Raw genomic sequence first — 56,228 nt, forward strand, 5'->3', positions numbered from 1 at the left:
CGCTTCAGGTGATGGCTGGGCAAAATTGCAGCCCAACGGCTCGCTAAAGGGCCAAATCTGCTTCCACAACGGCGATGAAGCAAACTTCACCGCCCGTCCGTGGCCGACTTCTTCAACAGCCTGCTAGAGCATGTGTCCCGAGTCTCGGTTGTAATTCCGACTATAATCCTCTCGGAATGGCTGGTGGACCGGCGCGCCGATGTTCTCTTATTGTTCCCACCATGCCGAACCCGAGGATCCGCAATTGGAAGCCGCTTTCCAGCCTGAAAAAGGGCGAGGTGCTGGAGTTTGAATGCGGCCGTTGTCATCGCACCGGGCTGGTCACCTTGCTGCAGCTGATCCGCCGCAACATCAGCCTGGACACGCCGATCGACGCCTTGGCGCGGAAAAGCTTCTGCAAGCGCTGCGGCTGGCCGGACCAGCGCAACCGGGTGCGGGTCCGCAATGGGCGGGATTGAAGCTCACCGGCAATCTACTTTACACGCCCACTGAACCGATTAGTTTACCCGCCGCCCGGGATACCCATATCTCCGTCCCGGGTTCTTTCGCGGCCGGCGCGAAAGGCGCCTCCAACTGGCTCTGGACGGGGCGCGCCGGGTTCTGTCGATTCGGCAGTGAATCAAACGACGTGCTGGGGGAAGCCGGTCGGTCAGGCCGGCGCAAAAGAAGTTTAGACCAAGGACCATCATGGACAGCGTTCAGTCGGGCGACCCCCAAGGATTGCGGGCGGGCGACCCTCTTGCGGCCCCTCCGGGCATGAACCGGGTGCCGCCGCCCCCGGGTTGGGGCCGGCGCATCTTCTGGTTCCTGTTCGTGCTGGTGATCGCCGCGCTGCTGGCGGGCGCCGCCGCCTACTACGAATATGTCGTGAAGCCGGCCTTCATGGCGCAGTTCTTCAAGGCGCCGCCGCCGAGCCCGGTCGAGACCGCGATCGCCGCGACCGAGGACATGCCGCGCGCCTTCGAGACCATCGGCACGATGATGGCCGCGCATCAGGTGACGGTGGCGCCCGAGCTCGAGGGCCGGGTCGAGAAGATCAACTTCGAATCCGGCCAGCAGGTGAAGGCCGGCGACGTCCTGGTGCAGCTCGACGCCAGCACCCAGCGCGCCGACCTCGCGACCTATCAGGCGCAGGCGCGGCTGGCCTCGGCCAATCTGGCGCGCACCAAGGATCTCGCCGCCAAGCAATACAGCACCAAGCAGTCGGTCGATCAGCTGCAGAGCGAGCTCGACCAGGCCCGCGCCGGCATCGCCAAGTCGCAGGCGATCATCGACCGCATGGTGGTGAAGGCGCCGTTCGCCGGCACGCTCGGCATCCGCCAGGTCAATCTCGGCCAGTATCTGTCGCCGGGCACGATGATCGTGACCCTGACCGATCTCGAGACGCTGTTCGTCGACTTCACCTTGCCTGAGCAGGACCGCGCCCAGCTCTCGATCGACCAGCCGGTCGAGTTCCGGGTCGATGCCTTCCCGGACCGCGTGTTCCAGGGCGAGATTGCCGCGATCGATCCGCAGGTCGATCCCAGCATGCGCGCGGTGAAGGTCCGCGCGGCCCTCGGCAATACGGACCACAAGCTGCAGCCCGGCATGTATGCACGGATCCGCGTGATCCTGCCGGAGCAACCCAATGTGGTGATGATTCCCGAGCCGGCGGTCGATTACACGGTCTACGGTGAATCCGTCTATCGCCTGACCCTGCTCCCGGACAAGAAGGACCCCGATGGCAAGCCGGTCTACAAGGCCGAGCAGACCTTCGTCACCGTGGGCGCCCGGTTCGACGGCAAGGTTGCGGTGCTGAAGGGCGTCAACAACGGCGACATCGTGGTGGTCGGCGGCCAGCTGAAGCTGCACAACGGCGCCGAGGTGATCCTCTCCGAGCAGAAGAGCCTGCAAAACCCGGTCGAAGTGCCGAAGGAGTAGCCTCATGCGCTTCACCGACATCTTCATCCGACGACCGGTGCTTGCGACCGTGGTCAGCCTGCTGATCCTCTTGATCGGCGCGCGCGCCTTCTTCGATCTGACCGTGCGGCAATATCCCGAGCTGCAGAACACGGTGATCACGGTCACCACCTCCTTCCCCGGCGCCGATCCGAATCTCATGCAGGGCTTCATCACCCAGCCGATCGAGCAGGCGGTGTCGAGCGCCGAGGGCATCGACTACATGACCTCCTCCTCGACCCAGGGCCTCTCCACGGTCAGCGTCTACATCCGGCTGAACTACGACCCCAACAAGGCGATGACCGACGTCATGGCCAAGGTCCAGCAGGTGAAGTACCTGATCCCGCAGGAGGCCAACGACCCGGTCATCACCAAGCAGACCGGCGACGCCTTCGCCATCATGTATATCGGCTTCGCCTCCACCGAGCTCGACGCGGCGGCGATCACCGATCACCTGACCCGCGTGGTGCAGCCGTTGCTGGCCACGGTAGATGGCGTGGCGCAGGCGGAGATCCTCGGCGGCCAGACCTTCGCCATGCGCCTGTGGCTGGATCCGGAGCGCATGACCGCACTCGGGGTCACCGCTTCCGACGTCGCCGATGCGATTCGTGCCAACAACTATCAATCGGCGCCGGGCCAGACCAAGGGCTACTTCACCGTCTCCAACATCACCGCCAACACCGACCTGAAATCGCTGGACGAGTTCCGCAACATGGTGGTGCGCGCGGACGGCGGTACGTTGATCCGCCTCGAGGACGTGGGCACGGTCGATCTCTCGGCCCAGTCCTACGATTCCAACGTGCTGATGAACGGCCAGGAGGCGGTCTTCATCGGCGTGCAGCCGACGCCGACCGGCAACCCCTTGAACATCGTCGCCGACATCCGGGCGATGGCGCCGGATCTCGAGCGCAGCCTGCCGCCGACGGTGAACATGGACATCGCCTACGACTCGACCAAGTTCATCAAGTCCTCGATCGCCGAGGTCGAGCACACCCTGGCCTTGGCGGTCGGCATCGTGATCGTGGTGATCTTCCTGTTCCTCGGCACCTTCCGGTCGGTGGTGATCCCGGTGGTCACCATCCCGCTGTCGTTGGTCGGCGCCTTCGTGATCATGCTGGCCTTCGGCTTCAGCATCAATCTGCTGACCCTGCTCGCCATGGTGCTGGCGATCGGCCTGGTGGTCGACGACGCGATCGTGGTCGTGGAGAACATCCACCGGCATATCGAGGAAGGCTTGACGCCGGTCCAGGCCGCTTTGCTCGGGGCGCGCGAGATCGCGGGACCGGTGATCGCGATGACCATCACCCTGGCCGCGGTCTATGCGCCGATCGGCTTCCTCTCCGGCCTGACCGGCACCCTGTTCCGGGAATTCGCCTTCACCCTCGCCGGGACGGTGGTCATCTCCGGCATCGTCGCGCTGACCTTGTCACCGATGATGTGCTCGGTGCTGCTGAAGCGCGGCATGAACGAGGGCTGGTTTCCGCACCTGGTCGATCGCGTGTTCGGCGCGACCGAGCGGTTCTACGGCCGGCGGCTGCACGACAGCCTCAACCATCGCGCGGCGGTCACCCTGTTCGGCGCGACGATCCTGGGACTGCTGGCCTTCTTCTATCTCCATGCGCGCGCCGAGCTGGCGCCCGAGGAGGACCAGGGCGTCATCTTCGCCATCGGCAAAGGCCCGCAATATTCCAACCTCGACTACACCAAGATCTTCAGCGACCAGGTCGACCAAGTCTATACCTCATTTCCCGAGACCGTGGGCCGCTTCATGCTCAACGGCTATTCGGGGCTGAACTCCTCGATCTCGGGCATGGTGCTGAAGGAATGGGAGGACCGCAGCCGCAGCGTCTCCGACCTGCAGCCGCAGGTGCAGGGCAAGCTGAACGGCGTCACCGGCATGCAGGTCTTCGCTTTCAACCTGCCGGCGCTGCCGGGCGGCACCGGCGGCATGCCGGTCTCGATGGTGATCTCGGCACCGGAGGATTTCACCAAGATCTACGAGAACATGGAGGTCCTGAAGCAGAAGGCGGCCGCGAGCGGCCTCTTCATGGTCACCGACAGCGATCTCAGCTTCAACAGCCCGATGGTCCGGGTCAACATCGACCGCGCCAAGGCCAGCGACATGGGCATCACCATGCAGGCGATCGGCGACACCATGGCGCTGATGATCGGCGGCAACTACGTCAACCGCTTCAACCTGAACGGCCGCTCCTACGAGGTCATTCCCCAGGTCCCGCGCGGCGAGCGGCTGACACCCGAACGCCTGACCCAGTATTACGTCCGCACCACCAGCGGCAGCCTGGTGCCGCTCTCGACCGTGGTGTCGATCGGCAGCGGCATCGATCCCAACGCCCTCACCCATTACAACCAGCTCAACTCCGCGACCTTCCAGGCGGTGCCGGGGATCGGCATCACCATGAGCCAGGTCGTCGATTTCCTGAACAAGACCGCCGAGGAGGTGCTGCCGGCTTCCTATCACCGCGACTTCCTCTCGGAATCGCGGCAATACGTGCGCGAGGGCAACCAGCTCGCGATCACCTTCGTTTTCGCGCTGATCATCATCTACCTGGTGCTCGCGGCGCAGTTCGAGAGCCTGCGCGACCCGATCGTGATCCTGGTGAGCGTGCCGCTGTCGATCTGCGGCGCCATGGTGCCGATGTTCCTGGGCATGCAGAGCCTCAACATCTACACCCAGGTCGGCTTGGTGACCTTGATCGGACTGATCAGCAAGCACGGCATCCTGATGACCGAGTTCGCCAACCAGCTGCAGCGCAAGGAAGGCATGAGCAAGCGCGACGCGATCCAGCAGGCCGCGGTCGTGCGCCTGCGCCCGATCCTGATGACCACCGCCGCGATGGTGGTGGGCCTGATCCCGCTGCTGATGGCGACCGGCGCGGGTGCTGCCAGCCGCTTCGCGATCGGCCTCACCATCGTGCTCGGCATGGGCATCGGCACGCTGTTCACCTTGTTCGTGCTGCCGACCTTCTACACCCTGCTCGCCACCGATCACCGCGAATCGAAACGCGAAGGCCGCAAGAGCGAGATCGAAGCGGTGTCTTGAGGCGCTGGGCGCTGGATCTTCGGCGCTCAGGCTGCATGCCCCCCTCTTACTCCCCCCTGAAGTGGGGAGAAGAGCACTGGCAGCGGAGCTCACTCGGTTACACCGACCACTCGGTGCGAAGCCTCCCCCTCTTCAGGGGGGAGGTTGGAGGGGGGCTTGCAGCCGAGATGCTTCCGAAATTGCGCGCTTAAAGATCCAGCGAAGGACCCCTCAGAACGACCCTTTGTTCCGGCAAGGGACGAAGGCGCATTTGGCGAGGCGCGCGACGTCGACGATCGCCGGGCCGAGCGCGGCGAGCACGATCAGAACGGCCAGGGCCGCGTTGCAGGTCGTGACGTTCCACATGGCGAACCTCCTCATGCCGATTCTGGGAGAGCGCCGCGGTCGATCCGGGACGCCAATCGGCACATCGATCATCATACGTCCTGCGCTGCGCTTGGCAAAGTGCAGTGCAACAAGAGTGACGGCCGTCACCTTCCTTCTTTGGGGGAGGCCGCCGTCATCAAACCGAAACCACCACGGCGATTATGGTCACTCCGGATCAAATGCGCTTCACGAACGAAAGCGCTCAATGAATGAGATTCATTTGGAACGCAGGGCGCCGGCGCACATTTCGTTGAGACAACGCATTCGGGCCAGCACCAGATTCGGATTTCCCATGCAGACACCCCGCCCCGACCATTTCACCTATCCCGCCGGCCGAACCGGTCGGGATCAGGTCGCGCATCCGTGGTTGCGCGCGGTCTTCGTCGCCGGGCTGATCGCGGCCTTCACACTCGGCTTGGTGCTCACCCTCGGCGGCTGAGCCCGCTCAGTTGGTTTCCTGATTCACCGAGCCGTCCGGCGCGACCATCACATTGACCGCATTGCCGCCGCTCCGCGCCCGGGCGTGCCAGACATTGTCGCAGCCCTTCTGCAGGCCGGTGATGTCGGTATAGCCGGCCGCTTCCAGTTTCGCCTTGGCCTGTTCCGCGGTCGAGCCGTCGATCTTCTCGCCCGCGGCGCAGTTGTTGCCCGGCTGTGGTGAGACCGTCGCGTCCTGGGCACGCGAGGGCGGCGCCATCAGGATGCAGGTGATCAAGGCCAGCAGAAGCGTCAGCAGCACGGTCTTCAGAAACGACGTGTCCTTGGCATAGGCCTCGTGCAGGCGCCCGGGTCGCGAGTGGCTGGCTCTCATGGCTTCATCCCTGTTTCGGCGACTGGGGTCGGCCAAGGCGGCCGACCTCCGTGCCCGACTCAACAGCGCAGCGGGCCAAGTTGTTGCATTGATTCGCGGTCATTTCGTGACGCCGCCGTGTCACCCTTGCGACCGCCCGGCCGGAGTGATACTAGGACAGCTTGTATATACAAGTTGAGGGACGATGCTCCTATGAACGCCCCCGTCTCGAACCAGCGGGTGATCCGCGCCGCGCGCGGCAACCAGCTCAGCGCCAAGTCCTGGATGACCGAGGCGCCCTTGCGCATGCTGATGAACAACCTCGATCCGGAAGTGGCTGAAAATCCAGCAGAATTAGTGGTCTACGGCGGCATCGGCCGGGCCGCCCGCAACTGGGACTGCTTCGACCGCATCGTCTCGACCCTCAAGGACCTGAACGAGGACGAGACGCTGCTCATCCAGTCCGGCAAGCCGGTCGGCGTCTTCCGGACCCACAAGGACGCGCCGCGGGTGCTGCTGGCCAATTCCAATCTGGTCCCCCATTGGGCGACCTGGGAGCATTTCCGCGAGCTGGATGCCAAAGGCCTGATGATGTACGGCCAGATGACGGCCGGTTCCTGGATCTACATCGGCAGCCAGGGCATCGTGCAGGGCACCTACGAGACCTTCGTCGAAGCCGGCGTGCAGCATTACGGCGGCGACTTGAAGGGCCGCTGGATTCTGACCGGTGGTCTCGGCGGCATGGGCGGCGCACAACCCCTCGCAGCCGTCTTCGCCGGCGCCTCGATGCTGGCGGTCGAATGCGAGCCCTCGCGGATCGAGAAGCGCCTGGAAACCAAGTATCTCGACATGAAGGCCGCGACCCTCGACGAAGCGCTCGCCATGCTCGAGAAAGCGAAAAAGGACGGCAAGGCGATCTCGGTCGGCTTGCTCGGCAATGCCGCGGAAGTCTTTCCGGAAATCCTGAGGCGCGGCATCCGCCCCGACATGGTGACCGACCAGACCAGCGCCCATGATCCGCTGAACGGCTATCTGCCGGCCGGCTGGAGTCTCGCCAAGGCCGCCGAGATGCGGGTGAAGGATCCTGCCGCCGTGGTGAAAGCCGCAAAGGAATCGATGGCGCTGCAGGTCAAGGCCATGCTCGGCTTCCAGAAGCTCGGCATCCCGACCTTCGACTACGGCAACAACATCCGCCAGATGGCGATGGAAGCCGGCGTCGCGAACGCTTTCGACTTCCCCGGCTTCGTCCCCGCCTATATCCGCCCGCTGTTCTGCAAGGGCGTCGGCCCGTTCCGCTGGGCCGCCCTCAGCGGCGAGGCTGAAGACATCTGGAAGACCGACGCCAAGGTCAAGGAGCTGATGCCCAACGACAAGCACCTCCACAACTGGCTCGACATGGCGAAGGCGCGGATCAAGTTCCAAGGCCTGCCCGCGCGCATCTGCTGGGTCGGTCTCGGCGATCGCGCCCGCCTCGGTCTCGCCTTCAACGAGATGGTGGCCAAGGGCGAGCTGAAGGCGCCGATCGTGATCGGCCGCGATCACCTGGACAGCGGCTCGGTCGCCAGCCCCAACCGCGAGACCGAGGGCATGAAGGATGGCTCCGACGCGGTCTCCGACTGGCCGCTGCTGAACGCATTGTTGAACTGCGCCTCGGGTGCGACCTGGGTCAGCCTGCATCACGGCGGCGGCGTCGGCATGGGCTTCTCCCAGCATGCCGGCATGGTCATCGTCTGCGATGGCTCCAAGGAAGCCGCGGCAAGGCTGGAGCGCGTCCTCACCAACGACCCCGGCACCGGCGTCATGCGCCACGCCGACGCCGGCTACGAGCTCGCCCAGGACTTCGCACGGGAGAAGGGCATGAAGCTGCCGATGCTGGGCAAGTGATGCCTCTGCCGCATCCAGTTTGCGGCACCCCCACCCAAGCCTCCCCCAAAGTTGGGGGAGGGCTTCGCATCGCGCCTGCCTCTCCCTCCCCCGTCTTCGGGGGAGGGTTGGGGTGGCGGTGCCCCAAACTCGCTGTCGGTATGCTGGCATGACCCACGACCTCCTCCTCGAGAACTGCAATGTCGCGACCATGGCGGGCCCAAGGTTGTCGGGGGCGCCCTATGGCGCGATCGAGGATGCGGCGATCGGCATCAGCGGCGACAGGATCAGCTATGTCGGCCCGCGCAAGGATGCCGGAGCAACCAAGCAGCGCATCGACCTCAAGCAGCGCTGGGTCACCCCCGGCCTGATCGACTGCCATACCCACATCGTCTATGGCGGCGACCGCGCCAACGAGTTCGAACTGCGCCTGAAAGGCGCCACCTACGAGGAAATCGCCAAGGCCGGCGGCGGCATCGTTTCCACGGTCAAGGCGACTCGCGCCGCCAGCGAAGCCGATCTAGTGGCCACCGCCAGCAAGCGCGTGACGCCGCTGCTGAACGAAGGCGTCACCACGATCGAGATCAAGTCCGGCTACGGTCTCGACCTCGACACCGAGCGCCGCATGCTCAAAGCCGCGCGCACGATCGGCAAGACCTTGCCGGTGAGCACCCGCGCAACCTGCCTCGCCGCCCATGCCTTGCCGCCCGAATACAAGGACCGTTCCGACGACTATATCGATCTGGTCTGCAACGAGATTACGCCGACTCTGGCCAAGGAAGGCTTGGTCGATGCCGTCGATGTGTTCTGCGAGAAGATCGCCTTCTCGGCCGATCAGACGCGCCGCGTCTTCGACGTGGCGAAGAAGCTGAGCATTCCGGTGAAGCTTCATGCCGAGCAGCTTTCCGACCTCAACGGCGCGGCGCTGGCGGCGGAATACGGCGCCCTCTCCGCCGAGCACCTGGAATGGGCCAATGAAGCCGGTATCGCCGCCATGGCGAAATCCGGGACCGTGGCGGTGCTGCTGCCCGGCGCCTTCTACGCCTTGCGCGAAACCAAGCTGCCGCCGGTCGATGCCTTCCGCAAAGCCGGCGTCGCCATGGCGCTGGCGACCGACAGCAACCCGGGCAGCTCACCCGCCCTTTCGCTGCTGCTGATGCTCAGCATGGCTTGCACCTTCTTCCGCTTCACGCCGGAAGAGGCGTTGCGCGGGATCACCGTGAACGCTGCGAAGGCGCTCGGCCTTTCTAAGACCCACGGCACGATCGAGGTGGGCAAGGCCGCCGATCTGGTCGTGTTCGACATCGCAAGGCCCGCGGAGCTCGCCTACTGGATCGGCGGCACGCCGACCGTCGGCGTGATGCGCGCCGGCGAATGGACCCGGCAGCCATGAAGCTCACGCATCTGGGGCCAGCCGACTACAAGACCATGCCCTGGAAGAACGGCGGCGGCACCACGACCGAGCTGATGGCCGAGCCGGCCGGCGCCGCGGACTATGACTGGCGGATCAGCATCGCCGATGTCGCGCAGTCGGGTCCGTTCTCCGACTTCGCCGGCTATCAGCGCAATATCATGCTGGTCGAAGGCGCCGGATTCACGCTGGAATTCGATGATCAGCCGGCCCAGCGCTTGAGCCGCACCTTCCAACCCTTCTGCTTCGACGGCGCCTGGCGCACGCATTGCACGCTGATCGACGGCCCGGTCAAGGACTTCAACCTGATCGCGCGGCAGGGATCGGGGGCGCTGCTTGACGTGGTGCGCCTCATTCCCGGCAACGAGACCATCCCGCCGGCGCGCACCATGGTTCTGCATCTCTTCCGCGGCCAGGCTGCCGCCTGCGGCCGTAACCTGGCCGCCGGCGAGAGCTTGCGCATCGACGGGGCGGACGCACCGATCGATCTCGCCGCGGCCCGGCCGTCGATCCTGGCTTTCGTGCGGATCGGAGCGCGGCCATGACCACGGCTTTGCCCCGCCCCTATCACTTCTTCGAAGGCGAGACGCCGCTGCTGATCAGCATTCCCCATGTCGGCACCGACCTGCCGCCGGAGGTCGAGGCGGGCCTGAGCGATGCGGCGCGGCCCTTGCCCGACACCGACTGGCATCTGACCCGGCTCTACGATTTCGCCGGCGCCATGGGGGCGAGCGTGCTCGGCGCGCGCTATTCGCGCTTCACCATCGACCTCAATCGCCCGCCGGACGACAAGCCGCTCTATGCCACGGCAACCACCGGGCTCTATCCCGACATCCTGTTCGACGGCACGCCCGCCTTCAAGCCGGGCGCCGCACCCAGTGCCGAACGGCGCGCCTTCTATCTCTCCGAGATCTGGCGGCCCTATCACGAGAAAATCGGCGACGAGTTGAAGCGCATCAAGCAGCGCTTCGGCTATGCCGTGCTGTTCGATGCGCATTCGATCCGCGGGATGATCCCGCGCCTGTTCGAGGGCGACCTTCCCGACTTCAACATCGGGACCAACGAGGGCAAGAGCGCCGCCGCCGATCTGACGTCACGCCTCGCGGAAGTCTGTTCTGCACCCGACTATCGCCATGTGGTCAACGGCCGCTTCAAGGGCGGCTACATCACCCGCAACTACGGCGATCCGGCGAACGGCTTTCATGCGGTCCAACTCGAGCTGGCACAGCGCACCTATATGCGCGAGGCCCTGCCTTTCGACTACATCGAAGCGCAGGCGGAGCAGGTGCGCCCGCTGCTGAAGCGGTTCGTCGAGACGCTGATCGGCTGGAAGCCGGCCTAATCCTCGAACAGCGGCCGCATCGCCGCGGCGAAGGCGCGGCCGGCTTCGATCTCGTCCGGGTGGCGGCCGTCCTGGATCACCCAGTCGCCGGCCACCATGACGTCGCGGATCATCCGGCTGGCGCCGGCGAAGATCCAGCGGCCGAGAATGTCGTCGGCCTTCACATTCGCGAGCAAGGGATGACGGCTGTCGAGCACCAGCAGATCGGCCTTGGCCCCGGCCTCGATGCGGCCCACCTTCTGGCCGAGCGCGAGCGCGCCGCCTTCGAGCGCCGCCTCGTAGAGGAAGGTGCCGATATTGGCCTGGTTGCCGCCGTGCAGGCGGTTGCGCCGCTCGTGCTTCAGGCGCTGGCCGTATTCCAGCCAGCGCAATTCCTCGAAGGCGGTGACCGAGACATGGCTGTCGGAGCCGATGCCGAAGCGCCCGCGCTGCTCCAGGTAGGAAACCGCCGGGAACAGGCCGTCGCCGAGATTGGCCTCGGTCGTGGGACAGATGCCGACAACGGCGCCGCTCTTGGCCATCGCCGTGACTTCGGCATCGTCGGCATGGGTGGCATGCACCAGGCACCAGCGCTGGTCGACCGGCCATTTGTCGTAGAGGAACTGGATCGGCCGCCTGCCGCTCCAGGCGACGCAGTCGTCCACTTCCTTCTGCTGCTCGGCGATGTGGATGTGGATCGGCAGGCCCGGCCGCATGCCCTGCAGCACCCCGGTCATCTCCTCCGGCGTCACCGCGCGCAGCGAGTGGAAGCTGGCACCCAACGCGGCGCGGCCGTCCACGCAGTCCGATTCCAGGCTCTCCAGCAGGCCGAGATAGGCTTCCGGGTCATGGATGAAGCGGCGCTGGGCGGCGCTCGGGTCCTTGCCGCCGAAACCGCCATGCGCATACATCACCGGCAGCAGGGTGATGCGGATACCGGTGGCCTCGGCGGCGTTGAGCACGCAGCGCGACATCTCGGCGGGATCGGCATAGGGCCGGCCGTCGACGTCATGATGCAGGTAGTGGAACTCGGCGACCGAGGTGTAGCCGCCCTTCAGCATCTCGATATAGAGGAAGGCCGCGATCGCACCGACCTGGTCCGGCTGCAATCGTCCGACCAGGCGATACATCAGCTCGCGCCAGGACCAGAAGCTGTCGTCGGGATCGAGCGCCACTTCGGTGAGGCCCGCCATCGCGCGCTGGAAGGCGTGCGAATGCAGGTTGATCATGCCCGGCAGGACCGGGCCGTTCACCCGCTGCTTGCCGTCGGCCGAGGCGCCGGCCGCGACCTTGGCGATCGTGCCGTCCGGCGCGAGATCGATCGCGACATTGCGCGCCCAGCCGTCGGGGAGCAGGGCCTGTTCGGCGAAGAGAGTTGCAACCATCAGCAGCTTCCACTCATTTGTCTGTACATGTATAGAAGTCTGAGAAGTTGTCTATATTCACATTTCTTGCCTGTGGATGAGGTTTCGTGAACGCCGACACGCCTTCCCCGCTGCCGCGCTACAGCCAGATCAAGCGGATGATCTCGTCCCGCATCCAGTCCGGCGACTGGCGTCCCGGCGACCGCATCGCCTCCGAGGCGGAACTTGTCCGCGACATCGGCGTCAGCCGGATGACCATCAACCGGGCCTTGCGGGAGCTCACCCTCGAAGGCCAGTTGGTGCGGGTCCAAGGCGTCGGCACCTTCGTCGCCGAGAGCAAGGCGCAGTCGGCCTTGTTCGAGGTCAAGAACATCGCCGACGAGATTCGCGCCCGCGGCAGCCGGCACGAGGCCAGGGTTATTCTCCTGCGGCGCGAAGCCGCCAGCGAGCAGACCGCACGGCTGTTCGAGATGAAGTCCGGCGACGAGGTCTATCACTCGATCTTGCTGCATCTCGAAAACGACGTTCCGATCCAGATCGAGGACCGGCTGGTCGATCCACGGCTGGCCAAGGATTACCTGCAACAGGACTTCACCCGCATCACGCCCTTCGTCTATCTGACCGAGGTGGCGCCGATCTCCGAGGCCGAGCACGTCATCGAAGCCGTGCTGCCCGAGGCGGAGGAGCGCCGGCTGCTGAAGATCCCAGCCAAGGAACCCTGCATCCGCCTGCACCGCCGCACCTGGAGCGACGGCCGGCTGGTCTCTTGCGTCGATCTCACCTATCCCGGCAGCCGCTATCGGCTGAGCGGCCGGTTCAGGGCATAGGCTGGTGACTTGGAGCATTTGCCTAAACTTCTGGAGAGCGCGAGTCTCTGGAGTCTGCGCCCGCTTTCTTAACGGAACTTGAACGCGCTTTCCCCGCTATCGGTTCTTGAACCAAAGCAGGGGGTTGCGCGACCATCCGACAGGAATATGCCTTTCAAGGGAGTCCGCCCGGTGAAATCCTCGGCCTTGCGTGCTGTCATCCTGAGCCTGGTGCTGGTCTTCGGGCCGACTGCCTGCCTCTCCAGCGACGCCCCCAATCTCGCCGCCGAGGATCTGATCGAGCCGACGGATTTCGCCGGCGCCTATTTCGCGAGCGCCTTCCCCTATGATCCTTCGGACAACGAGACAGGCACGCTCGACGCCCAGGTCGAGGCGATCGGCGAGCGCAGCTATCGCATCACATTCGTCGAGGGCGAGCGCAAGGACGCGCCGGTGCTGCTGCGCATGCTGAAGCTCAACGATGGTCGGCTGCTCGGCGTCTTCACCGATCCCGATCCGGCCAAGGGCGCGCTCTATACCATCGTCTCCCAGGCATCGAACGGCGGCTGGGTGTTCCGCAACGTCGAGTTCAACCCGGAACGCCGCGACCGGACCTTGCGCGATGCGCTGACGCGCCACGGCGCCAGCGCGGTCGACTTCGACGACGCGCATGACGAGATCAAAGGCAGCCTCACTGCCGCCAACTTGCGGGCCTTGTTCTCAGATCCCGACTTCGCCGGGGCCTTGACCATGGAGCACGGCTTCCGGCTTTCGCCGAAGACTCCGGCGGTGACCACGAACGCCCTGGATTAACCGAGTTTGGCCGCTCGGTTCGGCACCGCCTACACGCACAAAGAGCGATACACAAGGCGCGCTCTCGGAATATAATCCGACAGCAAGCCCCTCGCCGGGGCGCCCGACTTTGCGTGCCGAATGAACCTGCGGTCACCGACGCCCTCGCTCCGCTACGGCTCAGCCGTAGTCGCCGTGATCCTCGCCATTGTCGCGCGGCAATTGCTCGATCCCTGGCTCGAGGACCGGCTGCCCTTCGCCTTCCAATACGTCGCACTGGCTTTCGCGGCCTGGTACGGTGGCTTCGGGCCGGCGCTGTTCGCACTCATCCTGGGCGTCCTCGGCACGCGCTACTTCATCCTGATGCCGCGCGGGTCGTTCGCCCTCGACAACGCCCAGCAGATCTGGGGCATCCTCCGCTACCTCATCGACGGCACGGCGATCGCCCTGCTGGGCTACGCGTTGAGCGCGGTGCGCCGCCAGACGACGGCCCTGCGCGCCAGCGAGACTCGCTACCGCCAGCTGGTCGAGTTCACCCTCGATGCGATCTGGATGCATACCGACGACAAGCTCGTCTACCTCAACCCGGAAGCGGTGCGGATGTTCGGCGCCGCCGATCCGGCCGAACTGCTCGGCCGGCCGGTGGACGACATCATCCATCCCGAGGAACGCCCGCGCGCCCTGGAGCGCCGCAAGATGATGCGCAGCACCGGCAAGCGCGCGCCGTTGACGGTGATGAAGTTCCAGCGCACCGACGGTACGCCGGTGCTGCTCGAGGTGCAGGCATCTCCGATCGAGTATGAAGGGCGGCCATCGATCGTCGCGATCGGCCGCGACGTCACCGAACGCATCCGCCTCGAAGAGCAGCTCCGGCAGTCGCAGAAGCTCGAGGCGGTCGGCCAGCTGACCGGGGGCATCGCCCATGACTTCAACAACCTGCTGACCATCATCGTCTGCAATCTCGACCTGATGAAGGAGCTGCCGAAGGTTCCGCCCTCCGCCATGCAGTCGATCGATCTCGCGCTCAATGCCGCCCTGCGCGGCGCCGATCTTACGCGGCGCCTGGTCGCCTTCGCCCGGAGCCAGTCGCTGGTGCCGCAGTCCTTCAGCCTCAACGACCGGGTCAGCGCGACGGTCGACCTGCTGCACCGGACGCTCGGCGAGCATGTCGAGATCAAGCTGGTGCTCGAGCCCAACCTCTGGCCGGCGATGGCCGATCCGAGCCAGTTCGAATCCGCCCTGGTCAACCTCGCGATCAATGCCCGCGACGCCATGGAGCAGAGCGGCCGCCTGACCATCGAGACCGCCAACACCCATCTCGACGAGGACTACGTCCGCGGCAACCCGGAAGTCGCGGTCGGCGATTATGCCCTGCTTTGCGTCTCCGATACCGGCAGCGGCATGACACCGGAAGTGCTGGCCCGCGCCTTCGAGCCCTTCTTCACCACCAAGGCGTCGAAAGGCACCGGCCTGGGCCTGAGCATGGTCTATGGATTCGCCCGGCAGTCGAAAGGCCATGTGAAGATCTACAGCGAGCCGGGCCACGGCACGACCATCCGGCTCTACCTGCCGCGCGCCGTCGCCAAGGCCGGCGCGACCGGCGCGCGAAAGCCGGACCTGCTGCAGGCGGCGCGACCCAATGAGCGCATCCTGGTGGTCGAGGACAACACCGACGTGCGCGAGACCGTGGTGCGGCAGTTGCGTGACCTCGGCTACGACACCTTGGAAGCGCCGGGCGGCGCGGAGGCAATCGACATCCTGGTGACCGACGAGCGCGTCGACCTGCTGTTCAGCGACGTGGTGATGCCGGGCGGCATGGACGGCACCCAGCTGGCGGAGGCGGCGACCGCGCTGCGGCCCGGTCTCAAGGTCCTGCTCACCTCCGGTTTCGCCCGAGCTTCGATCCAGGATGGCGCGACCAGCGCCTATCTGAAGAACCTGCTGAGCAAGCCCTATCGCAAGACCGAGCTCGCCGAGCGCCTGCGCGCCACGCTGGACGCCGCGGAATAGCGCACGGTTCCATGTCGCATCGGCAGGGTCGCCATGCCGCGGCAACGCGCCGCTGCAACCGGGCTGTCACGGAATCGACTTAAGATCCCGAGCTGATTTCAGCAGCGGACTTCCAGCGATGTTCATCGACGGACGAACACTTCCCGCCGGCAGCGTGATCGAGACCGACATCGCCATCATCGGTGCCGGCGCCGTCGGCATCACGCTTGCCCGGGAGCTGCGCGGCAGCAGCCGCGCTGTGACGCTGATCGAGAGCGGCGGCCTGGAGCTCGAAGCCGACACCCAGGCGCTCTACGAGGGCGAGAGCGGCGGCGTGGAATACCCGCTGGCGGAATCGCGCCTGCGCTTCTTCGGCGGCACCACGAACCACTGGGGCGGTTGGTGCCGACCCTTGCTGCCGCTCGATTTCGAGGGCCGCGACGCGCTGGGCATTCCCGCCTGGCCGATCACCCGCGCCGACCTCGACCCCTACTACCGCCGCGCCCAGGCGATCTGCCAATTGGGCGCCTTCGACTTCGACGATCCCGAGCCCTGGGAAGCCCGCACCGGTCTCGCCCCGATCGCCTTGCCGGGCGATGACCTGGTGACGCGCTTCTTTATCTACAGCCCGCCCACCCGCTTCGGCGAAGTCTATCGCGACGACGTCGCCAAGGCAGCGAACGTCAACACCTATCTCAACAGCAACGTGGTCGAGATCCTGCCGAACGAAGCGGCCAACCGGATCGAGCGCCTGAAGGTCGCGACCCTCGGCGGCAACGGCTTCGAGATTCGGCCGAGGCTCTGCATCCTCGCCGTCGGTGGGATCGAGAATGCGCGGCTGCTGCTGGCCTCGAACAGCGTGCAGGCGGCGGGCTTGGGCAACGGCAACGACCTGGTCGGCCGCTATTTCATGGAGCATGTGACGGCACCGGGCGATGTCGCAGCGATCGCGCTCGCCGACGAGACCCGCCTTCCCTACTACTACGTCCACACGCCGGATGTGGATCGGGCCAGCATGCGCGCGATCCTGATGCCGTCGGATGCCTATCTGAAACGCAGCAACGGCCTCGGCATCAGCCTCTCGCTCTACGAATCCCACAAGCCCGGCGCCGCGCCGCTCGAGCCCGCGGTCATCGCCATGCTGAAGAGCCTCGGCGGCGACGCGGCGCTAAGCGGTATGATCTACGGCGTTGCCTGCGCCCTGGAGCCCCTGCCCTCGGCCGAGAATCGCGTGACGCTGATCGGCGACCGCGATGCCCTGGGCCTGCCGCGCTCACGCCTCACCTGGCGCCCGACCCGCGCCGAGCGCGACGCGCTCACCAACAACCTCGATGCCCTGGCGCGCAGCTTCGGTGCCTGGGGCGGCGCGGTGAAACTGCTGGTTCCGGAAGGCGCCGACTGGAGCGACGACGAGATCGGCTGGGGCAATCACCACATGGGCACCACCCGCATGTCCGCCGATCCAAAGCGGGGCGTGGTCGATGCCAATGGCCGGGTGCACGGGATCGGCAATCTGCTCGTCGCCGGCAGCTCGGTCTTCCCCTCCTGCGGCGCGGTCAACCCGACCTTCACCATCGTGGCGCTGGCGCTCCGCATGGCGGACCATATCAAGGGAGGCTCGCTCGGATGATGACCCGACGCCATCTCCTGGCCGGTGCCGCGCTGCTCGCGCTGCCGTCGCGACAGGCTTTAGCCGGCGAAGTCGCTGCGACCGAGGCGCTGCTGGCCTTGTTGCCGGACCGTAATGCCGCCGCCCCGCTCGGTGCGACCTGGATTCAGCAGAAGCCGCAACAGCCGGGCGCGGTCCTGCAGAGCCTGCAGCAGCGGCTCGGTATCGCCGATGCCCGGAAAATGCGCGACGCCATTGCAGAGGACTTCCGCAATGGCGCCATCGTCAAGATCGAAGGTTGGCAGATTGCGAGGACCCAGGCCGAGCTCTGCGCCCTCGCTTACTTCGCGAAATCCGGCGGCCTCTAGAACAGCCCCTCGACCTCACCGCGCTCGTTCAGCTTGATGTGGTTGGCACTGGGGACGCGCGGCAGGCCCGGCATGGTCATGATCTCGCCGCAGATGACGACGATGAACTCGGCGCCGGCGGAAAGCCGGATCTCGCGGATCGGCACCACGTGGTTCGACGGCGCGCCCTTGAGGTTCGGGTCGGTGGAGAAGCTGTACTGGGTCTTCGCCATGCAGACCGGGTACTTGCCGAAGCCCATCTTCTCGAACTCGGCAAAGCGGTCGCGGACCACCTTGTCGGCGATGATGCCCTGGGCGCCGTAGAGGTTCTGGGCGATGGTGCGTACCTTGTCCCAGAGCGGCATCTCGTCGGGATAGAGCGGCGCGAAGTTGTTCGGCTTCTCGCAGAGCGCCACGACCGCATGGGCCAGCTTCTCGGTGCCGGCGCCGCCTTCGGCCCAGTGGTTGCACTCGAAGGCCTCGGTGCCCAATTCAGCGCAGAGCTGGCGGATTGCCGCCAGTTCGGCATCGGTGTCGGCGACGAAGCGGTTCAGCGCCACGATCGGGGTCACGCCGAACTTCTTCACATTCTCGATATGGCGGGCGAGGTTCGCCGCACCCTTCTTGAGCGCCTCGACATTCTCCTTGCCGAGGTCTTCCTTGGCGACGCCGCCATGCATCTTCAGCGCGCGGATGGTGCCGACGATGACCACCGCGTTGGGCTTCAGGCCGGCCTTCCGACACTTGATGTCGAAGAACTTCTCGGCGCCGAGATCGGCGCCGAAGCCGGCCTCGGTCACCACGTAGTCGGCAAGCTTCAGCGCCGCCTTGGTGGCGATCGCCGTGTTGCAGCCATGGGCGATGTTGGCGAAGGGGCCGCCATGGATGAAGGCCGGGTTGTTCTCCAGGGTCTGCACCAGGTTGGGCGCGATCGCGTCCTTCAAGAGCACGGTCATCGGGCCGTCGGCCTTCAAGTCGCGGGCATAGATCGGCTTCTTCTCGCGGGTATAGCCGACGATGATGTTGCCGAGCCGCTTGGTGAGGTCGTTGATGTCGGTCGAAAGGCAGAAGATCGCCATGACTTCCGAGGCGACGGTGATGTCGAACCCGTCCTCGCGCGGAAAGCCGTTGGCCGTCCCACCAAGACTGCCGACGATCGAGCGCAGCGCGCGGTCGTTCATGTCCATGACCCGGCGCCACTGGATGCGGCGGGAGTCGAAGCCGAGCTCGTTGCCCCAGTAGATGTGGTTGTCGATCAAGGCGGAGAGCAGGTTGTGCGCGGTGCCGATCGCGTGGAAGTCGCCGGTGAAGTGGAGATTGATGTCTTCCATCGGCACGACCTGGGCGTAGCCGCCGCCGGCCGCACCGCCCTTCACGCCGAAGCAGGGCCCGAGCGAAGGCTCGCGCAGGCAGATCATGGTCTTCTTGCCGATCCGGTTGAGGCCGTCGCCGAGGCCCACCGTCGTCGTAGTCTTGCCTTCGCCGGCCGGCGTCGGGTTGATCGCGGTCACCAGGATCAGCTTGCCGTCGGGCTTCGACGACAGCGACTTGATGAAATCCATCCCGATCTTGGCCTTGGTATGGCCGTAGGGAATGAGGTGCTCCTCGGGAATGCCGAGCTTCGACGCGATCTCGCGGATCGGCTTCATCTTGGCCTGGCGTGCGATCTCGATGTCGCTGCCGACTTTCTTGCTCATGGAATGCGCTCCTGACTTCCCTATGGGGCCGATTTGGGGGCGGGTCGGCCGATTAAATTGCCGAGAGATTAGTGGGCTTTAGTGACCCTTTTTTGCCTGGCCGCGACTGTTTCCCGTCGCTTTTCCGCCAGCCCTTGGAAATCCCAGAGGGGCCATTCCATCATGGCAAAGCGCCTATGAGGGCTTCGTCATGTTTGGGCCTCGCCCAACCGGCGCAGGGCCTGGAGCCCCACCGGCGCACCGCCGAACTCCGACATGGCGTCGAGGACGGCGCCCCAGAGATACTCGGCGGAAGCGACGTCTGCCAAGAGGTGGAAGCCCGGAATCGCCCCCCCATTTGGTCCAATGGGGTCATCCCTAATGACGATGCCGCTCATCTTCGCCAAAGAGGTTTGCGCAATTTGGCCCGGCCGGAACTTGTGCGGCCGCAGGTCGACTCCGCAGATCTTGGCGAACATCTCAGGTGCCGCCGAACCGGTGATCATGAACCAGGCATGGCTGTCCTGGCGCGGCATCGGATAGCCGATCAGCTTGCGGGGCTTCTCCGTGCCCCAACTCCAGGCGCCGTTCAGCTTGTCGATCAGCGCGCCGGTCCCCTCCAGCCCGTCGATCAGGAAGATCTCAGTCGGCGCCAGGCGGGCGGCGAGCGCGCCGCCTTCCTGGCGGTAGGCCATGTTGCTGTCGGCGCCGATGCTGAGCCCCTGCCCTTGCAGCCAGTCGGCCGTGCCTGCGCCCTTGAAGCCGGTGCGCGGCAGGCCGGAAAGATCGGCAATCGCCATCTTCTGCGCGCGGCCAAGCTCGGAATCCGGGCTGCCGTAATGCATCGGCACGGCGCAGCTGTTGATGACCTCGCAGAAGGCGCCGGCAGCCTGGGTCTCGCGGTAGATCGGCGAGCGGCGGAGCTGGTTCTGGGCGAAGACTTTCGGCAGAGCCATGCTTACATCTCCTGCCGCTTGGCTTCGGAATCATAGAACGGTAGCGCGACGACCAGCGCCTCGATCATCCTTCCGCCGTCGATCTTGATCGCGATCTTCGCATCCGGCTTGGCGTCGTCGGGATGCACATAGGCGAGGCCGACGACCTTGCCGAGGTTGGGCGAGCGCACCGCCGAGGTCACGCGGCCGACGATCTCGCCATCGCGAATCACCAGGTGGCATTCCTCGGGGCAAGGCAGCGCCGGATCATCCAGGACAAAGCCGACCAGCTTCCGAATGAGCGGCATCTTCGCCATGATCTGGGTGGAGCGGCCGCCGACGAAGAAGGGCTTGGTCTTGGCCAAGGCCCAAGGCATGTCGGCCTCCCAGACATTGGTCAGGCCGTCGGTGTCCTGGCTGACGATGATATGGCCCTTCTCCAGCCGCAGCACGCGCTGCGCCTCGACACCGAAGGGACGGATGTTTTCGGCAGCGCCCGCCTCCATCAGCGCATCCCAGAGCGCCTCGCCATAGCCGTAAGGCACGTGGATCTCGTAGCCGAGCTCGCCGACGAAGCCGACGCGCAGCAGCCGGGCCGGAATACCCGCGACCGTACCCATCCGGACGCCGAGATACGGGAAGGCCTCGGCCGAAAGGTCGATGTCCGTGCAGACCTTCTGCAGCACTTGGCGGGATTTCGGCCCGGCGATGTTCACGCCGGCATAGGCCGCCGTGACGTTGGCGACATCGACGTCCAGCCGCCATTGCGCGTTCCATTGCAGCATCGAGCGATAGACCGCATCGACCCCGCTGGTGGTCGCGGTGACGTAGAAATGCTCCTCGCCGAAGCGACAGGCGACGCCGTCATCGGTGATCACGCCGGCCTGGTCGGTCATCAGCACGTAGCGCGACTTGCCGACCGCGAGCTTGGTGTAGGTGAAGGTGTACATGCGGTTCAGGAACTCGGCCGCATCCGGCCCGCGGACGTCGAGGCCGCCCAAGGTCGAGACGTCGATCAGGCCGACATTGTTGCGGACCGCCAGCACCTCCTCACGGATCGCTTTCTCGCGGTCGCCCTTCTTGCCGTAATAGGCCGGGCGCCACCAGATACCGGCCGGCATCATCTGTGCGCCCAGTTCCAGGTGGCGGTGGTGCATCGCCGTACGGCGCTCGGGATCGAAGATCCGGCCGGCGAGATGGGCGAACTTCTCCGGCGTGTAGGGTGGGCGCTGGGTGGTCACGGTCATCGAGGCGAGGTCGCGCCCGGTCTCGCGGGCGACGATCCGCACCGCGGCGACGGCCGAATGCTTGCCTTGCGACGGGCCCATGCCGACCGTGGAATAGCGCTTCAGCAGCTCGACATTGTCGAAGCCGTCGGCGATGCCGTTGATCAGGTCCTCGTACTTGAGGTCCTCGTCGAAATCGACGAACTCGCCGCCCTTGGCGTGTGGGAAGATCGGCCAGGGATGGGTCTGGTTCTTGGCGCAGATCTCGCCGGGATTGGTCGGCTCGGCACCGACCGAAAGGCCTGCCTGCTTCGCTGCCTGCCAGCCGGCCCGCGCACCATCGGCACGCACCTGGTCGAGGCTGAACACCCCGCCGACCGAGCCCGCGGCATAGATGCCGGTCGGGAGATGGTCGAGCTGGAACATGGAGCTTTCGACGCAGTATTGGAACTTGGCGCCGGCATGCAGCAGCAGATGCGCCGCCGGGCTGTAGCCGGTCGACATCAGCACCAGGTCGCAGTCATAGCTGGCGGTGGGATCGCCCAGCTTACCTTCGCCGATGATCGGCGCCACCGCGACGCCGATCACATGCTCCTTGTTGTGGTGATAGGCCTCCTGGATCGCCGAGCCGGTCACCACGGGCACGCCGGCCTTGCGCACCGCGAACGAAAGCGGTGTCACCGGCGGCACCTCGCGGAGGTCGACCACCGCCGCCACTTCGCTGCCGATCTTCAGCAGGTCGATCGCCTGGGCATAGCCGTCGTCATTGGCGGTCAGCACCACGGCCTTCCGGCCGGGGCGCACGCCGTAGAAATGAATGAGGCGCTGCGCCGCCGAGCCCAGCATGATGCCGGGCAGATCGTTGTTGCGGAACACCGCCGGCTGCTCGATCGAGCCGGTCGCGACCACCACAGCCTTGGCGCGGAGCTTGTAGAAGCGATTGCCGCGAACGATCGGAATCCAGTTGTCGGCAAAGAGGCCGGTCACCACCGCATCAGTCATGACCTTGATGTTGGTCGCGGCCCGAACGGCGCCGAGCAGGTCGCCGTCCGCCTTGCAGGCTGCCTCGCCGCTCTCGTCGAAACGCGCATAGTTGAGGCAGCCGCCGAGCTTCGGGTTCTCGTCGATCAGGATGACTTCGCCGCCGGCCTTCGCGGCCTCGATTGCCGCCGCCATGCCGGCCGGGCCGCCGCCAATCACCGCTACATCGGCGAAAAGATACTGCTTGTCGTAGTAGCCGTGATGCGCGTGCGGGTCGATCTTGCCGAGGCCGGCCATCTTGCGGACGATCGGCTCCCAGAATTTCCAGGAGCTGCGCTTCTCGTGGAAGGTCTTGTAGTAGAAGCCCACGGGCAGGAATTTCGAGACCCACTCGACGAAGCGGCCGGCGTCGCTCTCGAAGGAGCCGAAGTAGTTCTGTCCCTCGACCACCAGGCCCGGCGCGATCTTTCGCTTGTCGGCGAGGCAGTTCGGCTCGTCGGCGACCTGGACCAGGGTGTTCGCGTCCTGGCCGATCATGGTCAGCACGCCGCGCGGCCGGTGATATTTGAAGCTGCGCGAGACGATCCACTGCCCGTTGGCGCAAAGTGCACTGGCGATCGTATCGCCCTGGTAGCCCTCGACGAAGGCACCCTCGAAACTGAAGGTGACCGGCTTCGTCCGGTCGATGAACTGGCCGCGATTGGGCAGGCGGTTCATGCCGCCATAGGGCACGGGCGCGTTCATGGTTTCGCTCCCGCAAAGTCGACGCGCGATTTGAACACCTCGGAAGCCGGATAGGTCTTCACGATCTCATCGGTCACGGTGTTGCGCTCGGCGATGAACCAGAAGGAGGTGGGTACATGGCACCACCATTCCCGCACCACGCCGGCGGTGTTGTTCTCCAGGAAGACGTAGTCGGCCCAGTCGCGGTCGCTGAGCTTGGCATCGTCGGGCATCGGCTTCACTTCGCCGCCCCAGACGAACTCGCTGATGTTGCGCGGACCGTTAAGCGGACAGTTCATGATTTTCATGGCTAGTGCCCCACCGAAGCGGCGCCCTTTTCACCCACCTGGCTGTAGGTGAGGAAGCGCTCGTAGGAGAAGGGCTCGATCAGCTCGTGCGGTCTGTTGTTGGCGATGGTGTAGGCCATGGTCTTGCCGCAGACCGGTGTCGCCTTGAAGCCCCAGGTGCCCCAGCCGCTGTCGATGTAATAGTTCTCAAGCGGCGTCAGGCCCATGATCGGCGAGAAGTCCGGCGTCATGTCGGCCATGCCGGCCCATTGGCGCAGGATCTTCACCTCGCCCAGCATCGGCAGCAGTTCCAGCATATGGCCGAGCAGGCCTTCCTTGAAATCGAGGGTCGAGCGGGTCGAGTAGAGGCCATAAGGATCGGTGGAACCGCCCATGACCAGTTCGCCGCGCGACGACTGCGAGACATAGACGTGCAGGCTGCCCGAGACGATGATCTGGTCCAGGAAGGGCTTCAGCGGCACCGAGACGCAGGCCTGCAGCGGGATGGTGCGGATCGGCAGCTTGAAGCCGGCCATCTTGGCAACGACCGAGGTCATGCCGGCGACTGCCTGCATCACCTGCCCGGCCCCGATCGTGCCCCGCGTCGTTTCGACGCCCTTCACCTTGCCGCCTTCGATGACCAGGCCAGTGACGCCGGTCTGCTGGTGGATCTCGACCCCCATCTGGCTGGCGCGGGCGGCATAGCCCCAGGCGACCGCGTCGTGGCGCGCGATCGATCCCGGCGGATGGTAGAGCGCGCCCAGGATCGGGTAGCGCACGTCGTCGCTCATGTTCAGCGACGGGCAGAGCTTGGCGATGTCGTCCGGATAGATCAGCTCCGAATCGACGCCAAGATGCTTGTTCACCTCGGCCCGCCAGCGGCTGGTGCGCATGGCGGCATCGGTATGCGCCAGGGTGAAATGCCCGCGCTCGGAATAGAGGATGTTGAAGTCGAGATCCTGGGAGAGATCGCGATAGAGCCGCAGCGACTCCTCGTAGAATTTGACACCTTCCGGCGTCAGATAGTTGGAGCGGATGATCGCGGTGTTGCGCGCGGTGTTGCCGCCGGCGAGATAGCCGCGCTCCAGCACGCAGACATTGGTGATGCCGTGGTTGCGGGCGAGGTAATAGGCGCAGGCGAGCGCATGGCCGCCGCCGCCGATGATCACCACGTCATAGTGGGATTTCAGCTCGCTTGCCGGCGGGATGTAGCGGAACGCCGGGTACTTCTTGCGGAGCCCGTATTTCAGCAGCCCGGTGGGCAAAAAGGCCGGCAACATTCGCGTCAGATCCCCAGGATTTCAGCAGAAACAGAGGTCGCCCGACGATAGCCGCGGTTTTCCCCCGGTTCAACAAACTTTCCCATCATTCATCACCCTGCATCTTGCCAAACTGCCCGCGCCGCTGCACCCTTGCGCCATGGCATGCCGCGCCAGCAACAACGTCGTCCGCATGGGTCCCGCCGCCGAGAAGGTGCGCGACGACTTCCTGCATTGGCAATGCCGGATTCGCCAGATCGCCATGCGCGACGGCGCCGGCCGCCCGTCGCCCGGCATGCGGCCCGCCGTTCTCGCCGAGGACGACAGCGAGCTTCATCCCGGCGTCATGGTGGTGATCCACAAGAGCGAGCCGGAGCATACGACCTCCCTGTTCCGCCACCAGGTCCTGAAGACCCAGGACCCGGTCGAGCGCTGGGAGAAGGCGATCGAGCATATGGCCGCCGGCTATTTCCAGAAATCCGCCGATTTCGACGAGCGGCTGACCGCCCTGTTCGGCCCCGCGGCGCCGATCAGCGACACCATGCTGAACCACGGTCGCGTCCTGCTGGACTTCGCCGAATACGGCCAGCGGTTCCGACTGCCGGTCTCGGTCGTGGAATTGCCGGAGCATGATCCGCTCTATCAGTCCACCTATTGGCACAATCGCCTGTTCAACCCGAACATGCCGGCCGGCGTCCGCGTGCTCTGCTTCACCCCCGATTGGCGCCGCGCGCAAGTAGACGCCGCCTGAAAAAGAGCCCCCGCTCCGGCCGAGAATGACCGGAGCGAGGGCTTCCTCGAGGTGATCAGAACTTCCGATAGGCCTTGTTCAGGTCCACCATCGGGTGACGCTTCGACATCTGGAACTTGATCAGCAGCTCGCGCGCGATCATGTCGCGGTCCTGCTGGTTGTCCGGCAGCTTGATGTTCTTCGGCACCGTCACCCAGCCGTTGATGTTGCGGTCGAACACCGCCGCTCTACCTTCCTCGTAGCCCATGTGGACGTCCTCGAGCCAGTTGAGGTCGTCCCAGCCCATGATCTCCATGTACTTCTTCAGAAAGGGCGTGATCCGCCCGTAATCCGGCACTAGGTTCACATCGTAGCGATAGCCGATGTGCTGCCCGATCTCCTTCTCGCGCGCGGAATCCAAGCCTGACGGCGACTTCAGGAACTTGTTGACGTCGTCCTTGCCCTTGCCGCCCTTCGGCGCGGTCGGTTTTGCCATGATGCGCTCCTCAGTACCGGTTCATGTCGGGGCGGCCGACGGTGTGCTGCGAGCCGGCGAGCGGCACCTGGGCAAGCGCGGAGGCTTCCATGGTCAGGGCCGCGAGGTCTTCCGGCTCCAGCGAGTGGATGTTGGTCTTGCCGCAGGCGCGGGCCATCATCTGCGCCTCGATGGTGAGGCAGTGCAGGAAGTTGTAGACCCGCTCCGCCGCCTCGTCGGGATCCAGCCGCGCGCGCAGCTTCGGATCCTGGGTGGCAACGCCGACCGGGCAGCGGCCGGTATGGCAGTGATAGCAATAGCCCGCCTCGCAGCCGATCTCGTTCGGGAAGTCGGCTTCCGGGATATCCTTGTTGCAGTTCAAGGCCATCAGCGCCGAATGACCGATCGCGACCGCGTCGGCGCCGAGCGCCAAGGCCTTCGCGACGTCGCCGCCGTTCCGGATGCCGCCGGCATAGACCAGGCTGATCTCGCCCGACTTGCCCACGTCGTCCAAGGCCTTGCGGGCCTGGCGGATCGCGGCGATGCCGGGAACGCCGGTCTCTTCGGTCGCGACATGCGGGCCGGCGCCGGTACCGCCTTCCATGCCGTCGATGTAGATGGAGTCAGGACCGGTCTTCGCCGCCATGCGGACGTCGTCATAGACGCGGGCCGCACCGAGCTTCAGCTGGATCGGGATCTGGCCGTCGGTCGCCTCGCGCACCTCGTTGATCTTCAGCGCGAGATCATCGGGGCCAAGCCAGTCCGGATGGCGTGCCGGCGAGCGCTGGTCGATGCCGGCGGGCAGCGAGCGCATTTCCGCGACCTGGTCGGTCACCTTCTGGCCCATCAAATGGCCGCCCAAGCCGACCTTACAGCCCTGGCCGATGAAGAACTCGCAGGCATCGGCCAGCTGCAGGTGGTGCGGGTTGAAGCCATAGCGCGACTGGATGCACTGGTAGAACCACTTGGAGCTATAGCGGCGTTCGTCGGGGATCATGCCGCCTTCGCCGGAGCAGGTCGCGGTGCCGGCCATGGTGGCGCCACGGGCCAGCGCGATCTTCGCCTCGAAGGAGAGCGCGCCGAAGCTCATGCCCGTGATGTAGACCGGGATGTCGAGCACCAGCGGGCGCTTGGCCTTCGGACCGATCACGGTCTTGGTCAGGCATTTCTCGCGATAGCCCTCGATCACGAAGCGGGTCAGCGTTCCGGGCAGGAAGGTCAAGTCGTCCCAGCTCGGGATCTTCTTGAAGAGCGAGAAGCCGCGCATGCGGTAGCGGCCGAGCTCCGACTTGATATGGATATCGTCGATCACCGTCGGGGGAAAGATGAAGCTGTTGCCCAGCCGATGGGTGTCGCGCGACAGCGGCTTCTTGTTCTTTTTCGGCGCGGGCTTGCCGGCCGGCTTCGGCGCGGTCTTGATCAGCTTAACCGCGGCCTTCGACTTTGCCAGCTTGGGCGTGCTTTTCTTCGCCGGGGTCTTCTTCGCGTTTGCCATGAGAGTTTCCTTTCGATCCCCGGATTACAGAATGAGCTTCTTCTCGGAAGGCTCGAGATTGTCGTAGTTCCAGAGCTGACGCCCGGCGACGATCTTGGTCATGTTCTTGACGCCCTTCGGCGCCTTCAGGCCGTAGAGCTTCAATTTCCGTTCGAGCCACTGGCAGTCGAGCTCGGTCATCTCGCCCGGCACTGCATCGACGCCGAGTTCCTCGATCTTGCCGCCGACATAGATCGTGCCGTCGTACATCGAATCGCCGAGGTTCTTGCCGGCATCGCCGAGGATCACCATGCGGCCGCGCTGCATCATGAAGCCGCAGAAGGCGCCGGCCCTGCCGCCGACGATGATCGTGCCGCCCTTCATGTCGATGCCCATGCGGGCGCCGACATCGCCCATGCAGACCAGATCGCCGCCGCGGATCGCGGCACCGAAGGTCGAGCCCGCGTTCTTCTCGACGATCACGGTCCCGGCCAGCATGTTCTCGGCGCAGGACCAACCCACCCGGCCCTTGATCCGGACGTTCGGCCCGTCGATCAGGCCGACGCCGAAGTAGCCGAGGCTGCCCTCGATGATCAAGTTCAGCTTGTTCAGGATGCCGACCGCGACCCCGTGCTTGGCGCCCGGGTTCTTCAGCACGATGGTGCCGTTGCCCTTGCTGAGCAGCTCGCGGATCTTGTGGTTGATCTCGGTCGGCGTCAGCTTTGCCGCATCGAACTCGGCGCGCTTGTTGAAGTCGACGTCGTAGGCGCCGGGATAGGTGAAATTCTCCTCGGCATCCGGCTCGAAGAATCGTTGCTGGGTGCGGCCCGAGAGACGCTCGGTGTGCATCCCCATGTCATGCGATTTGGTACGAAGCGCCATGGCAGGTTTCCGTTCTCTCGTTATCGCTTCCAGACCCGAACCTCGCCCTCATAGGGGTCGAAGGTGTCGATCTCTTTCGGGAAGATGCTGCGGATCGCGACTTCTTCAGAGGCCAGGGCCACGAAGTCGTCGCTCTCGTAGAGCACCATCGGCTTGGCGGCCATCACGTCCTTGGCCATGCCGAGGCTGTCGGCGGTGGCGACGACATAGGTGAAGACGCCATCCAATTCATCGATGGATTCCTTCATCGCGTCCTCGAGCTTGGCGCCCTGCTGCATCTTGTCGGCCAGATAGACCGCGATCAGCTCGGAATCGCAGTTCGACATGAAGCGGTGGCCGCGGCGTTCCAGATCGCGCCGGCCGCCCCAGTAGTTGGTGAGCTGGCCGTTATGAACGACCGAGACGTCGGCAAACGGATAGGCCCAATAGGGATGCGCCGAGCGGATATCGACGTCGGATTCCGTCGCCATGCGGGTATGGCCGATCGCGTGGCTGCCCTTGAAGCCCTGCAGGTGATACTGGTCCGAGACGACGGCGGCATCGCCCAGATCCTTGATCAGCTCCAGGCCGTAGCCGAGCGACAGGATCTCGACCCCCTCGATGTCCTCGATGTAGTTGGCGAGCTTGCGCTTGTCGCCGCCGTAGTCGATTACCGAGCGGTAGGCGTATTCGGTGGCGTCTTCCTCGGAGACGACCTGCGCACCGAGCTCCTTGAGGCGCTTCTCGACCTCTTTCTTGCGCTCCTTGACTTCCTCATGGATGTGGAAGCCGTGCTTCATCTCCTCCTGCTCGGCCGCCTTCCAGCGCATCACCAGGGCGTTGCCCTTGGGCGAGCCGTAGAGCGCATAGCCGGTGGAATCCGGGCCGCGATGCTTCAGGCTCTGCAGCATCGCCGTCATTTCCTTGCCGATATCGCCGGTCTTGCCGCGGTGAATCAGTCCCGCAATTCCGCACATGGCGTTACTCCCTTCTCTCGTTCCGCACGGAGTCTGCGGCACCCCCTCCCCACCCTCCCCCGAAGTCGGGGGAGGGCTTTGATCGCGTCCCTCCCCCGTCTTCGGGGGAGGTTAGGAGGGGGTGCCCCACAATGACTCCATCCAATTGCTGTTACGGCAGGCAGTCCCAATAGGTCTCGAGATCCCAATGCGTGACGGTGGCCATGTAGCGCTCCCACTCGTCGGTCTTGTAATGCTTGAAGACCCGGTACATCTCGTCCGGCAGCGCCGACTTGATGACTTCGTCGTTCTCCAGGCGATCCAGAGATTCACCGAGCGACATCGGCAGCTTCTTCACCTTCTTGCCGGCCGACATCGCCTCGTAGATGTTGCGCTCTTCCGGCTCGCCGGGGTCGAGCTTCGAGGTGATGCCGTCGTCGAAGGCCTTGAGAAGCGCGCCGGCCATCAGATAGGGGTTCACCGCGGCATCGACCGAGCGGTACTCGAAGCGGCCCGGCGCCGAGATGCGCAAGGCGCAGGTGCGGTTCTGGTAGCCCCAGTCGGCGAAGACCGGTGCCCAGAAGCCCGTATCCCAGAGCCGGCGATAGGAGTTCACCGTCGAGGAGCCGAGCGCGGTCAAGGCACCCAGATGCTTGATCACGCCACCGATGCAGTTGAGGCCGATCGGTCCCGGCTTGGCCTGGCCCTTCAAGGGCAGGAAGGTGTTCTCGCCGCCCTTGCGGTAGGAGAACACGTCCTTCATGCCCGGCAGCGGCTTGTTGTGCAGGTCGTTGACCGTGTCCTGGCCGCCGCGCCAGAGCGAGAGGTTGTGGTGGCAGCCCGACGCCGAGACGCCCATGAAAGGCTTCGGCATGAAACAGGCGATCAGGTCGAACTCGCGCGCGACCTGGGCGCAGATCTGCCGATAGGTGGTGAGGCGGTCGGCGGTGCGCATGCAGTCGTCGAACATGAAGTTCAATTCGAGCTGGCCCGGCGCGTCCTCATGGTCGCCCTGGATCATGTCGAGACCCATGGCGTTGGCGTATTCGATCACCCGCATGAAGACCGGGCGCAGCTTCTCGAACTGGTCGATGTGATAGCAGTTCGGCTTGGAGAAGCCGCCGTCCGGCAATCCGTCGGCGCCCTTCTTCAGCCACATCATCTCCGGCTCGCAGCCGTGGCGGAGATGCAGGCCCTTGTGCTTCTTCTGGAACTCGTTGTGCAGGATGCGGAGATTGCCGCGGCAATCCGAGGTCAGGTGGCCGCCGGGATTCTTGCGCTCCTCGCGGTTGCGGAAGCAGGTGCAGAAGACGCGGGCGACGCGCTTGTCCCAGGGCAGCTGCACGAAGGTCTCGGGGTCGGGAATGCCGACCAGCTCCGAGGCCTCGGGGCCGTAGCCGATATAGCGCTTGTGGCGATCGGTGAAGAGGTTCGCGGTCGAGCCGTAGACCAGCTGGAAGCCCTTCTCGGCGACCGATTCCCAATGATCCGCCGGGATGCCCTTGCCGACGATGCGGCCGGTGACGGAGACGAACTGGTAGTAGATATACTTGATGTCGAGTTCTTTGATCTTGTCGCGGACTTGCTTGACGAGCTCTTTGCGGCCCTTGGCGTTTACATGTGCCTCGAGGTCAGTCATCTGAGTTCTCCCGTTTATTATCGGCGGGCCTCGGAAAGCCCCGCCTCCCTGTATCGGCGGTCCCCCGCCGAGAACTCTCAGTACCTCGTCCTTCTCCTCCTCAGCTCCAGGGGAAGGGCGAATTGGATGTCGGATGCAGCTTGCCTTCGGCGAAGCGCGAGAAGCGGAACGGCCGCAGGATCTCGTCGCCCATGCCGCAGATGTCGTCCGCGACCAGCTTGCCGACGCCGATCATCTTGTAGCCGTGGTTGGAATCCGCGATGAAATAGGCGTTCTCGCAGAACCGGTCGAACACCGGGAAGCTGTCCGCGGTGAAGCAGCCGATGCCGCCCGAGGGCTCCTTCTTGTATTTCGGCATCTGGCCCTCGAAGCGTTTCTGGCAGAACGCGAGCGCCGAGACCCACATATGCGCGAAGTCGTCGCCGACGATGAAATCCGGGCTCTCGGTGCCGTAAGGGTCGACCGCCACGTCGTCGATCTTCTTCTTCACCTTGAACGGCATCGCGCCGCCCTGGATGCCGCCGAAATGGAAGTCCGGCTTGTAATAGATGCCCCAGAGCTTGTCGGTGATCAGCGACTTGTCTTCATCGGAATAGAGCGGCGCGTCGGTATCGACATGGATAACCGGCGGCATCTTGCCGTCGTTGGTCTTCTGGTAGTCGGGATCGACGCCGAGCGTGCCTTCCTGCAGCGACCAATAGACCCACATCGGCACGTTCTCGTGAACCTTGCCGTCCTTGCCCTTGATCGAGATCGCATCCGGGAGATCGAGCATGTGCCAGATCGCGCGCACCCAGGGGCCGACGCCGACGATCACCTGGTCGCATTGCACCGAGCCCTTGTCGGTCTCGACCGCGGTGATGGCGCCCTTGTTGTCGCGCTTGAAGCCGGTGACCTTGACGCCGGTCATGATCCGGACACCCTCGTCCTCCGCCTTCTTGGCGAGGCCGTAGAGCGAGGCGGTGTTGTTGGCGTAGCCGCCCTTCTTCTCATGCAGGACCGAGGTGATGCCCTTGGCCTGCCAGTCCGAGAACAGGCCCTGCATGTATTTCATGCAGTCCTTCTCGCCCTCGATGAAGGTGGAGGGATAGCCGATCTCCTTCTGCTGGGCGTAGATCGAGGCCACGTCCTGGTGCATCACCTCGGGGCTGATCTGCATATAGCCAACCGGGTGATAGGAGAAGGCTTCGGGATCGCGCTCCCAGACCGAGACGCTGTGCGCCATCAGCCGGCGCATGGCCGGCTGGAAATAGTTGTTGCGCACGACGCCGCAGGCGATGCCCGAGGCGCCTGAGCCGATCCCGCCCTTATCGATCAGGAGGATGTCCTTGCCGCTGCCCTTCCCGGACTTGCGGAGATTTTCAGCGAGATGCCAGGCCGAGCTCAGGCCATGAATACCGGCACCGATGACAACGAATTTCACTTGCGCGGGAAGCGCCATGGCCGAGTCCACTCCGAGGCAGGTCGAAGAACTGGTACAGCAGCAGAAGAGACGCGCTTCCCCATCCGATTCCGCTGTTCTTCACGTCGCTGCGAGTTGACCGGTGCGGTTCGGCGCGCCCATAATCTCAGCATAGCATGGCCCATTTGCCAACCTATTTTTTACAAAGGTATTGAATTGGCTCGAATTGGTGCAGAGGCCACGGATACGGCCACCCTCGCGGAAACCGGTCCCACGGTGGTCCCGGTGGATGCGGCGCGCGGCTCGGCCTGGATTGCCGACCAACTTCGCCAGGCGATCGTGGAAGGCAGCTACAAATTCGGCCAGAAGCTGCCAGCCGAGCGCCAGTTGGCCGAGGCCTTCAACGCCTCGCGCACCACGGTGCGTCTCGCCCTCGACCGACTCGAGACCGACAAGCTGGTGGCGCGCCGGATCGGCAGCGGCACCTTCGTCTCCTACCGCCAGCCCGGCGAAACCGACGACATCGCCGAGATCACCTCGCCGGTGGAGCTGATCGAGGCGCGGCTCGCGATCGAGCCCTATATGACTCGCCTCGCCGTGCTCAACGCTTCAGCCAAGGACCTCGAGAAGCTGGTCGAGGCCTGCGAGATGGCGGAAGCCGCCGGCAATGACCCGACGCGATTCACCGAATGGGACACCCAGTTCCACATCCGCATCGCCGAGGCCTCGCACAACCCGCTGATGCTCTGGATCTACCGCCGGGTGAACGAGATTCGCGCCCATGACCAATGGGCCTCGATGCGCGACAAGATCCTCACCCCGCAGCGTATCGCCGACTACAACCGCCAGCACCGGGCGCTGGCCGAGGCCATTGCAAGCCGCGACGTCGAAGGCGCCGTGGCGATGGTGACCAGCCACCTGCACTACGCCAGGCGGCAGCTGATGGGCGCCGAGGGTAGTGTCTAAGCCGGTTAGTCCGGCCAGACCTTCTCCAGATCGAATGCAAGAGCCGTATCACCGCCGTCGCCGACTGCTGCGACGGTAAAGCTGCCCCCCGGATAAAATTCGACACTGGCGCCATTCCCCTCGAGTTGCGCAAAGAGCTCATAGGCATCTTCGCCGCGGCTCGTTGAGGAATCGAAGCTCGGATGGGTAATGAATGTCACACATCCGCCCCGTGCGGGCTCACCGCCGATAACTTTGTAGGAACACTCCGCGACGAATCCTCCGGATTTCTTGGATCTGCGTACTTTACAAATCAGCTTCCGCGACCCGTTGTCGGAAATGGTTCCGAACAATTCGATGTTTGGATCGTCAAGCAAGTAATCATTGATGACGGGACGATCTACTTTTGGAATCCGAAATCTAACCGCAAGGTCGTTGTAGTGCAGGCATAGGACTCGACTGGGAATACACCATGCGACTTTCTTTCCAGATTGCTCTGCTACCACCAATCCGACAAACGCTCCCAGGTCCTCGCACCACACGGGCGCACCGCTAAAGCCTCCCTCCACCAGAAGATTGCTGTTGCTATCCATCTGAACCAAACCAAGTGCATCCGCCGCAGACAGCGAGCCCCGAACATTGCGGCCTTGAGGGTCGCCGCCGGGAAAGCCGAAGACTGAGAATACTTTTCCACCATGACGGAGCGGAGCTGCAAACTGGATGGGGGTAATCGCCAATTGTTCCTCAGAACGAATCCGTAGCAGACAAAGGTCAGACGAATAAGCTTTGTCGTCTTTTCCCCAGTCTTCCGTGACATCTGTCTTCACGATCGGTTGTCCGATCACACCGACCAGTCTGACGTTGACATTGCCCGTTGCGGCGCCTCTGGCAACAACGTGCGAGCACGTCATCACGTGGTGCGCGTCCAAGAGACAGCCGGAGCCAAGGATGCGGTTCTCAGCGCCGAGTACGCTGACGACGCGGGCCGTCTCTTGGTCGGTTACGCGAAGCGCATAGGCCATCGACCCATACCTCTGTTGATCAGCGAAGAAATCGAAAGGCGTTACGGCCAAGCAAGCGTCACTTTGAAGTTGGCTTTTGCCGAGCCCTCGGTGACCAAGGGAATGCCGGCCTTGCCGCCAACTTCGATGCCGAACTCAATTTGAATCTTTCCTGGAGCAATACTCTTCAACGATTCCAGCGCTTGCCTCGCCATGAGGATGACCGGCTGCAATTGTTCGCCGAAGTCCTTCGCAACACCTTGGATTTCCTCAATCCCTCTGACGCCGGCCGGCAGCACCATGTCGCCAGATGATGATTCGAATAGGATGACTGTCGACTTTTCCGGATTGTTCGGGTCGGCCACCCGAAGAGCTATTTCTCCCATGTGCATCCCCTGCATTCTGGATGCAATATAATACTACTTTCTCGTGTGGTGGCAATCGATGATCTACGCGCGCTGGCTCGGCGGCGGCCCTAGGTCTCTGAAGGTGTCAGAAACGGTTCAGCAACCCCTTGTGCGACATCAGCCCCAGGCAGATGTCGCGCACCAGCCCCTGCTTGTGGGGCCCGCGATCCGGATAGCGGATCATGTTGTCGCCGTTATGCATGAACACCAGGCCGCCACGGCCGTGATCGGTCGGGTATTGCCAGAGCCAGTCGGCGGGTTTCGGATCCTCGGCGCTGCCGATATCGGTCAGCCAGATCGCACCCTCCGGCATGGTCGACCAGCCGCGCACATACTGGCCGAAGATGCCCTGCCAGCCGTCGAAGCCCTCCGGCATGTTCTTGAAGAAGCCCAAGGGATCGTTGCGGACCCGCACCTGGATGTTGGTGAAGGGCCGCGGCGGCACCGCCTGGAAGCTGTGCAGGAACGGCAGGAACGGAATCGCCGGCTCCGCGCAGAGGATCAGGTGTCCGCCGCGCGCCAGGTAATCGAGCAGCAGGTCCTGCTTCTCGCGCAGGAAGAACTGGTCGTGGATATGCGGGATGAACAGGATGTCGGTCTCCGCCAGAACGGCGGCGTCGAGCTGGTACTGTGGATGGAACTTCACGCAGCCGCAGGTGCCTTCGAAGCTCTCGGCGAAGCCGGGCGCGGACCATTCCTCGGAGTCCTCGTAGCACTGCAGGTAGGTGACGGTGAAATCCTCGGTCTCCCGCACGATGCCGAGCTCGCGGTTGAGCCAGGGATAGAACGCCTTCAGGAACCGCGCGCAGGCCGGCATGAAGCGCTCGCCGTTATGCACATGCGGGTCGAGGGTGGAGACGATGAGGCGCCCGCCGCCTGGAAGCTTCGGGAAATCCAGGAACAGGCTGCCGCTGTCATCGTCGAGATCGAGCGCGCTGATCGCCTCAGGGTGATGGTCGAACACGCCGAACCAGTGCCAGCTCATGTCCTTCAGCGGGATCACGTCGCAGATCGGGTGCCGGGGCTCTTCCGGCTGTTTGATCTCCAGATAGGGCTGCGGCTTGGTCCACCACAGCCAGTCCTTGGCGTCGATCGGCCGCATCTTCAGCTCGACCACGTCGATCCATTCATGGATGCCCTTGCAGGAGAAGGCGACCAGGAAGCCGCCGTTGCGGACATAGGCGTTCAGCTGCGCCGCATAGCGGCGGATGGTGACGGCATCCATGCTGTCCGGGATCACCACGGCGGCATACTGACCAAGATCGCAGGTCTCCAGCTCGCGCAGGTAGACCATGTCGTCGAGCAGATGCGCGAAATCCTGGTAGCTGGTCAGCTGGCTGGCGCAGCCCCAGGTCAAGTAGGCGATCTTCTTGGTTCTGGTCGGCAGGATGGCGTTCATGCGGCATATGTGGGCGCAAAGGTGAAGCGTCCGTCCGGGGCGAACTCGGCCCGGGCGATGGGAACGTCATAGACGCTGGAGAGGTTCTCCGCGGTCAGGACTTCGCTGACCGGGCCGTGGCGATAGCGCCGCCGGTCGTTCATCAGCAGCACGTGGCTGGCAACCTCCAACCCATGCTGCGGCGCATGGGTGGTGAAGACGATGGTCAGCCCCATGTCGCGGTTGAGCCGCCGCAAGGTATGGATCACGACGGCCTGGTTCTTGTAATCGAGCGCCGAACAGGGCTCGTCGAGGATCAGGATCTCGCATTCGGAGGCGAGCGCCTGCGCGATGATCGCCAGCTGCCGCTGGCCGCCGCTCAGAGCGTTGAACGGCCGGTCGCGCAGATGCGCCACCTGCATCAGCTCGAGATAGCGCTCGGCGACCGCGTAGTCGGCCTTGCGCGGGGCGGTGAACAGCCCGAGATGCCGCGCCCGGCCCATCAGCACGATGTCCAGCACCGAGAAGGCGAAGGTCGCCTGAAAGAGCTGCGGCACGTAGCCGATGCGTCCGGTCTTGGCGACGGATCCGCTGTCGGGATGCCGCAACCCGACCAGGCAGTTCAGCAAGGTGGTCTTGCCGACGCCGTTGGCGCCGAGGATCGCCAGCACGTCGCCCTTGGCCACGCCGAGGCTGTAGCCTTCGAGGATGGTCCGCCCGCCGAGCGAGACCCCGAGGTCGCGGACCTCAATCATGCGCCCATCCGCTCTTCGACTGGAGGCGGCGCAGGATCACCCCGAAGACCGGCACGCCGATCAAGGCGGTGATGATACCGATCGGCAGCTCGGCGACCGTAACCGTGCGCGCGATGTCATCGACCAGCAGCATGTAGATCGCGCCCAGCAGCGCCGAGACCGGCAGCAGGCGGCCGTGGTCCGGTCCGACCATGGCGCGGGCGAGATGCGGGATCACCAGACCGACCCAGCCGATGATGCCGCAGGTCGCAACGATGCCTGCCGAGATACAGGCGACGGCGGCATAGACGATCCACTGCACCCGCTCGATCGGCGAGCCCAGGGCGCGTGCCTTCTCCTCACCCAACGAGAGGATGTTGATCTGGTAGCGCAGCATGAAGATGAGGATCGACGGCGGGACGATCGCAGCCGCCATCAGCACCAGGTCCTTGTAGCCGGTCGAGGCGATGCTGCCCATCAGCCAATAGGTGATCGCCGGCAGCTTCTGGTGCGGATCGGCCAGCAGCTTGATGATCGAGATCGCCGCCTCGAAGAAGGCCGTGACGACCACGCCGGCCAGCACGAAGGTCAAGGTCGAGGTACGGCCTTTGACCGTCGCCAGGAAACGGACGATCAGCAGGCTGGCGATGCCGCTGCCGAAGGCGGCACCCAGCACCACCGTGCCGCCGCCGACCAGCAGGATCGCCAAAGTCCCGCCGAAGCCGGCGCCGGCGGTGACACCGATGATGCCGGGATCGACCAGCGGGTTGCGGAACAAGCCCTGCAGCGCCGCCCCGGACAGCGCCAGGCCGGCACCGACCAGCAGCGCGGCGAGGATGCGCGGCAGCCGCACCGCCGTCACCACGTTGGCATCCACGTCGCTCCAGGTGGGATTTGCCACTGGCACGACGTGGTTCCAAAGGATCAGCCAGGCATTGGTCATGCTGACGCCGTAGCGGCCCAGCGTGACCGAGTAGACCACGGAGAGGACCAGCAGCAGCGTGAGCGCCGCGATGACGAGCCAGCCGCGCCGCCGCACATCGAGTGCGGCGAAGCTGTCACGCCAGGTCGCCGTCGCAGTCCGCACGATGGGATCAGCCGAGGATATCGTTATATCCGGTGGAGCCCTTGTTCTGCTCAAGCTCCAGGATCGACTTCACCTGATCCTCGGTGACGTCCTTCTGGTAGATCAACTTGTAGGCGTCCTTGACCGTGGCGGTGAAATTCTTCTCCGGGAACAGGTCCGGGTGCGCCACGCGCGCCAGCCACTCGTCGGAGAGATAGATCTCCGCTGAATCCGGCGAGCGGTTGAACTGCGGGAACTTGTAGACCCGCTTGTTCTTCACCGCGTCAACCGCGGCGAACATCGGGTTCCCGTAGATGTCGGCGGGCTTCAGGTCCTGGGCATAGGCCGGGATGACGATGATCTGCGGATTCCAGACCAGCAGCTGCTCGGCGTCGATGGTGCGCCACCACTCGCCGGAATCGTCGGCGGCAAGGTTCTGCGTCCCGGTCAGCGTGAAATCCTGGGAGCTGTTGGCAACGACCTGGATGCTCTCCTTGACCTGGTCCACCACCAGCATGCCGGTGGACTTCGCCAGCTTCGCCTTGGCGAAAGTGTCGGTCAGCGCCTTCCAGGACTTGTCCTGGGTCGCGAGAATGGTCTGGGCGCGATCGATGCGGGTCGAGGTATAGCCGGCCAGCATCAGGTAATCGCGGCGGTGCTGGTTGGTGCAGCAATCCCAGCCGACCACTTGCAGGTTCACCCGCTCCAGCGGCTCGATGATCTTCGGATCGAACACCCATTGCAGCACGAGGTCGGGCTTCAGGGCGAGGATCGCCTCGACATTGGGCGCGAAGCCCTCGCCGGCGACGTCGAAGTTGAGCTTCAGCAGCTCCGGCATCAGCTCTTCATAGATCCCGTTCGAATAGGTCTTCTTGCCCTTCACGTTGACGCCGACGATATGCTCGGTCGTCCCCTCGACCGCACTGTGAACGAGCGGGCCGGAAGCAAACATCGAGACGATGCGCTTCGGCGGCTCCTTCAAGGTGATCACCTTGCCGCGATGGTCTAGAAAGGTGACGTCCGCCTGTGCCGCACCCGTCGCCGCCAGCAGGATCGCCGCTGCGCCGATTGATTTCCCCATGTGTCGCATCGTCTCCAGCCTCTCTCCGATCGATAGATGAGGCCGCGACGCTAACGCAAATGCGAATTATTCGCAAGCGCAACAGAAAAAGGGGGCAGAGAGGAACCTCCGCCTGTTTCCCGAGCCGATCCTTGGAAAGATTAAGCCCGATCGATCCGCGCCGCGTAACAGCCGCGCCGGGCGAAATGGGCGTGCAGATAGTCCACCCCGTCGATCGCGAACAGCTTCTCGATCATCGGCGAGAGCTCGCTGCCGTCGACCACGTCGGCCTCCAGCATCATGCCGGCCTTATCATAGGCGCGGATCGAGAGCAGCCGCCGCGCCAGGTAATCCGGCACCGCATCGACCACGTCCCGCCCCGCCTTCGCCGTCTCGCGGACGAAGATCGGACCCTTGGCGCGATAGGGCGAGCTCTGTTGGTCCAGATGCCCGTAATTGAGCAGCAGCAGCGTCTCGCCCGGCTCGGCATCGGCCAGGGTGACCCGGCAGGGAAATCCCGGCTTCTCGTCACAGATGGCGCGGCGGGCGCCGTGCTTCAGCAGCTCTTCGTCGGAAAGGCCGAACAGGGCCCGGAAGGGCTCGACCGGCAGGCTGGAAATGCGGAACGACATGGCGGACCTCCATTGCGGATGGTCAGATGTAGTCCCTCCGCCCGCCGGAATCTCTCCGATCCTTGCGCGGCTAAGCCCGGATCAGCGGACGGGTCAGGCAGGTCGGGCCGCCTTCGCCCGGCACCGAGATCGCGTCGGCGTCGATGACATTGACCTTGCAGCCGGCGGCTTCCATCCGCCGCTTGGTTTCCGGGTTGCCTTTCACCATGACCACTTCGCGGGGGGCGATCGCCAGCACATTGCAGCCCATGCTGGCGAACTCCTCGTCCGGCACCTCGACGAATTGATGGCCGTGGTCGATCAGCCATTCCCGGAAGGTGACCGGCATCAGCGGCGAATAGACCAGCTGCAGCTTCTCGTCCAAGGGGCTGATGATCGACATCAGGTGGAAGACGTCGCTGGGGCCCTTGTAATGCGGCAGGACCGCGACCTCGACATGCACGTCGCCGCCGACGATCTCCTTGAACTGCCGGATCCCTTCGGCATTGGTGCGGTAGCCGCGCGCGATGCCGACATGGCGCTGGTCGAGCCAGATGATGTCGCCGCCCTCGACCTTGCCCGCGCCGGTAATGGCGCCGGCGACCGGGATGCCGGCCTTCTTGAAATGCTCGCCGTGGACGCCGGGTTCGGCCGAACGCGCCGGTTTGCCCATGTTGCAGAGGATGACGCCGCGCGCGCAGACCGTCGCCGCATCGCGGACATAGAGGCTGTCCATGGTGAGGGATTCCTGCGCCGGCAGGTAGACGACCTCGGCGCCGACGCCCTGGATGATCTCGACCAGCCGCTTGTGCTCGGCGACGGCGAGGTTGAAATCCGGCCGGGTGTGGTAGTTCAGCGCCTGCCATTCGGCATCGACCTTGGCCTGGCCCTGCATCGCCTGCTCCGGGCGCCGCAGGGCGACCCGCTTCAGGCGGCCGTATTCGTTGAGCTTGAGCTCGTTCATTCCGACGGACATGCGCTTCCCCTCATTGGACGGCGAGAGGATTAGACGAACCGCCCGCGTGCCGCAACTAGCGCGCCAGGACCACCAGGCTCTCCGCCCGGCAGCTCAGGCGCAGCATGGCGCCCGGCTCAACCGCGGCATCCGGCGGCAGGCGCAGCACGAAATCCTGGTCGCCGCGCTCGGCCTTGGCCAGGACGCGATAATGCGCGCCCTGGAAGGTCGCCTCGCGGATCCGCGCCGAGCCCAGATCGATCGCGGCGCTGTCGGTGCGGATATTTTCCGGCCGCACGATCAGCACCACCTCGGCGCCGACCGGTTGCGCGGTCGCGGCATGGACCAGCCCGATCGCCGTCTCGACCGCATTGCTGCCGGAAACGCGACCGGAGATTTGGGTGCTCTCGCCCATGAAGGTGGCGGTGAACAACGTCGCCGGACGCTCATAGATGCGCTTCGGCGCACCCGCGTCCTCGATCCGACCCTTGTTCATGACCACGACCAGCGAGGCCAAGGCCATCGCCTCCTCCTGGTCATGGGTCACATGCACGAAGCTTCTTCCGGTGCGGCGCTGCAGGGCCAGCAACTCGTCCTGCATCTGTCGCCGGAGGTTGAGATCGAGCGCGCCCAAGGGCTCATCCAACAGCAGGATCTCCGGCTCCACCACCAAGGCCCGCGCCAGGGCAACGCGCTGGCGTTGCCCGCCGGAGAGTTCGTGGATGCCGCGGGTGCCATAACCGGCAAGACCCACCAGATCAAGGGCCGCGGCGATGCGCTTCTCGCGTGCATCGCCGGCAACGCGGCGCACCTTGAGGCCGAAACCGACATTGCCGGCGACCGACATATGCGGGAAGAGCGCATAATCCTGGAACAAGGTCGTGGTCGGGCGCTGCGCCGGCGAGAGCGCCGTCACGTCGCGCCCGGCGATGGAGACCCTGCCGGAGGTCGGCACGGTGAAGCCGCCGATCACCGAGAGCAGCGTCGTCTTGCCGCTGCCCGACGGCCCCAGCAGCACGACATAGGCACCCTGCTCCACAGCCAGCGAGACCCGGTCGAGCGCGGTGACCGCGCTGTAGATCTTGGAGATAGCTTCGACTTCGAGATGGGCGGTCATGCGCGGTGTTTCCGGAACAGCAGCAGCTCTACCACAACCAGCATCACGATCGAGCAGAGGAAGATGAAGGAGCCGACCGCGTTGGTCTGCGGGCTCAAGCCGCCGCGCAGCATGCTCCAGATCACGACCGGCAGGGTCACGTCGAACCGCGTCACCAGGAAGGCGATGATGAACTCGTCCCAACTCAAGGTGAAGCAGAGGCAGAAGGCGGCGACCAAAGCCGGCGCGATCATCGGCATGGTGACCTGCGCCAGCACCCGGAAGGTCGAGGCGCCGAGATCCCGGGCCGCCCATTCGATCTTGCGCTGGTGCTCGCCGAGCTGCGCCAGGCAGATCGCGAAGGCGAGCGGCATGTTGATGACCACATGGCCGATGACCACGGTCCAGAGCGAGGGCCCCAACCCGAGCCAGGAGATCGTGACCAGGAGCCCCATGCCGACCAGCAGATAGGAGACCGCCAGCGGCAGGATGATCACGCCCTGCAGCAGCCGCCGCGCGGGAAACTCATAGCGGGAGATGCCGTAGGCCGCGAGAAAGCCCAAAATGACCGAGATCGCCGACGAGGAAATGCCCACGATCAGGGAGTTGATCAGGCCATCGGTCATCCGGTCGCTGGTGAAGATGGTGACGTACCATTGCAGGGTCGGGCCCTTGAACGGCGGCACGGCGAGGCGGCCGTCCTGGAAGGAGAACAGGATCAGCACCGCCACCGGCAGCAAGATGAACACGTAGCAGGCGGTCAGGTAGAAGCCCGACAGCAGATTCCCGAGCTGCCGCGTCACAGCCGGGCACTCCGCATCGGCTTCTGAATCAGGAGATAGACCGCGGCGACGATGACGGTCAGCACCAGCGACATGACCGAAGCCATCGGCAGGTCGAGCTGGCGCTGGATCTGCATCATGATCACCTGCGGCAGCAGCAGCTCCTTGTTCCCGCCGAGGATCTGCGGCGTGATGAAGTCGCCGATGCAGAGCACGACCGTAAGAAAGGCGCCGACCGTCATCCCCGGCACGCTCAGCGGCAGGGTCACCGCCAGGAAGCTCTTCCAGGCCGAGGCGCCGAGGTCCTGGGCCGCCAGCACATAGCGCGGGTTGATCTGCACCAGGTTGGCGTAGATGGTCAGCGCGTTCAGCATGATGAAGAAATGCACGAAGCCGAGCACCGTCGCGTTGGGGTTATAGGCGAAGGTGATCGGCCGCTCGATCAGGCCGAGATTGATCAGCAGCCAGTTCACGATTCCAGTCGGCGCCAGCACCAGCAGCCAGGCGTAGGAGCGGACAACATACGAGGTCCAGAACGGCAGGATGGCGCAGGCGAGCGCGAAGCGCTGCCAGCGCTTCGGCACTTTGTACGCCAGCACATAGGCGAAGGGATAGGCCAGCAGCAGCGAGACAAAGACCGTGATCACCGTCGTCACGACGGAGTTCCAGATCGCCTCGACATAGGCCGGCTGGCTGAAGAAGTCGCTGTAGGCCTTGAAGCTGAGCTGCGGCGGCGATCCGTCCGCGGTCAGCGGCAGCAGGCTCATGACCGCCATGATCACCAGCGGCGCACCGAAGAAGAGCAGGATCCAGGCCACCGCCGGCAGGGTGAACCCGAAGCCGGCGAGGCGTGCACGGGATGCCGCGCGCGCCTCGTTCGACGACACCATCACTTCGCCTGCAGCACCTCGGCCCACATCGCCTGCAGCGCCTTGTCGAACTCCGGCGACATCTGCAGATAGGGATGCGAGACCTTGATATAGCCCGGCTGCTCGTTCCAGCGCAGGATCGTCTTCTGCTCGTCGCTCAGCACGGCTTTGCTGTTGGCCGGCATGCCCCAATAGCAGGACGAGGTCGCGAGCTTGCCCTGGCCCTCGGGGCTCAGGATGTACTGCACGAATTTCTTGCCGAGGTCCTTCTGCTTGGAATCGGCGAAGATCGCGAGACCCTGCTGCCAGCGCACCCCGCCCTGGGTCGGGATCACGTAATCGAGGTTCGGGTTGTCCTTGACGATGCCGGCGGTCACCCATTCGCCGCCGCCGACCAGGATATCGGCCGCGCCGGACGCCAGCGCCTGCTGCACCGTGACCACATCGCCGATCATCTGCGAATTGGCCTTGAGGGCGATCAGCTTCTCCTTGATCGCCGGGAGATCGGCCTCGGTGAGATCCGCCGGCTTCTTGCCGAGCGCGATCGCCACGTATTCGATCATCGGTACGTAGTAGTCATACATCGCGATCCGGCCCTTGTATTTCGGGTCCCAGATCGCGTTGATGTCGGTCATCGCCGCAGGGTCGACCGCGGCCTTGTTATAGGCGACGGTGTTGTAGCCGAACTTCTCCGGCACGGTGTAGAGCGTGCCATCGACCGAGGAGAGCTTCGGATCGGCGATCTCCGCCGGGATGTCGCCGAACGGATAGTCCTTGGCATCGAGCGGCTCCAGCAGCTTCATCGCGGCGAGCCGTCCGGTATCGGTCTGGTCCACCACCAGCACGTCCCAGTCGCCGGGCTTCGACTGCCCGAGCACCGCCAGGATCGCCGCGGTGCTGTCGATGTCCTTGAAGTTGATCTTGACGCCATTGGCCTGCTCGAACGGCTCCAGCAGCGCCGGGTCCTCGTGGTCGCACCAGGTCAGCACGTTCAAGGTGTCCGCTGCCTGCGCCGCGGTGGTCAGCGCGATCAGCGCGACGCCCGCCAGAAGAGTCTTTGCCATGTTCATCTGCCCACTCCTGCTGTCTGTCCGCCCTTGCCGGGCTTGAATTTGCTTGTCGGAAAAAAATGAATGAACTACAAACTTAAGTCAATTCATTTTCTGGGGCGGCAATGGCGGGACTACGCGAACGGCAGAAAGCGGGACGGCGGCGCGACATCCTCGCGGCGGCGGCCAAGCTGTTTCGCCGCGACGGCTTCGCCGTCACCAGCATCGAGGCGATCGCCGCCGAGGCCGAGGTCGCCGCCGGCACCGTCTACAACTACTTCGAATCCAAGGGCGACTTGCTGATCTCGCTGGTGGCGCTCGACGGCGAGGAAGTGCGCGCGGCCGGAAAGAGCATCATCGCCGGCCCGCCCAAGGACCCGGTGCAGGCGGTCGGCAAGCTCCTCACTTCCTACATCGACCATTCGCTGATCCATCTCTCCAAGGAACTCTGGCGCAATGCGATGGCCAATGCGCTGTCGCAGCCGAGCTCGGAGTTCGGCCTTGCCTATGCCGCGCTCGACCGCAAGCTGGCGGACCAGGTGGGAGAGCTGGTCGCCGCGCTGCAGGCACGCGGCCAGATCGACGCCAAGATCGATGCGAAGACTGCCGGCGACGTGCTGTTCGAGGTCGTGAACAGCCTGTTCCAGGTCTTCGTCGCCCGCGAGGAGATGCCGATCGCGCTTCTGAAGAAGAACTTGGCGCGGCAGGTCCGCCTGGTGTTTGCTGGCCTCGCCGCAACCGAGGCTTAACAGCATGCAGATCGCAACCCCGGAGACCTGGTACGAAAGCCGCGCCTTGAGCGACGGCGTCACCTGGATCTTCGAGCCGCATATCAAGGAATACTATCGCTGCAACATCTGGCATGTGCGCGGCCGAGACCGCGACCTGCTGGTGGATTCCGGCATGGGCGTGGTCAGCCTGCGCGAGCAGATCCCGCTGCTGAGCGGGCGCCCGGTGCTCGCGGTCGCCTCGCATACCCATTTCGACCATATCGGGACGCATCACGAGTTCGCCGAGCGCGCGGTCCATCCCGATGAAGCCGAGATTCTCGCGCGGCCGACCCGGGACAACACGGCCGCCGACTATTACGTGGCGAACAACGACATCTTCACCCAGCTGCCGCCGGGCGATTGGGAGCCGCTGCGTTACGAGATCCCGCCCGCTCCGCCCACAAAGCTGCTGCCGGAAGGCAGCGTGGTCGATACCGGCGACCGCAGCTTCGAGGTCTTCCACCTGCCCGGCCATTCACCGGGCTCGATCGCGCTCTATGAGCAGGCCAGCGGCGTGCTGTTCGCCGGCGACGTCGTCTATGATGGCCCGCTGGTCTATGACGAAGACAATGCCGCGGAGATGCGGCAATACGTGGCCAGCATGAAGCGGCTGCTCGACCTCCCGGTCCGGGTGGTGCATGGCGGCCACTATCCGAGTTTCGGCCGGGACCGGATGCAGGCGATCATCCGGGAGTTCCTCGCGGCCTTCGACCGCTAGGCGCGGGGCCAGCTACCTTTACGGGCCGCAGCCAATTTGCCGCCAGAAAAGTGCCTTAAGCCCGTGATGCGGATCGCTTTTGTGGCCTCCGAGCCTGAACGCCTTACTTCTGTGCCGTAAAGGCTGGGTAAAGGTTGCACTGCCGCACAAGAGGCCTTGAGCGTCTCGACGCGCAATTCACGATCTCAAACAGCGCAAGCATCTTACCACGATCGCCGCTGCCTGTCTGTGAATTCAGGAATATTCAGGTAACGAGCTGGTTGGTGAAGCTCGCGATCCTTCGGCAGGCTTCGGTGAGACTCTTCTCGTCGACCACGAAAGAGACGCGGCAATGTCCCTCCGCGCTCCGACCGAAGGGGGTCGCGTCGAGGATGGCGACGCCGGTCTGCTCGAACAGGCGGAGTGCGTAGTCGAAGGCGCTCATTCCCGTCCCGCGCACGTCCAGCATCATGAACATCCCGGCCTCGGGCACATGCACCTTGAGGCCCGGCACCTGATTGAGGGTGGCGGTCGCAGCGTCGCGCCGGCGGCGATAGGCATCGCGCATCGCCTCGACCTCCGGCACCGGCTCGGCCAGCGCGCGAACGGCCGCCTGTTGAATGAATCCCGGCAGGCCGTATTGCGTGCTCAAGCCGAGGTCGTGGGCGAAGTCGATCAGCTGCGGCGGCGCCACGATCCAGCCGATGCGCCAGCCGGTCATCGCATGCGATTTGGAGAGACTGTTGATGGTGACCGTGCGCTCGCCCATCCCCGGCAGGCTGCCGATGCTCACATGCTGCTTGCCGAAGCTCAACGCCGCATAGACCTCGTCGGCGATCACCCAGAGATCGCGTTCGATCGCGAGCTTGGCCATGGCCTCCAGCACATCGCGCGCGAACATGGCGCCGGTCGGATTGCCCGGCGTCGCGAAGACGATCGCCTTGGTCTTAGGCGTGATCGCCTTGGCAAGATCCGCGGGATCGAGGTGGAACTCGTTCTCCGGCCGCATCGGCACGCGGATCAGGTTGGCGCCGGCGGCGCGCAAGGTCGCCTCGTAGGTGAGATACATCGGCTCGGGCACGACCACGTCGTCGCCCCGGTCCAGCACCAGCATCGAAGAGACGAACAAGCCGCCCTGGGCACCCGAGACCGCGGCGACATTCTCCGCCGTCACTTCCTGGCCGGAAATGCGGCGGTGATAGGCGGCGATCGCCTCGCGCAGCGCGGGCACGCCGAGGATGTCGGTATAGTGGGTGTCGCCGGCATCGAGCGCCGCGACGGCGGCCTGCTTGATAGAGCCCGGCGTGTCGAAATCCGGATCGCCGATCGAGAGGATGATGACGTCCTCTCCTCTGCGTTTCGCTTGGACGGCGCGGTGATGGATTTCCCAGGCACGGGCACCCGCCCCGCCGATGCGCTGGGTGAAACTGGAATATCGCACGTCGATGGACCCGTTAAGACTTGGCCGGGACAGTGCAAGGCCCGGCCATTGAAATCAAGGCCCCGCATCCACATCTGGCTTGACCATGAGGGATGGGCGAATGTGACGACTCGCCGTTGAGCAGCGCCGCAAGCCGAGGGGGCTAGGCCGCTCTTATTGAACGATTTTCCTAGATGCAACGACGGATCAATGGCACTCTGCGCCCGATTGTCGGGCTGCGGGATGCCATAAGGGGGAGTCATGCTCGGACGTATCGCTAATCTCTTCAAAGCGTTTCTGAACGTCTTCATCGGCAGCGTCGAGCGGCAGAACCCGGAAGCGCTGCTGGAGCTTGAAAAAGAGAATCTCCGCAAGCAGATCGCCAACTTCAACCAAGGCCTCGCCGCCCATGCAGGCCTGGCCGAGCGGTTGATGGGCCAGGTCCGCAAGCTCGAAGCCGACCAGAAGGATCTGCGCGCCAAGGCCGCCGCCAACCTGAAGGCCGGCAACAAGCAGGCGGCGGGCCAGTATGCCTTGCGGCTGCAGACCGTGGAGCGCGAGCTGGAGGAGAACCGCCGCCAGCTCGAGGGCGCCGAGACCACCTATCAGAACATGCTCAAAGCCCGCGACGTCTCGGTGCAGAGCGCCAAGGCCAAGATCGAGAGCCTGCGCGGCGCCATCGCCGACATGCGGATGAACACCGCCATGGCCGAGATGCAGGAGATGGCGGCCGGGATGATAGGCACGATCGGCGGCAGCGGCGATACCCTCAATCGCCTGCACGAGATGGTCGAGGAGGAACGCACCAAGGCGGCGGGCCGCGCCCGTGTCGCCAAGGACTCGATCGACATGACCGACGTGAACCTCAAGGAAGCCGAGCAGAACGCGCTGGCCGACCAGGCGCTGGCCGACTTCGCCGCGCGCGAAGGCCTGACCCTGGAGACGCCGCAAGGCGCTGCGGCCGCACCCCGCACCATGGGCAGTGAAGGCACCGCGGAGAAGAGCTGATGCCCCTCTCGCCCGAGGCCCCGGCCTGGGCTGCCGAGATCGCACTCGCCTACGAAAGCACGGCCCAGGGCCAGTTCATCCTCAGCGGCAATGTGCATGACCGGCTGCCGGTGGGCGGTGCCCTGGTCAATCTCGGCGGCTTCATCGAGAAGGAGCTGCTGGCCGGCTTCCAGGTGATCTTCAGCTTCGATCTCGGCAACGGCCTCCGCGTGACCCGCGGCGGCGACCTGCTCGAAGGCTGGAGCGGCGCCAAGCGGCTCGATCCGACCATCCGCCAGCCCCTGGCCGCGATCGAGCTGGTCAGCTCCTTCGTCCGCTACCGCGCCAACCTGCGCGCGCTCGGCCAGGAGAAGCAGGCGCTGCATGTCGCCTGCATCCTGCGCGATGCCGACGATATTCTCCCGGCGACCGGCGGCTGGAGCTACGAGCTCGGCGGCATGGCGAGCCTGCTGCGCGACTGGGCCGGCGAGGCGCCGTTCAGCAGCCATCCCTTCGTCAGCCTGATCATCGCCGACAACATCAACGACCTGCATCCCTCGGTCGCGCTGAACCCGCGCGCGGCGCGCGTCAAGGTGCCGTTGCCGGATACCGGCATGCTGACCCGCGCGCTCGCCCTGCTCCGCCGCGACAATGCCGCGGCCTTCGACAGCGCGATGAAGGACGAAAGCAACATGGCTGCGGCCTTGACCGGCGTGGCGGTCACGGCGGTCGAGACCTTGACCAAGCAGCGCGCGCATCAGAAGCAGCCGATCAAGAGCGACGACCTGGTCAAGATCAAGAAGGAACTGGTCTAGCGCGAGAGCGCCAACTTGATCGAGTTCATCGAATCCAAGCGCACCCTCGCCGATTACGCGGGCCAGGAGGCGCTGAAGACCTGGCTGCAGCAGGACGTGGCGCTGTGGCAGGCCGGCGACCTCAAGGCCTTGCCGAAGGGCTACCTGATCTGCGGGCCGGTCGGCACCGGCAAGACCTACCTGGTCGAATGCCTGGCCGGCGAGGCCGGCATTCCGGTGGTGAAGCTGAAGAATTTCCGCGACCGCTGGGTGGGCTCGAGCGAAGGCAATCTCGAGAAGATCATCGGCCTGGTGCGCGCGCTCGGCCGCTGCATGGTGTTCATCGACGAGGCCGACCAGACGCTCGGCCGCCGCACTTCCGACAGCAGCGACAGCGGCCTTTCCGGCCGCATCTACTCGATGATCGCCCAGGAGATGAGCGATCCCGATACCCGTGGGCATGTGGTCTGGATCCTCGCCTCCTCGCGCCCCGACATGATCGAGGTCGACCTGAAGCGCCCGGGCCGGGTCGATGTGAAGGTTCCGCTGCTGCCGACCACGACCGCCGAAGAAAGCGCCAAGCTGCTGCGCGCGCTCTGCAAGCGGATGGGCCTCGACGTCACCAAGGAACAGCTGGTCGCCCTGGGCGGCAAGCTGCCCTTGCTGCTGACCCCGGGCGCGGCCGAGGCGATTGCGGTCAAGGCCTATCGCCTGGCCCGCACCGAGAAGCTCGAGCCGATCAAGGCGATCGAGGCTTGTCTCACCGGCTATCAGCCGCCGGTGCCCGAGGACGTGCTGAAGTTCCAGATGGTGCTGGCGATCCGCGAAGCGACCGACATTGCCTTCGTGCCGGAAAGCCTGCGCAAGCTGGCCGAGAAGGCCGATGCTTAGATATCTCTGGAAGGCCTTCAACGTCCGGCCGATCGGCATGCCGGTGCCGCCGCTCTGGTTCGCGGTCCTGGCCTCGGGCCTGGTCGGCTGGTTCATCGCGCCGCCGCTCGCGCTGATCGGCCTGGGCGCGACGGCGATGTTCACCGGCGTCCTCGCCAGCAGCAAGCGCTTCCGCACCGCGGTCGATGCGCATCTGCTCCTGCCGCCGCAGGAGAACGAGTATGCCGGGCTGCTGCAGCGGCTGGATCCCTGGAGCCGGGAACGTCACGCCAAGCTCGAGGCGCAATGTGCCGAGCTGCAGAAGGTGCTGGAGAACGCCAAGGCCGGCCAGGAGCATATCGCCGGCGTCTGGCAACTGGTCGGGCTGCACCTGAAGCTGCTGGCGGCCCGCAGCGCGGCGATCGCCGTGACCGAGAACCGGGACGACAAGGGCAAGGCCTCGCTCGCCGAGCAGCTTGCCGAAGTGAAGAAGCGGTTGAGCGCCGACGGCCTCGACAACGACCTCAAGGAGACGCTGGAGGACCAGCAGCGGATTCTCGAGCAGCGCATCGGCATGCGCGCCGAGGCGGAGCGCCGGATCAACGTGCTCGACGCCGAGCTCGAGCGGATCCGTGATCAGATGGCGCTGATGCGGGAACAGGCGCTGCTGAGTTCCGACCCGGCCTCGATCGGACGATCGGTGGACGGCCTCGCTGCCTTCCTCACGGAATCGGGTCGCTGGCTCAAGGACCAGGAAGAGATCTTCGGCGAGATCGCCGAATTGGGCGCGACGCCCTATGAGTCCCCGTTCAAGGACTCGCCGCAGAAACAACGGAACAAGCGCGTGGGAGAATCGCAATGACGGATCCGAGCTCGATCAATCGTCCGAAGCGCTCGCCGCTCGGGATCATCATCACGCTCGTCCTGGGACTGGGCGTCATCGGCCTCGGCGGCTGGCTCTATTACAAGAACCAGGGCGCGCCGACCGCCGCCACCACGCAGTCATCGACCCAACAGACCTCGCAGGCGACGCCCGCCGCGCCGACGAACGAACAGGTCGACGTGCCGGCGCCGGTCGAGCCCTCGGCCGGCAGCCCGCAGATCGAGGCCGCCGCGGCCTATGTGCCGAAGAACAACGTGGTCGAGATCGACATCTCGGAATATGCGGGCTACGGCGGCTTGATCGTGGCCAATGGCGGCCTTGCCCCCAACCCAGACTCCTTCTTCGCCAAGGAATACGGCTTCCAGGTGAAGCTCTCGGTCTCCGAGGAGGAGACCTGGGGCAAGCTGAACAACGGCAAGTTCGCGGCCGCCGCCACCACCGCCGACGTGCTGGCGGTGCTCGGGCGGCAGTTCAACGTCGTCGTGCCGGCGCAGATCAGCTTCTCCCGCGGCGCCGACATGATCGTGGTCGACCAGGGCATCGCCTCGGTCAACCAGCTCGCCGGCAAGGTGGTCTCCGGCTCGGAGTTCAACGAGAGCGAGTTCTTCCTGCGCTATCTCGCCAGCGAAGCCGGCTTGAAGGTGAAGCTGCTGCGCGATCTCGACGCCAGGCCGGCACCGGACGAAGTGGGCCTGGTTCTCTACGAGGACTCCTTCGTCGCCTGCGACGCCTATGAGGCGGAGCTGAAGAACGGCACCAACCGCCTGAACGGCTGCGTCGGCTGGACGCCGCGCACCGACGAAGTCATCGAGGCTTCCGGCGGCAAGGCGAAGATGCTGGTCTCCAACAAGAACCTGCTGATCATCGCCGACATCCTGACCGTCAACAAAGGCTTCGCCGAGGCCAACCCGAAGATGGTGAAGGGCATCGTGCATGGCCTGCTGGAGGGCAACCGCCGCCTGCGCGACCAGCCGGACCAGAATATCGGCGTGGTCGCCAAGGCCTTCAAATGGACCGAAGCCGACACCAAGGACGAGCTCGCGCATGTCCATCTCTCCAATCTTCCGGAGAGCCTCGCCTTCTTCAAGGGCACGATCGACGCCGCGGGTTCCTTCTCCGGCATCTACCAGTCCTCGGTGCTGGCCTACGGCGACCGGATCAAGAATCCGGTCGATGGCGACCGCTTCGTCGATACCAGCCATCTCGACGCGCTGAAGACCGAGGGCAAGTTCGCCGACCAGGTGATCGCAATCGCGCCGATCCGCACCACCACCACCCAGGCGCTGGAAGGCGATCCGCTGCTGAAGAAGGATATCCGCTTCTTCTTCGAGCCCAACTCGGCCCGCCTCGACGAGGCCTCGCCGGAGAACCAGCAGTATCTCGACACCGTGAAGAGCTTCCTGCAGGTCAGCCCCGGCTCGGAGATCCTGCTGCGCGGCCATGTCGACAACGCCCGGATCGAAGAGTTCCGCAAGCAGGGCGGCGAGGACCTGGTGAAGTCCATGGCCCTGAAGGCGATGGAGCTTTCCAAGCAGCGCGCGGAGGCGGTGCGGACCGCCCTCCTGAAGAAGTTTCCCAACATCGATCCGAAACGTGTCGAGATTGTCGGCCGCGGCTGGGAGGAACCCTCCAGCCAGGACAGCAATCTCAATCGACGGGTCGAGGCGCAGTGGTTTACCTTGGAGTGAACCGACCCTTCGCCTGAACCGAGGACAACATGAACGACAAGGTCCACCACCAGCCGCTCGGCGGCAACCAGATGCCGCGCTTCGGCGGCCCCGCCACCATGATGCGGCTGCCCGCAGTCTCGACCGCCAAGGGGCTCGATGCCTGCTTTGTCGGCGTGCCGTTCGATATCGGCACCTCAAACCGGGCCGGCGCGCGCTTCGCGCCGCGGCAGATCCGCGCCGAGAGCTGCCTCATCCGTCCCTACAACATGGCAACGCGGGCGGCGCCGTTCGACAGCCTGTCGGTGGCGGATGTGGGCGACGTCGCGATCAACACCTTCAATCTCGAGAAGAGCATCGGCCTCATAGAGAAGGCCTATGACGAGATCCTCAGCCACGACTGCATCCCGATGACCTTGGGCGGCGATCACACGATCGCCCTCCCGATCCTGCGCGCCTTGAAGCGCAAATACGGGCCGGTCGGCATGGTGCATGTGGACGCCCATGCCGACATCAACGACACGATGTTCGGCGAGAAGATCGCGCATGGCACGCCGTTCCGCCGCGCGGTCGAGGAAGGCCTGCTCGACGGCAAGCGCGTGGCGCAGATCGGGCTGCGCGCGACCGGCTATGCGGCGGAAGATTTCGACTGGCCGCGGCAACAGGGCTTCCGCGTCGTCCAGGCCGAGGAATGCTGGTACAAGTCGCTGGCGCCGTTGATGGCGGAGATCCGCCAGCAGCTGGGCAAGGGCCCGGTCTATCTCTCCTTCGACATCGACGGGCTCGACCCTTCCTCGGCGCCAGGCACCGGCACGCCGGAGATCGGCGGCCTCACCACGATCCAGGGCATCGAGATCATCCGCGGCTGCCTGGGCCTGCAGCTGGTCGGCTGCGACCTGGTCGAGGTCTCGCCGCCCTATGACCCGACCGGCAACACCGCGCTGCTCGGCGCGAATTTGCTCTACGAGATGCTGTGCGTCTTGCCGGGGGTCAAATACCGGAACTGAGGCGCGGCGGCCTCAGTCGCTCTTTCGCATCTTCCCGATCGCCTCTTCCACGCAATGCGTGGCCCAGAGGATCAGGAACAGCAGGATCACCGCGACCATGATCGCGACCAGCGCCGGCACCCGCTCGCCGGCCAGCAGGAGCGCGAAGCCCAGCACCAGCGGCAAGGCCGCGATGGCAATGCCGCCGGTGCGGAAGCGGGAAATGGCGCCGCGAAGAATCCCGAGGTCGTCGGACATGGTTTCCTCCCCCTAGCGCGGTCGCGTGCGCGACTCGCAGCCGCTGGGCGACATCATGCGGCCGCGGCGGCCATAAGTCACACGAAGCCTTTGCCGGCCGGGCGCCCCAGGCAGGTGTCGAGCCAGGCCCGCACATTCGGGTAGCGCGTGATATCGAGCGACAGCCGGTTGATCAGGCTCATCACGATCGAGACATTGAGGTCGGCGACCGTGAACCGGTTGCCGACCAGGTAATCTCGATCGGTCAAGGTCTGCTCCAGCACCCCGAGCGGCTTCTGCAGCTTCCGCCAGGCATCGTCGGCGAGCGCGGGCCGGCGTTCGCCCTCCGGCAGCATCATGCGGTGTTCGAGGATCGCGATCAGCAGGTGCTCGATCTCGTTGACCACCCAGAGGCTCCACTGCATGAACCGCGCCTCTTCCTGCAGGCTCGCGGCGGCGAGCGGACCGCCCTGCTTCTTCACCAGATAGAGATTGATGGCGAGGGATTCGTAGAGGATGAAGCCGTCGTCATCCAGCACCGGCACCTGGCCGTTGGGGTTGATCTTCAGGAATTCCGGCGACCTGTGCTGGCCGCTGGCGAGGTCGATCTCGACCGCCTCGATCTCGAGCCCGAGCTCCTTCGCCAGCCAGTAGCAGCGCCGGCCGCGGTTCTTCGCGCCGCCGTAGAGTTTCAGCTTGGACAAATCTCCCCCTTGTCCCGACGCCTAGGGCGCCGGATCGCCGTCGCGGCCGACCAGGCGCTGATTGTCGGTCGACTCCTTGATGTTCGCGCGACGGATCATCATGAGCAGCGAGTATCCCATCAGAGCCAGTCCGGCTGCCGAAAAGACCAATCCACCAGCGCTGGTCGACCCGGTGAAGCTCGGGCTCTCTTTGTCCGCCGGCCAGTCCAGAAAGGGCATGACAGCGACAACGCCGCCGGCGAGCAGGCCACGCACCGCCCAGCGTATCCGCTTGGCGTCGCCGAGGCCCGACAAGAAATTTTCAATTTCGAGCCGCTGGTAGTGAAATTTCCGAAGGAAGAACCCGTTCGGTTCGAATCCGTCCACCTATTCCCCCGCCTTGCTCTTCAGCACCGGCATGCCCGGCGCGGGGAAGCTGCGGTCGTGTTTCAGGGCCGGGATCTTGCGGCGTGCCTCGGTGACCTGGTCGAGGTCGATGGTCGCGGTCACGATGCCGACGTCCTCGCCGCCGTCGGCGAGGATCTCGCCCCAGGGATTGACGATCAGCGAATGGCCCCAGGTCTTGCGGCCCTCAGCATGCGTCCCGCACTGGTTCGGCGCCAGCACGAAGCTGCCGGTCTCGATCGCGCGGGCTCGGGCCAGCACATGCCAATGTGCCTTGCCGGTCGCATGGGTGAAGGCGGCCGGCACGGTCAGCATCGCGGCACCCGCCTGGGCCAGGGCGCGGTAGAGATAGGCAAAGCGCAGGTCGTAGCAGATCGAAAGGCCGGCGAGGCCCCAGGGGGTCGCGGCCAGGACGGCACGCTCGCCGGGCTCCACGGTGGCGGATTCCTTGTAGGCCTGGCCGTCGCCGACATCGACGTCGAAGAGATGCAGCTTGTCATAGCGCGCGGTGATCGCGCCCGTGGGATCGACCATCAGCGAGCGGTTCACGACGCGGGTCTTGCCCGGCTCCTTCAGCAGCAGCGAGCCGACCAGGATCCAGGCGCCGGTTTCCTGCGCCAGGGCGCGGAAGGTCTTCAGCGCCGGATCCTCGGCCTCGGGCATTGTTTTCTGCAGGACCTTGTCGCTGTCCGGCTCCAGCATCGCGACCATTTCGGTGAGCAGGATGAACTGCGCCTTGTCCTTCGCGGCGGTGCGGATCAGCGGCTCGACGGCGGCGATGCTGGGCGCCATATCGCGCTCGGCGCAGTTCTGGATCAGGGCGACTTTCACGGAATTGGCCATCATGCACCTCGTTGGCGGCAAGCACGCGGGATGCGCACAGCATAGCGTCCGGGCGGCGCCGGATAAACAGGCTTCAGCAGCCATTGCACCGCGCCCGGCGCGGCGGCATCATGCCCACAACAGAGAGTTGCAAGGCCCCGGCGCCAGCATGTTCGCAAGACTGCCGCTACCCGTGACCATCGCCGTGCTGGGCATCCTGGCCGCCGCGGTCATCGCGGTGACGTTGAGCGTCGGCTACCGCTGGTCGATCGGCAGCTTTGCCTCCGTCGACGCCAGCGCCGCCGACTATGCGCAGGAGCTCGAGGGGCAGCTGTGCCAGCTCGGCGCCGCGGTGACGGAGTATTCCGCCACCAACGACGCCCAGCACTTCTACACCAGCCTGTCCGAGACCTTCCTGGAGAACCGGAAGACGTTCACCGAATCGCGCCACTATATCGAAAGCGTGAAGGCCGAGACCGAAGCCAACACGACCGAAGGCTATGCGGCATCGCGCAAGGTCGAGATGCTTTGGGAGGCGACCAACGCGACCGAAGGGGTGATCGGCTCCGCCTACAGCTGGGCCGACCGGCTGCGAAAGTCACCCGGTGAGGCCTATTTCGGCGGCGACTGGGCCAATGCCGCCATGGAAAGCGAGCTCCTGGTCCTGCTGATGGGCGTCAATTCCGGCGGCAAGGCGTGCGCAAGAAGCAGCCCCTCGCCCGCGCTGATGGCCGACATAAGCCGCGCTCGTGAGCATGTCGCGGAGTCGATCC

The 56,228-nt window shown here is 64.9% G+C and carries 55 protein-coding genes (1 of these 55 running past the window's edge); 24 read left to right on the top strand and 31 right to left on the bottom strand.

Annotation, left to right across the window (positions count from 1 at the left end):
• Positions 1 to 221: 221 nt before the first annotated feature.
• The 3 genes from ACH2CY_RS24930 (at position 222) to ACH2CY_RS24940 (ending at position 4,999) form a co-directional block, all read left to right on the top strand.
• The gene (locus ACH2CY_RS24930) at positions 222 to 458 is read left to right on the top strand and encodes a hypothetical protein (protein WP_395022529.1); all 237 of its coding nucleotides are present in this window, start codon (positions 222 to 224) and stop codon (positions 456 to 458) included.
• A 307-nt stretch (positions 459 to 765) separates the two neighbouring features.
• Positions 766 to 1,920: an efflux RND transporter periplasmic adaptor subunit gene (locus tag ACH2CY_RS24935; protein WP_395022530.1), complete on the top strand. Its 1,155-nt coding sequence runs from the start codon at positions 766 to 768 to the stop codon at positions 1,918 to 1,920.
• A gap of 4 nt (positions 1,921 to 1,924) precedes the next feature.
• On the top strand, positions 1,925 to 4,999 hold the full coding sequence (locus ACH2CY_RS24940) for a MexW/MexI family multidrug efflux RND transporter permease subunit (RefSeq protein ID WP_395022531.1): 3,075 nt from the start codon (positions 1,925 to 1,927) through the stop codon (positions 4,997 to 4,999).
• A gap of 210 nt (positions 5,000 to 5,209) precedes the next feature.
• Here the strand turns inward: ACH2CY_RS24940 and ACH2CY_RS24945 are convergent, their stop codons facing one another.
• A complete protein-coding gene (locus ACH2CY_RS24945; protein ID WP_395022534.1) occupies positions 5,210 to 5,344 on the bottom strand; it encodes a hypothetical protein in 135 nt (44 codons plus the stop codon).
• Between the two features lie 313 nt (positions 5,345 to 5,657).
• On the opposite strand from ACH2CY_RS24945, the gene ACH2CY_RS24950 reads away from it, so the two are divergent.
• Complete coding sequence (locus ACH2CY_RS24950; protein WP_395022535.1) at positions 5,658 to 5,804, top strand: hypothetical protein; 147 nt, start codon at positions 5,658 to 5,660, stop codon at positions 5,802 to 5,804.
• 6 nt (positions 5,805 to 5,810) lie between these two features.
• On the opposite strand, the gene ACH2CY_RS24955 is transcribed toward ACH2CY_RS24950, so the two are convergent.
• Positions 5,811 to 6,176, bottom strand: a complete 366-nt coding sequence (locus tag ACH2CY_RS24955; RefSeq protein WP_395022536.1) for a hypothetical protein — start codon at positions 6,174 to 6,176, stop codon at positions 5,811 to 5,813.
• A gap of 192 nt (positions 6,177 to 6,368) precedes the next feature.
• Here ACH2CY_RS24955 and hutU point away from each other — a divergent pair, with 192 nt between their 5' ends.
• From hutU to hutG, 4 genes are all read left to right on the top strand, one after another.
• Positions 6,369 to 8,039, top strand: a complete 1,671-nt coding sequence (hutU, locus tag ACH2CY_RS24960; RefSeq protein WP_395022537.1) for a urocanate hydratase — start codon at positions 6,369 to 6,371, stop codon at positions 8,037 to 8,039.
• A 148-nt stretch (positions 8,040 to 8,187) separates the two neighbouring features.
• Entirely contained in the window at positions 8,188 to 9,411 is a 1,224-nt protein-coding gene (gene hutI / locus ACH2CY_RS24965; RefSeq protein ID WP_395022539.1) for an imidazolonepropionase, read from the top strand.
• Positions 9,408 to 9,974 carry a HutD family protein gene (locus ACH2CY_RS24970; RefSeq protein WP_395022540.1) on the top strand — a complete coding sequence of 189 codons (567 nt, stop codon included), beginning with the start codon at positions 9,408 to 9,410 and terminating at the stop codon, positions 9,972 to 9,974. The genes hutI and ACH2CY_RS24970 overlap by 4 nt, the downstream gene beginning before the upstream one ends.
• Positions 9,971 to 10,771 (top strand): N-formylglutamate deformylase, encoded by an 801-nt coding sequence (gene hutG / locus ACH2CY_RS24975; RefSeq protein ID WP_395022541.1) that lies wholly within the window; start codon positions 9,971 to 9,973, stop codon positions 10,769 to 10,771. The genes ACH2CY_RS24970 and hutG overlap by 4 nt, the downstream gene beginning before the upstream one ends.
• Here the strand turns inward: hutG and ACH2CY_RS24980 are convergent.
• Positions 10,768 to 12,135: a formimidoylglutamate deiminase gene (locus ACH2CY_RS24980; RefSeq protein ID WP_395022544.1), complete on the bottom strand. Its 1,368-nt coding sequence runs from the start codon at positions 12,133 to 12,135 to the stop codon at positions 10,768 to 10,770. The two genes, hutG and ACH2CY_RS24980, sit on opposite strands and share 4 nt — an antisense overlap.
• Positions 12,136 to 12,221: 86 nt before the next feature.
• Between ACH2CY_RS24980 and hutC the strand changes: the two genes are divergently transcribed.
• The 5 genes from hutC (at position 12,222) to ACH2CY_RS25005 (ending at position 17,678) form a co-directional block, all read left to right on the top strand.
• On the top strand, positions 12,222 to 12,941 hold the full coding sequence (gene hutC / locus ACH2CY_RS24985; RefSeq protein WP_395022545.1) for a histidine utilization repressor: 720 nt from the start codon (positions 12,222 to 12,224) through the stop codon (positions 12,939 to 12,941).
• Between the two features lie 147 nt (positions 12,942 to 13,088).
• A complete protein-coding gene (locus ACH2CY_RS24990) occupies positions 13,089 to 13,733 on the top strand; it encodes a hypothetical protein (RefSeq protein ID WP_395022546.1) in 645 nt (214 codons plus the stop codon).
• Positions 13,734 to 13,853: 120 nt separating this feature from the next.
• The gene (locus tag ACH2CY_RS24995; protein ID WP_395022547.1) at positions 13,854 to 15,722 is read left to right on the top strand and encodes a PAS domain S-box protein; all 1,869 of its coding nucleotides are present in this window, start codon (positions 13,854 to 13,856) and stop codon (positions 15,720 to 15,722) included.
• Positions 15,723 to 15,840: 118 nt separating this feature from the next.
• Positions 15,841 to 17,331: a GMC oxidoreductase gene (locus ACH2CY_RS25000; protein WP_395022548.1), complete on the top strand. Its 1,491-nt coding sequence runs from the start codon at positions 15,841 to 15,843 to the stop codon at positions 17,329 to 17,331.
• A complete protein-coding gene (locus ACH2CY_RS25005; RefSeq protein WP_395022549.1) occupies positions 17,328 to 17,678 on the top strand; it encodes a hypothetical protein in 351 nt (116 codons plus the stop codon). Before ACH2CY_RS25000 ends, ACH2CY_RS25005 begins: the two co-directional genes overlap by 4 nt.
• On the opposite strand, the gene ACH2CY_RS25010 is transcribed toward ACH2CY_RS25005, so the two are convergent.
• From ACH2CY_RS25010 to ACH2CY_RS25030, 5 genes are all read right to left on the bottom strand, one after another.
• On the bottom strand, positions 17,675 to 19,354 hold the full coding sequence (locus ACH2CY_RS25010) for a formate--tetrahydrofolate ligase (protein WP_395022550.1): 1,680 nt from the start codon (positions 19,352 to 19,354) through the stop codon (positions 17,675 to 17,677). The two genes, ACH2CY_RS25005 and ACH2CY_RS25010, sit on opposite strands and share 4 nt — an antisense overlap.
• Before the next feature lie 188 nt (positions 19,355 to 19,542).
• On the bottom strand, positions 19,543 to 20,289 hold the full coding sequence (locus ACH2CY_RS25015; RefSeq protein ID WP_395022551.1) for a hypothetical protein: 747 nt from the start codon (positions 20,287 to 20,289) through the stop codon (positions 19,543 to 19,545).
• Between the two features lie 2 nt (positions 20,290 to 20,291).
• Positions 20,292 to 23,219, bottom strand: coding sequence for a 2Fe-2S iron-sulfur cluster-binding protein (locus ACH2CY_RS25020; RefSeq protein WP_395022552.1), 2,928 nt, complete (start codon positions 23,217 to 23,219; stop codon positions 20,292 to 20,294).
• Positions 23,216 to 23,506, bottom strand: a complete 291-nt coding sequence (locus tag ACH2CY_RS25025) for a sarcosine oxidase subunit delta (protein WP_395022553.1) — start codon at positions 23,504 to 23,506, stop codon at positions 23,216 to 23,218. Before ACH2CY_RS25025 ends, ACH2CY_RS25020 begins: the two co-directional genes overlap by 4 nt.
• 2 nt (positions 23,507 to 23,508) lie before the next feature.
• A complete protein-coding gene (locus ACH2CY_RS25030) occupies positions 23,509 to 24,765 on the bottom strand; it encodes an FAD-dependent oxidoreductase (protein WP_395022554.1) in 1,257 nt (418 codons plus the stop codon).
• 139 nt (positions 24,766 to 24,904) lie between these two features.
• Between ACH2CY_RS25030 and ACH2CY_RS25035 the strand changes: the two genes are divergently transcribed.
• Positions 24,905 to 25,495, top strand: a complete 591-nt coding sequence (locus ACH2CY_RS25035; RefSeq protein WP_395022555.1) for a hypothetical protein — start codon at positions 24,905 to 24,907, stop codon at positions 25,493 to 25,495.
• 55 nt (positions 25,496 to 25,550) lie between these two features.
• Here the strand turns inward: ACH2CY_RS25035 and ACH2CY_RS25040 are convergent, their stop codons facing one another.
• The 6 genes from ACH2CY_RS25040 to ACH2CY_RS25065 form a co-directional block, all read right to left on the bottom strand.
• Positions 25,551 to 25,970, bottom strand: coding sequence for a hypothetical protein (locus ACH2CY_RS25040; protein WP_395022556.1), 420 nt, complete (start codon positions 25,968 to 25,970; stop codon positions 25,551 to 25,553).
• A 10-nt stretch (positions 25,971 to 25,980) separates the two neighbouring features.
• Positions 25,981 to 27,444 carry an FMN-binding glutamate synthase family protein gene (locus tag ACH2CY_RS25045; protein ID WP_395022557.1) on the bottom strand — a complete coding sequence of 488 codons (1,464 nt, stop codon included), beginning with the start codon at positions 27,442 to 27,444 and terminating at the stop codon, positions 25,981 to 25,983.
• Positions 27,445 to 27,468: 24 nt separating this feature from the next.
• Positions 27,469 to 28,305: a GXGXG motif-containing protein gene (locus tag ACH2CY_RS25050; RefSeq protein ID WP_395022558.1), complete on the bottom strand. Its 837-nt coding sequence runs from the start codon at positions 28,303 to 28,305 to the stop codon at positions 27,469 to 27,471.
• 20 nt (positions 28,306 to 28,325) lie between these two features.
• The gene (locus tag ACH2CY_RS25055; RefSeq protein ID WP_395022559.1) at positions 28,326 to 29,261 is read right to left on the bottom strand and encodes a glutamine amidotransferase; all 936 of its coding nucleotides are present in this window, start codon (positions 29,259 to 29,261) and stop codon (positions 28,326 to 28,328) included.
• A gap of 151 nt (positions 29,262 to 29,412) precedes the next feature.
• Positions 29,413 to 30,879, bottom strand: a complete 1,467-nt coding sequence (locus ACH2CY_RS25060; protein WP_395022560.1) for a glutamine synthetase family protein — start codon at positions 30,877 to 30,879, stop codon at positions 29,413 to 29,415.
• A 100-nt stretch (positions 30,880 to 30,979) separates the two neighbouring features.
• Positions 30,980 to 32,320, bottom strand: a complete 1,341-nt coding sequence (locus ACH2CY_RS25065; RefSeq protein ID WP_395022561.1) for an NAD(P)/FAD-dependent oxidoreductase — start codon at positions 32,318 to 32,320, stop codon at positions 30,980 to 30,982.
• Positions 32,321 to 32,557: 237 nt separating this feature from the next.
• Between ACH2CY_RS25065 and ACH2CY_RS25070 the strand changes: the two genes are divergently transcribed.
• On the top strand, positions 32,558 to 33,247 hold the full coding sequence (locus tag ACH2CY_RS25070; RefSeq protein ID WP_395022562.1) for a FadR/GntR family transcriptional regulator: 690 nt from the start codon (positions 32,558 to 32,560) through the stop codon (positions 33,245 to 33,247).
• Positions 33,248 to 33,252: 5 nt separating this feature from the next.
• Here the strand turns inward: ACH2CY_RS25070 and ACH2CY_RS25075 are convergent, their stop codons facing one another.
• The 12 genes from ACH2CY_RS25075 to ACH2CY_RS25130 form a co-directional block, all read right to left on the bottom strand.
• Complete coding sequence (locus ACH2CY_RS25075; protein ID WP_395022563.1) at positions 33,253 to 34,248, bottom strand: serine protease; 996 nt, start codon at positions 34,246 to 34,248, stop codon at positions 33,253 to 33,255.
• Between the two features lie 41 nt (positions 34,249 to 34,289).
• A complete protein-coding gene (locus tag ACH2CY_RS25080; RefSeq protein ID WP_395022564.1) occupies positions 34,290 to 34,592 on the bottom strand; it encodes a CU044_2847 family protein in 303 nt (100 codons plus the stop codon).
• Between the two features lie 127 nt (positions 34,593 to 34,719).
• Positions 34,720 to 36,033 carry a hypothetical protein gene (locus ACH2CY_RS25085; RefSeq protein WP_395022565.1) on the bottom strand — a complete coding sequence of 438 codons (1,314 nt, stop codon included), beginning with the start codon at positions 36,031 to 36,033 and terminating at the stop codon, positions 34,720 to 34,722.
• Positions 36,030 to 36,767 (bottom strand): ABC transporter ATP-binding protein, encoded by a 738-nt coding sequence (locus ACH2CY_RS25090; RefSeq protein WP_395022567.1) that lies wholly within the window; start codon positions 36,765 to 36,767, stop codon positions 36,030 to 36,032. Before ACH2CY_RS25090 ends, ACH2CY_RS25085 begins: the two co-directional genes overlap by 4 nt.
• The gene (locus ACH2CY_RS25095; RefSeq protein ID WP_395022568.1) at positions 36,760 to 37,833 is read right to left on the bottom strand and encodes a FecCD family ABC transporter permease; all 1,074 of its coding nucleotides are present in this window, start codon (positions 37,831 to 37,833) and stop codon (positions 36,760 to 36,762) included. Before ACH2CY_RS25095 ends, ACH2CY_RS25090 begins: the two co-directional genes overlap by 8 nt.
• Before the next feature lie 7 nt (positions 37,834 to 37,840).
• On the bottom strand, positions 37,841 to 38,893 hold the full coding sequence (locus ACH2CY_RS25100; protein ID WP_395022569.1) for an ABC transporter substrate-binding protein: 1,053 nt from the start codon (positions 38,891 to 38,893) through the stop codon (positions 37,841 to 37,843).
• 140 nt (positions 38,894 to 39,033) lie between these two features.
• A complete protein-coding gene (locus ACH2CY_RS25105) occupies positions 39,034 to 39,504 on the bottom strand; it encodes a DUF1203 domain-containing protein (RefSeq protein WP_395022570.1) in 471 nt (156 codons plus the stop codon).
• 70 nt (positions 39,505 to 39,574) lie between these two features.
• Positions 39,575 to 40,459, bottom strand: a complete 885-nt coding sequence (locus ACH2CY_RS25110) for a dimethylarginine dimethylaminohydrolase family protein (protein WP_395022571.1) — start codon at positions 40,457 to 40,459, stop codon at positions 39,575 to 39,577.
• Positions 40,460 to 40,514: 55 nt separating this feature from the next.
• Positions 40,515 to 41,555, bottom strand: a complete 1,041-nt coding sequence (locus ACH2CY_RS25115) for an ABC transporter ATP-binding protein (RefSeq protein WP_395022572.1) — start codon at positions 41,553 to 41,555, stop codon at positions 40,515 to 40,517.
• The gene (locus ACH2CY_RS25120) at positions 41,552 to 42,337 is read right to left on the bottom strand and encodes an ABC transporter permease (RefSeq protein WP_395022573.1); all 786 of its coding nucleotides are present in this window, start codon (positions 42,335 to 42,337) and stop codon (positions 41,552 to 41,554) included. The genes ACH2CY_RS25115 and ACH2CY_RS25120 overlap by 4 nt, the downstream gene beginning before the upstream one ends.
• Positions 42,334 to 43,206, bottom strand: coding sequence for an ABC transporter permease (locus tag ACH2CY_RS25125; RefSeq protein WP_395022574.1), 873 nt, complete (start codon positions 43,204 to 43,206; stop codon positions 42,334 to 42,336). Before ACH2CY_RS25125 ends, ACH2CY_RS25120 begins: the two co-directional genes overlap by 4 nt.
• Positions 43,206 to 44,249, bottom strand: coding sequence for a spermidine/putrescine ABC transporter substrate-binding protein (locus ACH2CY_RS25130; protein WP_395022575.1), 1,044 nt, complete (start codon positions 44,247 to 44,249; stop codon positions 43,206 to 43,208). Before ACH2CY_RS25130 ends, ACH2CY_RS25125 begins: the two co-directional genes overlap by 1 nt.
• Before the next feature lie 110 nt (positions 44,250 to 44,359).
• On the opposite strand from ACH2CY_RS25130, the gene ACH2CY_RS25135 reads away from it, so the two are divergent.
• Both ACH2CY_RS25135 and ACH2CY_RS25140 read left to right on the top strand, forming a co-directional pair.
• Positions 44,360 to 44,983: a TetR/AcrR family transcriptional regulator gene (locus ACH2CY_RS25135; RefSeq protein WP_395022577.1), complete on the top strand. Its 624-nt coding sequence runs from the start codon at positions 44,360 to 44,362 to the stop codon at positions 44,981 to 44,983.
• Between the two features lie 4 nt (positions 44,984 to 44,987).
• Entirely contained in the window at positions 44,988 to 45,722 is a 735-nt protein-coding gene (locus ACH2CY_RS25140; RefSeq protein ID WP_395022578.1) for an MBL fold metallo-hydrolase, read from the top strand.
• 244 nt (positions 45,723 to 45,966) lie between these two features.
• Here the strand turns inward: ACH2CY_RS25140 and ACH2CY_RS25145 are convergent, their stop codons facing one another.
• Positions 45,967 to 47,142 carry a pyridoxal phosphate-dependent aminotransferase gene (locus ACH2CY_RS25145; RefSeq protein ID WP_395022580.1) on the bottom strand — a complete coding sequence of 392 codons (1,176 nt, stop codon included), beginning with the start codon at positions 47,140 to 47,142 and terminating at the stop codon, positions 45,967 to 45,969.
• A gap of 240 nt (positions 47,143 to 47,382) precedes the next feature.
• Here ACH2CY_RS25145 and ACH2CY_RS25150 point away from each other — a divergent pair, with 240 nt between their 5' ends.
• The 6 genes from ACH2CY_RS25150 to speB are packed head-to-tail and all read left to right on the top strand — an operon-like array spanning position 47,383 to position 53,329.
• Positions 47,383 to 48,129 (top strand): PspA/IM30 family protein, encoded by a 747-nt coding sequence (locus ACH2CY_RS25150; RefSeq protein ID WP_395022581.1) that lies wholly within the window; start codon positions 47,383 to 47,385, stop codon positions 48,127 to 48,129.
• On the top strand, positions 48,129 to 48,923 hold the full coding sequence (locus tag ACH2CY_RS25155) for a hypothetical protein (RefSeq protein WP_395022582.1): 795 nt from the start codon (positions 48,129 to 48,131) through the stop codon (positions 48,921 to 48,923). The genes ACH2CY_RS25150 and ACH2CY_RS25155 overlap by 1 nt, the downstream gene beginning before the upstream one ends.
• Before the next feature lie 15 nt (positions 48,924 to 48,938).
• Entirely contained in the window at positions 48,939 to 49,793 is an 855-nt protein-coding gene (locus ACH2CY_RS25160; protein ID WP_395022584.1) for an ATP-binding protein, read from the top strand.
• Positions 49,786 to 50,634 carry a hypothetical protein gene (locus ACH2CY_RS25165; protein WP_395022586.1) on the top strand — a complete coding sequence of 283 codons (849 nt, stop codon included), beginning with the start codon at positions 49,786 to 49,788 and terminating at the stop codon, positions 50,632 to 50,634. Before ACH2CY_RS25160 ends, ACH2CY_RS25165 begins: the two co-directional genes overlap by 8 nt.
• Positions 50,631 to 52,343 (top strand): phosphate ABC transporter substrate-binding/OmpA family protein, encoded by a 1,713-nt coding sequence (locus tag ACH2CY_RS25170; protein ID WP_395022587.1) that lies wholly within the window; start codon positions 50,631 to 50,633, stop codon positions 52,341 to 52,343. Before ACH2CY_RS25165 ends, ACH2CY_RS25170 begins: the two co-directional genes overlap by 4 nt.
• Positions 52,344 to 52,372: 29 nt before the next feature.
• Positions 52,373 to 53,329 (top strand): agmatinase, encoded by a 957-nt coding sequence (speB, locus tag ACH2CY_RS25175; protein WP_395022589.1) that lies wholly within the window; start codon positions 52,373 to 52,375, stop codon positions 53,327 to 53,329.
• Positions 53,330 to 53,341: 12 nt separating this feature from the next.
• Here speB and ACH2CY_RS25180 read toward each other — a convergent pair whose 3' ends face one another.
• From ACH2CY_RS25180 to ACH2CY_RS25195, 4 genes are all read right to left on the bottom strand, one after another.
• Positions 53,342 to 53,566 (bottom strand): hypothetical protein, encoded by a 225-nt coding sequence (locus ACH2CY_RS25180; protein ID WP_395022591.1) that lies wholly within the window; start codon positions 53,564 to 53,566, stop codon positions 53,342 to 53,344.
• Positions 53,567 to 53,643: 77 nt separating this feature from the next.
• Complete coding sequence (locus ACH2CY_RS25185; protein ID WP_395022593.1) at positions 53,644 to 54,249, bottom strand: glutathione S-transferase family protein; 606 nt, start codon at positions 54,247 to 54,249, stop codon at positions 53,644 to 53,646.
• A 21-nt stretch (positions 54,250 to 54,270) separates the two neighbouring features.
• Entirely contained in the window at positions 54,271 to 54,615 is a 345-nt protein-coding gene (locus ACH2CY_RS25190; RefSeq protein WP_395022595.1) for a hypothetical protein, read from the bottom strand.
• A complete protein-coding gene (locus ACH2CY_RS25195; protein WP_395022596.1) occupies positions 54,616 to 55,476 on the bottom strand; it encodes a carbon-nitrogen hydrolase family protein in 861 nt (286 codons plus the stop codon). It lies immediately after the preceding gene.
• A 148-nt stretch (positions 55,477 to 55,624) separates the two neighbouring features.
• On the opposite strand from ACH2CY_RS25195, the gene ACH2CY_RS25200 reads away from it, so the two are divergent.
• A protein-coding gene (locus ACH2CY_RS25200) for a hypothetical protein (RefSeq protein ID WP_395022597.1) crosses the window boundary here: on the top strand, positions 55,625 to 56,228 show its 5' portion. Its footprint extends 194 nt past the window's final position; the window shows 604 of its 798 coding nt (coding positions 1-604); its start codon is at positions 55,625 to 55,627; the stop codon falls past the right edge of the window.

The organism is Dongia sp. (assembly GCF_041905885.1).
GTDB lineage: Bacteria > Pseudomonadota > Alphaproteobacteria > Dongiales > Dongiaceae > Dongia.

Coding starts and splice junctions, on each gene's coding strand:
- ACH2CY_RS25055 (WP_395022559.1), bottom strand. CDS start 29,261: ATGTGCGGAATTGCGGGACTGATTCACCGCGGCAAGACCGGCGATATC.
- ACH2CY_RS24980 (WP_395022544.1), bottom strand. CDS start 12,135: ATGGTTGCAACTCTCTTCGCCGAACAGGCCCTGCTCCCCGACGGCTGG.
- ACH2CY_RS25085 (WP_395022565.1), bottom strand. CDS start 36,033: ATGAACGCCATCCTGCCGACCAGAACCAAGAAGATCGCCTACTTGACC.
- ACH2CY_RS25195 (WP_395022596.1), bottom strand. CDS start 55,476: ATGGCCAATTCCGTGAAAGTCGCCCTGATCCAGAACTGCGCCGAGCGC.
- ACH2CY_RS25100 (WP_395022569.1), bottom strand. CDS start 38,893: ATGGGGAAATCAATCGGCGCAGCGGCGATCCTGCTGGCGGCGACGGGT.
- ACH2CY_RS25020 (WP_395022552.1), bottom strand. CDS start 23,219: ATGAACGCGCCCGTGCCCTATGGCGGCATGAACCGCCTGCCCAATCGC.
- ACH2CY_RS25155 (WP_395022582.1), top strand. CDS start 48,129: ATGCCCCTCTCGCCCGAGGCCCCGGCCTGGGCTGCCGAGATCGCACTC.
- ACH2CY_RS25110 (WP_395022571.1), bottom strand. CDS start 40,459: ATGTCCGTCGGAATGAACGAGCTCAAGCTCAACGAATACGGCCGCCTG.
- ACH2CY_RS25035 (WP_395022555.1), top strand. CDS start 24,905: ATGGCATGCCGCGCCAGCAACAACGTCGTCCGCATGGGTCCCGCCGCC.
- ACH2CY_RS25040 (WP_395022556.1), bottom strand. CDS start 25,970: ATGGCAAAACCGACCGCGCCGAAGGGCGGCAAGGGCAAGGACGACGTC.
- ACH2CY_RS25025 (WP_395022553.1), bottom strand. CDS start 23,506: ATGAAAATCATGAACTGTCCGCTTAACGGTCCGCGCAACATCAGCGAG.
- ACH2CY_RS24990 (WP_395022546.1), top strand. CDS start 13,089: ATGCCTTTCAAGGGAGTCCGCCCGGTGAAATCCTCGGCCTTGCGTGCT.
- ACH2CY_RS25115 (WP_395022572.1), bottom strand. CDS start 41,555: ATGACCGCCCATCTCGAAGTCGAAGCTATCTCCAAGATCTACAGCGCG.
- ACH2CY_RS24945 (WP_395022534.1), bottom strand. CDS start 5,344: ATGTGGAACGTCACGACCTGCAACGCGGCCCTGGCCGTTCTGATCGTG.
- ACH2CY_RS25140 (WP_395022578.1), top strand. CDS start 44,988: ATGCAGATCGCAACCCCGGAGACCTGGTACGAAAGCCGCGCCTTGAGC.
- ACH2CY_RS24955 (WP_395022536.1), bottom strand. CDS start 6,176: ATGAGAGCCAGCCACTCGCGACCCGGGCGCCTGCACGAGGCCTATGCC.
- ACH2CY_RS25015 (WP_395022551.1), bottom strand. CDS start 20,289: ATGGCTCTGCCGAAAGTCTTCGCCCAGAACCAGCTCCGCCGCTCGCCG.
- ACH2CY_RS25075 (WP_395022563.1), bottom strand. CDS start 34,248: ATGGCCTATGCGCTTCGCGTAACCGACCAAGAGACGGCCCGCGTCGTC.
- ACH2CY_RS25050 (WP_395022558.1), bottom strand. CDS start 28,305: ATGGCGCTTCGTACCAAATCGCATGACATGGGGATGCACACCGAGCGT.
- ACH2CY_RS25105 (WP_395022570.1), bottom strand. CDS start 39,504: ATGTCGTTCCGCATTTCCAGCCTGCCGGTCGAGCCCTTCCGGGCCCTG.
- ACH2CY_RS25125 (WP_395022574.1), bottom strand. CDS start 43,206: ATGGTGTCGTCGAACGAGGCGCGCGCGGCATCCCGTGCACGCCTCGCC.
- ACH2CY_RS25065 (WP_395022561.1), bottom strand. CDS start 32,320: ATGGCGCTTCCCGCGCAAGTGAAATTCGTTGTCATCGGTGCCGGTATT.
- ACH2CY_RS25005 (WP_395022549.1), top strand. CDS start 17,328: ATGATGACCCGACGCCATCTCCTGGCCGGTGCCGCGCTGCTCGCGCTG.
- speB (WP_395022589.1), top strand. CDS start 52,373: ATGAACGACAAGGTCCACCACCAGCCGCTCGGCGGCAACCAGATGCCG.
- ACH2CY_RS24930 (WP_395022529.1), top strand. CDS start 222: ATGCCGAACCCGAGGATCCGCAATTGGAAGCCGCTTTCCAGCCTGAAA.
- ACH2CY_RS24995 (WP_395022547.1), top strand. CDS start 13,854: ATGAACCTGCGGTCACCGACGCCCTCGCTCCGCTACGGCTCAGCCGTA.
- ACH2CY_RS25130 (WP_395022575.1), bottom strand. CDS start 44,249: ATGGCAAAGACTCTTCTGGCGGGCGTCGCGCTGATCGCGCTGACCACC.
- ACH2CY_RS24970 (WP_395022540.1), top strand. CDS start 9,408: ATGAAGCTCACGCATCTGGGGCCAGCCGACTACAAGACCATGCCCTGG.
- ACH2CY_RS25010 (WP_395022550.1), bottom strand. CDS start 19,354: ATGAGCAAGAAAGTCGGCAGCGACATCGAGATCGCACGCCAGGCCAAG.
- ACH2CY_RS25045 (WP_395022557.1), bottom strand. CDS start 27,444: ATGGCAAACGCGAAGAAGACCCCGGCGAAGAAAAGCACGCCCAAGCTG.
- ACH2CY_RS25180 (WP_395022591.1), bottom strand. CDS start 53,566: ATGTCCGACGACCTCGGGATTCTTCGCGGCGCCATTTCCCGCTTCCGC.
- ACH2CY_RS24940 (WP_395022531.1), top strand. CDS start 1,925: ATGCGCTTCACCGACATCTTCATCCGACGACCGGTGCTTGCGACCGTG.
- ACH2CY_RS25135 (WP_395022577.1), top strand. CDS start 44,360: ATGGCGGGACTACGCGAACGGCAGAAAGCGGGACGGCGGCGCGACATC.
- ACH2CY_RS25170 (WP_395022587.1), top strand. CDS start 50,631: ATGACGGATCCGAGCTCGATCAATCGTCCGAAGCGCTCGCCGCTCGGG.
- ACH2CY_RS25060 (WP_395022560.1), bottom strand. CDS start 30,879: ATGACTGACCTCGAGGCACATGTAAACGCCAAGGGCCGCAAAGAGCTC.
- ACH2CY_RS25090 (WP_395022567.1), bottom strand. CDS start 36,767: ATGATTGAGGTCCGCGACCTCGGGGTCTCGCTCGGCGGGCGGACCATC.
- ACH2CY_RS25030 (WP_395022554.1), bottom strand. CDS start 24,765: ATGTTGCCGGCCTTTTTGCCCACCGGGCTGCTGAAATACGGGCTCCGC.
- ACH2CY_RS25000 (WP_395022548.1), top strand. CDS start 15,841: ATGTTCATCGACGGACGAACACTTCCCGCCGGCAGCGTGATCGAGACC.
- ACH2CY_RS25150 (WP_395022581.1), top strand. CDS start 47,383: ATGCTCGGACGTATCGCTAATCTCTTCAAAGCGTTTCTGAACGTCTTC.
- ACH2CY_RS25165 (WP_395022586.1), top strand. CDS start 49,786: ATGCTTAGATATCTCTGGAAGGCCTTCAACGTCCGGCCGATCGGCATG.
- hutI (WP_395022539.1), top strand. CDS start 8,188: ATGACCCACGACCTCCTCCTCGAGAACTGCAATGTCGCGACCATGGCG.
- ACH2CY_RS24950 (WP_395022535.1), top strand. CDS start 5,658: ATGCAGACACCCCGCCCCGACCATTTCACCTATCCCGCCGGCCGAACC.
- hutU (WP_395022537.1), top strand. CDS start 6,369: ATGAACGCCCCCGTCTCGAACCAGCGGGTGATCCGCGCCGCGCGCGGC.
- hutG (WP_395022541.1), top strand. CDS start 9,971: ATGACCACGGCTTTGCCCCGCCCCTATCACTTCTTCGAAGGCGAGACG.